This window comes from Bacillus sp. V5-8f, assembly GCF_002863565.1.
Lineage (GTDB): Bacteria > Bacillota > Bacilli > Bacillales > DSM-1321 > Peribacillus.
The window spans coordinates 1-57,671 of the sequence record NZ_PGUW01000010.1 but is presented as its reverse complement, the minus strand read 5'-3'; the positions used below and the strand labels follow the sequence as shown (position 1 = coordinate 57,671).

57 protein-coding genes, 3 pseudogenes and 1 riboswitch (1 of these 61 running past the window's edge) are annotated in these 57,671 nt (G+C 39.1%); of the genes and pseudogenes, 10 read left to right on the top strand and 50 right to left on the bottom strand.

From position 1 onward, the window contains the following. A protein-coding gene (locus CUU64_RS13185) for a dioxygenase family protein (RefSeq protein ID WP_101634085.1) crosses the window boundary here: on the bottom strand, positions 1–508 show its 5' portion. 266 nt of this gene lie to the left of the window's left edge; only the first 508 of its 774 coding nucleotides appear in the window; the start codon lies at positions 506–508; the stop codon falls past the left edge of the window. 203 nt (positions 509–711) lie between these two features. Here CUU64_RS13185 and CUU64_RS13180 point away from each other — a divergent pair, with 203 nt between their 5' ends. Next, positions 712–1,518: an IclR family transcriptional regulator gene (locus CUU64_RS13180; RefSeq protein ID WP_257985518.1), complete on the top strand. Its 807-nt coding sequence runs from the start codon at positions 712–714 to the stop codon at positions 1,516–1,518. A 365-nt stretch (positions 1,519–1,883) separates the two neighbouring features. On the opposite strand, the gene CUU64_RS13175 is transcribed toward CUU64_RS13180, so the two are convergent. From CUU64_RS13175 to CUU64_RS13145, 7 genes are all read right to left on the bottom strand, one after another. Beyond that, on the bottom strand, positions 1,884–2,429 hold the full coding sequence (locus CUU64_RS13175; RefSeq protein ID WP_101634084.1) for an FAD synthetase family protein: 546 nt from the start codon (positions 2,427–2,429) through the stop codon (positions 1,884–1,886). Between the two features lie 148 nt (positions 2,430–2,577). Continuing rightward, complete coding sequence (locus CUU64_RS13170) at positions 2,578–4,125, bottom strand: 4-hydroxyphenylacetate 3-hydroxylase family protein (protein WP_101634083.1); 1,548 nt, start codon at positions 4,123–4,125, stop codon at positions 2,578–2,580. 344 nt (positions 4,126–4,469) lie between these two features. After that, positions 4,470–6,269 carry a XylR N-terminal domain-containing protein gene (locus CUU64_RS13165; protein WP_101634082.1) on the bottom strand — a complete coding sequence of 600 codons (1,800 nt, stop codon included), beginning with the start codon at positions 6,267–6,269 and terminating at the stop codon, positions 4,470–4,472. Positions 6,270–6,310: 41 nt separating this feature from the next. After that, entirely contained in the window at positions 6,311–6,772 is a 462-nt protein-coding gene (locus CUU64_RS13160) for a flavin reductase family protein (protein ID WP_101634081.1), read from the bottom strand. Positions 6,773–7,043: 271 nt separating this feature from the next. After that, positions 7,044–7,244 carry a hypothetical protein gene (locus CUU64_RS13155; RefSeq protein ID WP_101634080.1) on the bottom strand — a complete coding sequence of 67 codons (201 nt, stop codon included), beginning with the start codon at positions 7,242–7,244 and terminating at the stop codon, positions 7,044–7,046. Between the two features lie 363 nt (positions 7,245–7,607). Then, on the bottom strand, positions 7,608–8,042 hold the full coding sequence (locus tag CUU64_RS13150; RefSeq protein ID WP_101634079.1) for a Dps family protein: 435 nt from the start codon (positions 8,040–8,042) through the stop codon (positions 7,608–7,610). Between the two features lie 614 nt (positions 8,043–8,656). Continuing rightward, positions 8,657–9,631, bottom strand: coding sequence for an NAD(P)H-dependent flavin oxidoreductase (locus CUU64_RS13145; protein WP_101634078.1), 975 nt, complete (start codon positions 9,629–9,631; stop codon positions 8,657–8,659). 977 nt (positions 9,632–10,608) lie between these two features. On the opposite strand from CUU64_RS13145, the gene cspC reads away from it, so the two are divergent. Next, on the top strand, positions 10,609–10,809 hold the full coding sequence (gene cspC / locus CUU64_RS13135) for a cold shock protein CspC (RefSeq protein ID WP_101634077.1): 201 nt from the start codon (positions 10,609–10,611) through the stop codon (positions 10,807–10,809). 393 nt (positions 10,810–11,202) lie between these two features. Here the strand turns inward: cspC and CUU64_RS13130 are convergent, their stop codons facing one another. The 16 genes and pseudogenes from CUU64_RS13130 to CUU64_RS13050 form a co-directional block, all read right to left on the bottom strand. Continuing rightward, positions 11,203–12,150: an anti sigma factor C-terminal domain-containing protein gene (locus CUU64_RS13130; RefSeq protein WP_101634076.1), complete on the bottom strand. Its 948-nt coding sequence runs from the start codon at positions 12,148–12,150 to the stop codon at positions 11,203–11,205. Next, positions 12,150–12,635, bottom strand: a complete 486-nt coding sequence (locus CUU64_RS13125) for an RNA polymerase sigma factor (RefSeq protein ID WP_180954598.1) — start codon at positions 12,633–12,635, stop codon at positions 12,150–12,152. Before CUU64_RS13125 ends, CUU64_RS13130 begins: the two co-directional genes overlap by 1 nt. A 292-nt stretch (positions 12,636–12,927) precedes the next feature. Then, entirely contained in the window at positions 12,928–13,845 is a 918-nt protein-coding gene (locus CUU64_RS13120) for a DMT family transporter (protein ID WP_101634074.1), read from the bottom strand. Between the two features lie 415 nt (positions 13,846–14,260). Continuing rightward, entirely contained in the window at positions 14,261–14,737 is a 477-nt protein-coding gene (locus CUU64_RS13115; RefSeq protein ID WP_101634073.1) for a DnaD domain protein, read from the bottom strand. Positions 14,738–14,767: 30 nt separating this feature from the next. Then, a riboswitch (cyclic di-GMP riboswitch) is annotated at positions 14,768–14,854 on the bottom strand. 319 nt (positions 14,855–15,173) lie between these two features. After that, a complete protein-coding gene (locus CUU64_RS13110) occupies positions 15,174–16,259 on the bottom strand; it encodes a GGDEF domain-containing protein (protein ID WP_101634072.1) in 1,086 nt (361 codons plus the stop codon). 533 nt (positions 16,260–16,792) lie between these two features. Continuing rightward, positions 16,793–17,266, bottom strand: coding sequence for a (2Fe-2S)-binding protein (locus CUU64_RS13105; RefSeq protein ID WP_374702717.1), 474 nt, complete (start codon positions 17,264–17,266; stop codon positions 16,793–16,795). After that, positions 17,263–18,102, bottom strand: coding sequence for an FAD binding domain-containing protein (locus CUU64_RS13100; protein WP_101634071.1), 840 nt, complete (start codon positions 18,100–18,102; stop codon positions 17,263–17,265). The genes CUU64_RS13105 and CUU64_RS13100 overlap by 4 nt, the downstream gene beginning before the upstream one ends. After that, entirely contained in the window at positions 18,099–20,420 is a 2,322-nt protein-coding gene (locus CUU64_RS13095; protein WP_257985517.1) for a xanthine dehydrogenase family protein molybdopterin-binding subunit, read from the bottom strand. The genes CUU64_RS13100 and CUU64_RS13095 overlap by 4 nt, the downstream gene beginning before the upstream one ends. A gap of 478 nt (positions 20,421–20,898) precedes the next feature. After that, on the bottom strand, positions 20,899–21,396 hold the full coding sequence (locus CUU64_RS13085) for an FUSC family protein (RefSeq protein ID WP_257985516.1): 498 nt from the start codon (positions 21,394–21,396) through the stop codon (positions 20,899–20,901). 614 nt (positions 21,397–22,010) lie between these two features. After that, positions 22,011–22,868, bottom strand: coding sequence for a DUF421 domain-containing protein (locus CUU64_RS13080; protein ID WP_101634068.1), 858 nt, complete (start codon positions 22,866–22,868; stop codon positions 22,011–22,013). Between the two features lie 554 nt (positions 22,869–23,422). Further along, positions 23,423–23,635 (bottom strand): annotated as a pseudogene (locus CUU64_RS13075) (maltose acetyltransferase domain-containing protein); the annotation flags it as partial. Positions 23,636–23,670: 35 nt separating this feature from the next. Next, positions 23,671–24,987, bottom strand: coding sequence for a replicative DNA helicase (gene dnaB, locus CUU64_RS13070; protein WP_101634067.1), 1,317 nt, complete (start codon positions 24,985–24,987; stop codon positions 23,671–23,673). 5 nt (positions 24,988–24,992) lie between these two features. Continuing rightward, positions 24,993–25,328 (bottom strand): replicative helicase loader/inhibitor, encoded by a 336-nt coding sequence (locus tag CUU64_RS13065; protein WP_101634066.1) that lies wholly within the window; start codon positions 25,326–25,328, stop codon positions 24,993–24,995. After that, entirely contained in the window at positions 25,321–26,076 is a 756-nt protein-coding gene (locus tag CUU64_RS13060; RefSeq protein ID WP_101634065.1) for a conserved phage C-terminal domain-containing protein, read from the bottom strand. Before CUU64_RS13060 ends, CUU64_RS13065 begins: the two co-directional genes overlap by 8 nt. A gap of 273 nt (positions 26,077–26,349) precedes the next feature. After that, positions 26,350–26,628 carry a hypothetical protein gene (locus CUU64_RS13055; protein ID WP_101634064.1) on the bottom strand — a complete coding sequence of 93 codons (279 nt, stop codon included), beginning with the start codon at positions 26,626–26,628 and terminating at the stop codon, positions 26,350–26,352. 207 nt (positions 26,629–26,835) lie between these two features. Then, positions 26,836–27,723, bottom strand: a complete 888-nt coding sequence (locus CUU64_RS13050; protein ID WP_101634063.1) for a LysR family transcriptional regulator — start codon at positions 27,721–27,723, stop codon at positions 26,836–26,838. Between the two features lie 145 nt (positions 27,724–27,868). On the opposite strand from CUU64_RS13050, the gene CUU64_RS13045 reads away from it, so the two are divergent. After that, complete coding sequence (locus CUU64_RS13045) at positions 27,869–28,645, top strand: class I SAM-dependent methyltransferase (RefSeq protein WP_101634062.1); 777 nt, start codon at positions 27,869–27,871, stop codon at positions 28,643–28,645. Between the two features lie 274 nt (positions 28,646–28,919). Here the strand turns inward: CUU64_RS13045 and CUU64_RS13040 are convergent, their stop codons facing one another. Further along, positions 28,920–30,005: a tartrate dehydrogenase gene (locus CUU64_RS13040; RefSeq protein WP_101634061.1), complete on the bottom strand. Its 1,086-nt coding sequence runs from the start codon at positions 30,003–30,005 to the stop codon at positions 28,920–28,922. Positions 30,006–30,469: 464 nt separating this feature from the next. On the opposite strand from CUU64_RS13040, the gene CUU64_RS13035 reads away from it, so the two are divergent. Beyond that, on the top strand, positions 30,470–30,955 hold the full coding sequence (locus tag CUU64_RS13035; RefSeq protein WP_101634060.1) for an STAS domain-containing protein: 486 nt from the start codon (positions 30,470–30,472) through the stop codon (positions 30,953–30,955). A 204-nt stretch (positions 30,956–31,159) separates the two neighbouring features. Here CUU64_RS13035 and CUU64_RS13030 read toward each other — a convergent pair whose 3' ends face one another. The 8 genes from CUU64_RS13030 to CUU64_RS12995 form a co-directional block, all read right to left on the bottom strand. Next, on the bottom strand, positions 31,160–31,810 hold the full coding sequence (locus CUU64_RS13030) for a hypothetical protein (RefSeq protein ID WP_101634059.1): 651 nt from the start codon (positions 31,808–31,810) through the stop codon (positions 31,160–31,162). Between the two features lie 42 nt (positions 31,811–31,852). Next, the gene (locus tag CUU64_RS13025; RefSeq protein ID WP_101634058.1) at positions 31,853–32,482 is read right to left on the bottom strand and encodes a hypothetical protein; all 630 of its coding nucleotides are present in this window, start codon (positions 32,480–32,482) and stop codon (positions 31,853–31,855) included. Between the two features lie 496 nt (positions 32,483–32,978). After that, entirely contained in the window at positions 32,979–34,916 is a 1,938-nt protein-coding gene (locus tag CUU64_RS13020) for an AMP-binding protein (protein WP_101634057.1), read from the bottom strand. Between the two features lie 35 nt (positions 34,917–34,951). Continuing rightward, positions 34,952–36,193, bottom strand: coding sequence for an ABC transporter substrate-binding protein (locus tag CUU64_RS13015; protein WP_101634056.1), 1,242 nt, complete (start codon positions 36,191–36,193; stop codon positions 34,952–34,954). Positions 36,194–36,285: 92 nt separating this feature from the next. Next, on the bottom strand, positions 36,286–36,987 hold the full coding sequence (locus tag CUU64_RS13010) for an ABC transporter ATP-binding protein (protein WP_101634055.1): 702 nt from the start codon (positions 36,985–36,987) through the stop codon (positions 36,286–36,288). Beyond that, positions 36,974–37,747 carry an ABC transporter ATP-binding protein gene (locus tag CUU64_RS13005; RefSeq protein WP_101634054.1) on the bottom strand — a complete coding sequence of 258 codons (774 nt, stop codon included), beginning with the start codon at positions 37,745–37,747 and terminating at the stop codon, positions 36,974–36,976. The genes CUU64_RS13010 and CUU64_RS13005 overlap by 14 nt, the downstream gene beginning before the upstream one ends. Further along, complete coding sequence (locus tag CUU64_RS13000; RefSeq protein ID WP_101634053.1) at positions 37,734–38,714, bottom strand: branched-chain amino acid ABC transporter permease; 981 nt, start codon at positions 38,712–38,714, stop codon at positions 37,734–37,736. The genes CUU64_RS13005 and CUU64_RS13000 overlap by 14 nt, the downstream gene beginning before the upstream one ends. A 5-nt stretch (positions 38,715–38,719) precedes the next feature. Next, entirely contained in the window at positions 38,720–39,589 is an 870-nt protein-coding gene (locus CUU64_RS12995; RefSeq protein ID WP_101634052.1) for a branched-chain amino acid ABC transporter permease, read from the bottom strand. A 494-nt stretch (positions 39,590–40,083) separates the two neighbouring features. On the opposite strand from CUU64_RS12995, the gene CUU64_RS12990 reads away from it, so the two are divergent. Next, positions 40,084–40,617, top strand: a complete 534-nt coding sequence (locus CUU64_RS12990) for a GNAT family N-acetyltransferase (RefSeq protein ID WP_101634051.1) — start codon at positions 40,084–40,086, stop codon at positions 40,615–40,617. A 140-nt stretch (positions 40,618–40,757) separates the two neighbouring features. On the opposite strand, the pseudogene CUU64_RS21705 reads toward CUU64_RS12990, so the two are convergent. Beyond that, positions 40,758–41,765 (bottom strand): annotated as a pseudogene (locus CUU64_RS21705) (IS1595 family transposase). 439 nt (positions 41,766–42,204) lie between these two features. On the opposite strand from CUU64_RS21705, the gene CUU64_RS12980 reads away from it, so the two are divergent. The 3 genes from CUU64_RS12980 to CUU64_RS12970 all read left to right on the top strand — a co-directional run bounded on the left by CUU64_RS12980 (position 42,205) and on the right by CUU64_RS12970 (position 44,630). Beyond that, positions 42,205–42,717 (top strand): type 1 glutamine amidotransferase domain-containing protein, encoded by a 513-nt coding sequence (locus tag CUU64_RS12980; protein WP_101634105.1) that lies wholly within the window; start codon positions 42,205–42,207, stop codon positions 42,715–42,717. 85 nt (positions 42,718–42,802) lie between these two features. Next, entirely contained in the window at positions 42,803–43,519 is a 717-nt protein-coding gene (locus CUU64_RS12975) for an SDR family oxidoreductase (protein WP_101634049.1), read from the top strand. A gap of 220 nt (positions 43,520–43,739) precedes the next feature. Then, complete coding sequence (locus tag CUU64_RS12970) at positions 43,740–44,630, top strand: aldo/keto reductase (RefSeq protein WP_101634104.1); 891 nt, start codon at positions 43,740–43,742, stop codon at positions 44,628–44,630. Positions 44,631–44,957: 327 nt separating this feature from the next. On the opposite strand, the gene CUU64_RS23135 is transcribed toward CUU64_RS12970, so the two are convergent. The 5 genes from CUU64_RS23135 to CUU64_RS22050 form a co-directional block, all read right to left on the bottom strand. Then, positions 44,958–45,119 (bottom strand): riboflavin kinase, encoded by a 162-nt coding sequence (locus CUU64_RS23135; RefSeq protein WP_374702719.1) that lies wholly within the window; start codon positions 45,117–45,119, stop codon positions 44,958–44,960. 280 nt (positions 45,120–45,399) lie between these two features. Continuing rightward, complete coding sequence (locus CUU64_RS12960) at positions 45,400–45,789, bottom strand: RidA family protein (RefSeq protein ID WP_180954597.1); 390 nt, start codon at positions 45,787–45,789, stop codon at positions 45,400–45,402. Positions 45,790–45,928: 139 nt separating this feature from the next. After that, positions 45,929–46,747: an enoyl-CoA hydratase/isomerase family protein gene (locus CUU64_RS12955; RefSeq protein ID WP_101634047.1), complete on the bottom strand. Its 819-nt coding sequence runs from the start codon at positions 46,745–46,747 to the stop codon at positions 45,929–45,931. Between the two features lie 123 nt (positions 46,748–46,870). Next, positions 46,871–48,064 carry a CaiB/BaiF CoA transferase family protein gene (locus tag CUU64_RS12950; RefSeq protein WP_308302376.1) on the bottom strand — a complete coding sequence of 398 codons (1,194 nt, stop codon included), beginning with the start codon at positions 48,062–48,064 and terminating at the stop codon, positions 46,871–46,873. Between the two features lie 284 nt (positions 48,065–48,348). Beyond that, positions 48,349–48,618: a hypothetical protein gene (locus tag CUU64_RS22050; RefSeq protein ID WP_101634045.1), complete on the bottom strand. Its 270-nt coding sequence runs from the start codon at positions 48,616–48,618 to the stop codon at positions 48,349–48,351. 68 nt (positions 48,619–48,686) lie between these two features. On the opposite strand from CUU64_RS22050, the gene CUU64_RS12940 reads away from it, so the two are divergent. After that, the gene (locus CUU64_RS12940) at positions 48,687–49,175 is read left to right on the top strand and encodes a transposase (protein ID WP_180954596.1); all 489 of its coding nucleotides are present in this window, start codon (positions 48,687–48,689) and stop codon (positions 49,173–49,175) included. A 380-nt stretch (positions 49,176–49,555) separates the two neighbouring features. Here CUU64_RS12940 and CUU64_RS12935 read toward each other — a convergent pair whose 3' ends face one another. The 5 genes from CUU64_RS12935 to CUU64_RS12915 form a co-directional block, all read right to left on the bottom strand. Then, positions 49,556–50,326, bottom strand: coding sequence for an SDR family NAD(P)-dependent oxidoreductase (locus CUU64_RS12935; protein ID WP_257985515.1), 771 nt, complete (start codon positions 50,324–50,326; stop codon positions 49,556–49,558). A 259-nt stretch (positions 50,327–50,585) separates the two neighbouring features. After that, a complete protein-coding gene (locus CUU64_RS12930; RefSeq protein ID WP_101634042.1) occupies positions 50,586–51,608 on the bottom strand; it encodes an NADH:flavin oxidoreductase/NADH oxidase in 1,023 nt (340 codons plus the stop codon). 119 nt (positions 51,609–51,727) lie between these two features. After that, positions 51,728–53,170, bottom strand: a complete 1,443-nt coding sequence (locus CUU64_RS12925) for an aldehyde dehydrogenase family protein (protein ID WP_101634041.1) — start codon at positions 53,168–53,170, stop codon at positions 51,728–51,730. A 140-nt stretch (positions 53,171–53,310) separates the two neighbouring features. Continuing rightward, positions 53,311–53,625, bottom strand: coding sequence for an NIPSNAP family protein (locus CUU64_RS12920; RefSeq protein WP_101634040.1), 315 nt, complete (start codon positions 53,623–53,625; stop codon positions 53,311–53,313). 171 nt (positions 53,626–53,796) lie between these two features. Then, complete coding sequence (locus CUU64_RS12915; protein WP_180954595.1) at positions 53,797–54,594, bottom strand: N-acyl homoserine lactonase family protein; 798 nt, start codon at positions 54,592–54,594, stop codon at positions 53,797–53,799. Between the two features lie 689 nt (positions 54,595–55,283). Here CUU64_RS12915 and CUU64_RS22620 point away from each other — a divergent pair. Continuing rightward, a pseudogene (locus CUU64_RS22620) lies at positions 55,284–55,403 on the top strand (transposase); the annotation flags it as partial. On the opposite strand, the gene CUU64_RS22350 reads toward CUU64_RS22620, so the two are convergent. The 6 genes from CUU64_RS22350 to CUU64_RS12895 all read right to left on the bottom strand — a co-directional run bounded on the left by CUU64_RS22350 (position 55,372) and on the right by CUU64_RS12895 (position 57,376). Further along, positions 55,372–55,662 (bottom strand): hypothetical protein, encoded by a 291-nt coding sequence (locus CUU64_RS22350; protein ID WP_219621872.1) that lies wholly within the window; start codon positions 55,660–55,662, stop codon positions 55,372–55,374. The pseudogene CUU64_RS22620 and the gene CUU64_RS22350 sit on opposite strands and share 32 nt — an antisense overlap. Positions 55,663–55,769: 107 nt before the next feature. Next, positions 55,770–55,940: a hypothetical protein gene (locus tag CUU64_RS23130; protein ID WP_374702718.1), complete on the bottom strand. Its 171-nt coding sequence runs from the start codon at positions 55,938–55,940 to the stop codon at positions 55,770–55,772. A gap of 3 nt (positions 55,941–55,943) precedes the next feature. Continuing rightward, positions 55,944–56,267, bottom strand: a complete 324-nt coding sequence (locus CUU64_RS12905; RefSeq protein WP_142383628.1) for a carbon-nitrogen hydrolase family protein — start codon at positions 56,265–56,267, stop codon at positions 55,944–55,946. A gap of 60 nt (positions 56,268–56,327) precedes the next feature. Then, complete coding sequence (locus CUU64_RS22045) at positions 56,328–56,489, bottom strand: hypothetical protein (RefSeq protein WP_180954594.1); 162 nt, start codon at positions 56,487–56,489, stop codon at positions 56,328–56,330. 27 nt (positions 56,490–56,516) lie between these two features. Next, complete coding sequence (locus tag CUU64_RS12900; protein WP_101634036.1) at positions 56,517–56,741, bottom strand: hypothetical protein; 225 nt, start codon at positions 56,739–56,741, stop codon at positions 56,517–56,519. 164 nt (positions 56,742–56,905) lie between these two features. Continuing rightward, complete coding sequence (locus tag CUU64_RS12895) at positions 56,906–57,376, bottom strand: hypothetical protein (RefSeq protein WP_101634035.1); 471 nt, start codon at positions 57,374–57,376, stop codon at positions 56,906–56,908. Positions 57,377–57,671: the final 295 nt, after the last annotated feature.

The following is a 57,671-nucleotide window of genomic DNA, read 5'->3' as shown; positions in this document are numbered from 1 at the left end:
CGATGGAATGGACCTCAAAATCCCCATTCTCATCTGTATAGAAATGGCCTCTAAGGTTAAATGCAGGTGCAGGTGAGTCGAAATTTGAATATAATCCGTCATTATCATCCTGCCACCATTCCACCTTTGTATTGGCTAATGGCTTTCCATCCACTGAGGTAACATTGCCCCTAAAAATTAGCTTATCTCCCGCTTCATCCGGACGCTGCGGAATGACAAATGGTTTTTGTTCCAATAACTGGGATCCTTCCACAAAGTATGGCCCAAGCAGTGATGGCTGAGTTCCAGGCGCATCCTTGTACTTGGATTCAAGTACATGGGTTTCAACGAACACATCTAAAAACAGGGGAACTTCACCGCTTCGACCAAGACGGTCTGCCCATTTCACGAAATTCGAGTACTCTTCATGGTTAAGCTGCTGTTCATCCAAAAAGTTTTTCAAGTGTTTGACAAAGCTTTCGTACACTTCCAACACACGCTGATTCTTTACTTGAGTTTCTACCATCATCAATTCCTCCTATTTTTTACTAGTTTAAAATAGTTGCTGAGGCACAATAAAGTTATGTAATCGCATACATTTTAACGAATAGTTTGGCGATTATGGCCCCATGCTGTTTATGTGTTTGCAAAAGACTCTAAGAAGTTGTACGATATACGTACAATATTATACTATTCGTACACATTTTTATTTTATCATGGGAGGTTATAATTTTGTCAATACAAAACTCCGACAATTTCGAACAATCTGGTGATTATATTCAATCCCTTGACCGCGGACTCAAAGTGATTCAGGCTTTTTCCCAGGAAACACCTTCGCTCACTATTAGTGACGCAGCTAAGATTACCGGGCTTAGCAGACCGACTGCAAGAAGAATGCTGCTCACCCTCGAATACTTGGGCTTCGTAGAATCAAACAATGGCAGTTTCTCACTGACAGCTCGCATCCTTACGTTGGGCTATGCATATATCTCCTCCAAAAACATATGGAACATCGCCCAACCGATCATGAGGGAATTTGTCGCAAAAACGGGTGAATCCTGCTCGATTTCGATTCTGGATGGTACCGATATTTTATATGTCGCTCGTGTTCATACAAAAAGGATTATGACGATCAATCTCGAAGTCGGATCCCGCCTTCCCGCCTATGCCACATCAATGGGACATGTATTGCTGGCATTTTTACCAAAGGCCGAACTTGAAGATTATTTAAACAAAGTGAGCTTCAAACGGTTTACAAACAATACCATCACGGATAAAGAACAATTAAAAAAGGTGTTAGCAACCGTTCAGGAAAATGGGTGGGGCGGTGTTGACCAGCAATTCGAAGAAGGACTCCGTTCCATCGCTGTACCAATCCAAAATGGAGAAGGAAAAGTAATAGCTGCGATTAACTGTTCCGCCCACGCCGGTCGTATTAGTGAAAACACGGTCCGAGAAGAATTTCTCCCACTCTTATTTGAAACTGCAGAAAAAATCAGCCGGACTATTAGCGCTGCTTATAACTCAGCGCAGTATTAGTAGTTTAAAAATAGGGCTTAAATTCTTTGTTATTAATCGATCTTGTCATAAGAAAAGAAAGATTGTTTTCTTATGGCAAGATGATTTAGAGAATTAATCCAGAAGGGAGTATCACATCGGCGTATTATTCCGCACTAAACCGGTCTCTTTAGAGAAAATACATGTCCGACTACTGCATAGTTATCACCGGCTAACCGGTTTACAGCTTAGAGTCGTTCATGACGGATTTCCATTTTTCATATACTTCATCTTTGAAAGGGTACTGAATGATACTTCCAATGAGTAACTTGTAGCTATCCCTCTCACTTAATGTCGCAGGGCCTATGGAAAACATGTAATCCCCATTTTTTATTTCCCTTAAGTTCCTAATGGATTTTCTGTAACCTGTTTCTTCCGAGCAGCTCATGTGCAAGCTGTTGTTGCTGATTTCCAAGCAATTTCCTAATGCGGGTGGAGGAAATGATTTCCCCCCTGGAGCACTTCACAACCGGAAATGTATAGGTGTTAAACTGTTCTGAAAGATCTTTTATCGAACCTGTCTTGCCTTTCCCGAACTGAAAGTCTGGGCCTATCCATATCTCATCGGGTGCCAAACTCTTCAACTCTTCAATAAATTCCGCTGCACTTTTTGAAAGAAAGTAAGTGTCAAAGTTAGCTATGACTGTATAATCCACCCCCAGTTTTCGGAGGAAAACCAGCTTTTCTTGAACAGTAGTCAACAACATTTGCTTTTGGAAATACACTCGGGGCGGTGGATCAAATGTATAGACGACAGACGGCACATCTAATTCACGAGCACGATTCACAGTTTTGGCTATTAGTGACTGGTGTCCAAGGTGGATGCCATCAAAAGCACCGATAGTTAGAACAGAGTGTTTAAGCGACAATATTCCATTTCTGATTACTTTCATGGTGAGTCCTCCAGCACATGTAAATTTTCATTAGGGAATGGGAAAATCCAGCAACACAGTCGACTATCATAACTGTGAATCTAAAGTAGAGGGCCATTTTTTAAGAAAGCATGGCCCTCGCGTTTAGTTCGGTCCAGCGATAATCTATTTATTTAGCAAAATAGTTGATATCATCCGGATTGATCCATGTATCATTTGTCCACCCGTTCAGGTCATAGTCGCTTAGGCATTCTTCCACGAATTTCTCAAACTCAGCCGCTTGCCCATTCTGATTTGCAACGATCAGGTTCTCAAGGCGAATATTTTCATGGTTTCCTGAATAATTCCGTTCATACAGTTCATGCCTTCCGCCGTATTCCGTACCTACAACATCCCAGAGCAGCTTGATAAGCTTGATCTTGTCCACTGACTCAACACCATTGGCCCCGCGGTACAGCTTATCAAGAAAAGGACGCAGCTCCGGATTTTTAAAGTCGCGTGAGCTGGAAGGCTGGACAATCAAACTGCCTGCCACCACGTTTTCAATGATTTCTTTTACCTTTGGCCAGCCCTCTGACATGAAGACCCTATAGGCTAATCCATAATTTAAATTTGGTAGAACTGTTCCATTTCTTCCCTCGTTAGGGTTTAGTGCCATAGCATCACTTAAAGCCCAAAACATATTCTTCCATGCCAAAACTTCTCCTACGTTAACCTGTACTCCTCGGAATTGATCTGTGCCATTCACCTTTACAGCTTTTAAAAGTAAACCTGACACAAAATCCAGCTTGACGGCTAGTCGTGTCACTCCATGGAATGTAAAGCGATTTAGGAAACCAGTTTCAGCAAAGAAATTATTGATTTTCTCGACGTCTTTATAAATCAAGATATTTTCCCATGGAATCAAAGCTTCATCAAAGATAAGAACAGCATCATTTTCATCGAACCTGCTGCTTAAAGGGTAGTCGAATGGACTGCCCATTACGGCCGCGTTCATTTCATACGAAGCTCGGCTGACAAGCTTGACACCTGGAGTATTCATTGGTGCTATAAAGCAAAGGGCAAATTCCTCTTTCTTGATTGGAGCTGCACCATAGTGGGCGACAAAGTTGTAATTCGTGAGGGCCGATCCGGTGGCAACCATCTTCGCGCCGCTTACAATTACTCCTTCCTCGGTTTCCCCTACCGCCCTAATAAAAATATCTGATACGGCTTCCAAAGGTTTATGTCGGTCTACCGGCGGGTTGATGATGGCATGGTTGAAAAACCAATTGTTTTCCTGAGCTTCCTTATACCATCTTCTTGCATTATCTTGATATGGCGCATAGTAATCAGGGTCTGCGCCGAGCGTTGCCAGGAAGGCGGCTTTATAATCCGGTGATCTGCCCATTTGCCCATATGTTAATTTGGCCCATTGTGCGATTGCATTACGGGATTTCAACAGATCCTCGGCACTTTGATCAAATTGGAAGAACTTTTGGGTATAACCTCCATTTCCTGTATCAGTTGGCACTGTTAGAATATCCTTCGTTTTTTCATCATGCAAAGCATCATAAAGCCTTGCAATGGAGCGTGCAGAATTCCGGAAAGCCGGATGAGTGGTAACGTCTTCCACCTTCTCACCATGAATCCAAATCTCTCGGCCGTCTCTCAGGCTTTCCAAATATTCTTGTCCAGTTAATGGCCGTTTTGTTAATACTTTTTGATCAACTTTCATTTTCTAGCCTCCTTGAATAATTTTGAAGCGCTTTCATTTCATATTTTTATTATGAATTGTTTTTTAAATTTTTTGAACTGCAAAAATATACTGACAAATATCGTTCTATTTCATGTTTTTGCGGTATTAGACTCTTTAGTAATGATTCGTATGGAAATCACTATAAGAAACAGCCTATTGTTTTTACAGATTGGTTTAAGCGGATATCCTTGAAAAATTGAATGGATCATTAAAAAAAGACCACTAAAGAAGCAATGGAAGCCGCTTCATTTCATGATCTTTACAAAACGTTATAAACCTAGCAGTAAAAATATCCGAACTCTTGTTTTAAAATGATTAGAAGTTTAGGTTGTCAAAGCTGGTCTATTGTTAATGATTTGCATCGCGAAATAAATGCGAATAGCCAACTGGTATTTAAAACGTCCAGTTCCCGTTTTTAAGTCAGCTTTGCAAAAAGATTCTATCTTTTCTATGCGGTAACGCAAACCTGCAATGGAAAGATGCAGGTCATCTGCAGTTTGCTGAAGATTCCCGTTATGATCCAAATAAGACTTCAATGTAATAACTAAATTTCCTTGGTTTGTATCGTCATATTCGACCAATTTACCGATGGTTTCTTTACAAAAATCAATCAATTCCTCCTGATCGATCCCTTTAAGGAACATAATGACAGGTTCCAATTCTTCGTAATAAGAAGCCCTGCTGTCAGTGGGATAGGCAAGCTGTATAAAATCACATATGCGGCATGCGTCTTTATAGCTTTTTGCTAAATCTTTGAGATTTTTTGCTATGCGCCCGACACTAATATAGGTTTTTATATGTTTGAATTCTTCCTGAATAACTTTCTGGAGTTTCGTTGTAAAGGTTTCTATCTCAATTTCTTTCTCTGTTAATACAAGAACGATATATTGATCTTTTATGAAAGCGTCAATATCTGGATAATTTAAACCTATGTATTGAAGAATATCTTTCTTATTATCAAAAGGTTCTATCTTCAATGTGAGGATGCGGTTTGGTTCCTGGGGATCAAAGTCAAATACAGGCATATGCCGTTGAAGAGTGTTTTCATCAATTTTGTTGTTTAATAATTCATCAAAGAAATCCTCCCGTTTTCTCCATATAGATTGCGTGATTTTCCTCTGGTGATACAATTGAACAGTACATACAGTAACTGATCTATTTATAATCATTTGTTCCCTTTTACTAAGTGGTTTATCACCGATGACAACCATTCTTCCTAGGTTCACATCATGAGTCCGGATGGGGAATGTATCAATGTATGTATCTAACGCTTCATACCGGCCCTCACTTTTGATCCATCTCTCATACGTTTCCATATCTATAGTGGACTTGAAACAGCTATCCATCTGCTTATGAAAAGAATCTATAACAATACTTTTTTGAACAATATTTGATATTAATCCAACCGTTTCTGACACATTTTTATCTTCAAGCAGCATATCTGTCAATTCGTTTTGAACCCGCTCGGACTCTATTATGTTCTCGTTGAGTTCTCTAACTTCCTTATACACCCGATCTAATTCTGATAGTAATGTTTCAGACTTGTAATAACGTAAGTCCTGCTTATGCCGTTCATCACGTGGATCATAGGTTTTGGCTACAAAGTAACAATGATCGTCTCCCTTTCCTTGGCATGATTCTTCATATACAAGCACTTCTTTTCCAAATACTCTGGTTAAATAGCCGCTGGCATATCCGATCAGAATCCAGCATACAGGATCGCTGCTGTGACCAAAATGATTGATATGTTCAACCGCTTCAAATGAATTCCTCCATATCCCGGTAAAATGAAGAGTGTCCTCATTAAGCTCTAGTATATCAGGCTCCACTGTAACGATTCCCTCTAAAGTATGAAGATATGGACCTGCCAAAAATAATTCCTTTTGCGAATCCCATTCATACATTTTTTCTAAAGTTTGTCCATCCTTGTATCCGCATGCCCATCCATAACGCATGAGAAACCCTTTAGCTCTCTCCATGCTCAGGGTATTCACCAAATCTCTCCGTAGAATGCCCAGTGCCTCTACAGACACCAGGGCCATTCTTCTATCACTAAACTTTATTACTCCAGTACGGGGATTAGTATCTATTAAACGATCAAATTGTAACTTATGAGCTTTCATTTTTTCTGCTCCCCTCACTATTTCATAATTTCAATTCGGGATCATTTTGGTAAAACGTCCGAAAATTTGCCGCAATAGTAGGCAAGCGGGCGACCAGGATTATACGTAAAATCACTCACTTTACCCACATATAGAACATGGTCCCCACCATCATACTCGGCCCATGGTTCACATTCCACATAAGCAAGGGTATCCTTCAACCTGGTCGAAAGATTACCTTTTTGCAATTGAAAAGTAGGTTCATCAAGCGGGCGGCCAGCAAAATGCATAGCGATATCCTCTTGATCCTCCTTTAAGATATTCACAGTGAAATTATTATTTTTTAAATGTTGAAGTGCTTTCGCTTTTCTGTCTATAGAAACTAAAACGAGCGGTGGATCAAGTGAAACAGAAGTAAAAGAATTTGCGGTTATGCCATGAGTTCCATCTTCCGTATCACATGTTATAACAGTTACACCCGTAGCGAAATGTCCCATACAGTTTCTCAATTCTCTTGAATCCATAATTTTCTCTCCTTTAACAAATTGTTAACGCTTACACAAATAATAGCAAAATATGCTTGTGGCACGAAACAGTAAAAAAGTATGGTTATATACAAATTTACCATGTAAATAGTATAAATAGTTATAAGAAATGAATCTCTTTTCATTTTGTTAAGGAAAATGAGTATATAGACATAGAAAAACCCAGAATAGGGGACTTTTTTATAAATGTCCATTATTCTGGGTATCGTTCATCTTTTGAATACAGTGGCTTTATTACATTTATTTGGCTTTAAAAATTTTTAATTAATTTCATCCCAAAGGTTAAGATCTCATAACTATTTTTAAGAATGAACCCATAATTACTTTTATGGTCGATCACTATATCTCCATCCAGATGGTTAATTACCAGTGGGTCTATTAAAATTGTAATTTCATCGACTTTAAATACCTCATCATTGTTTACCTGCTCAACCTGAGCAAGTTCATACACATACGTGGCTCCTCAACCACTGGTTTGGATTTGATTAATCCTAATGGTTGGTTCCGCACCAAGTGCATGTATTAGCTGCTGATTTGCATCTTTGGTTATAGTAACTTTCATTTTTTCACCTCAATATTAATTTTACCCTTCCGTGACTAAGTTCAAACGAAGTAAAAAGGCTGTAAGTCTATATAGTGCTTGTAACTTGTTCTACTTAACTGTCCCAATAGCTTGAGATAAAAAAGAACTGCGAATTTCAGCACCGAATCCCAAACAAAGCACCTGGATTATAGTTTCACAAACAAATCTTCTCTATGTATTCCTTCATTCATCTATCATTTAAAGCCAAGCCATACTGACTGGGCATCCCCATTATTTTCCTAAGAAAGAGTTTAACATCCAAGCATGCTTTTCAAGAGTAGAATGAATGGCTAGGAACATATCTCCGGTAATTTCATCATCAGCTGATTCCGCAAGTTTCATTCCCAGCTTTAATTCTTCAATCATTTGAGCAAAGTCTTCTACTGTTGATTCAACCATCTGTTCTGCAGTTAGATTTCCTTCGGCTTCTTTAATGGATGCTAGCTCCAGACAATCCGTCATCGTTGCGACTGGTTGTCCGCCTAGAGTTAGTAAACGTTCAGCCAATTCATCAATATGTAACGCAGCTTCGGTGTACAGTTCTTCAAATTTTGTATGTAATGTGAAAAATTGCTGTCCCTTAACATACCAGTGATAGTTGTGTAGTTTAAAGTAGAGCACACTCCAGTTAGCTATCTGCTTATTCAAACTATCTTTTAGTGTCATAATTATTCCCCTTTTTTGTAATGAAATTTAAAAATTCATTATACCAAAAATTTCTTAAGACGCTAATATTTATGTCCTCTGATATATTTCTATTTTCATATCTACTAGTGCCCATTTTCAATAAAAAACGGTCAATTTTTTCAGATGTGCATATGTCTAAAGTGTAGTATAAATTCTGATGAAAGCAGGTGCTTATATGCCTCCGTTTTTTGGTGGATTCGGTTATCCAGTGATGGGTTTTGGATACTCGCCATTCATGTATGGTGGATATGGTTACGGGTATTATCCTCATTTTCATCATTGGCATGGTCACTGGCATCATTGGTGGTAATGTTAGATCAAAAAAATAAGCCATATACTGAGGATGGGAAGGCCCTGTCCTCTATACATAGTTTTAAAAATGCAATCTTACCACCTGTTTAATGAAAGTTTGGGTTAACTACGAACTTGAAGTAAGTAAAGCGCACGCTTTTCATAACTAAGAGAAGTGTTGAAATTTATAAATAGTTATTCTGACAAACGAACATATTTAGAAAAAAGCCGCACAAATAAAACCATTGTGCGGCTAATCTCGAATAAGGCCATAAAATGTTAATTTGAGAAGATTTTTCAGATCAGATTGTTCTAACTATATTTCGGCTGTTTAGACTATCTCTGGCATCAATATATTCATTATGAAGCTTCTCTACAAATTCTGCTGCACCAGTAACCATTTTTATAGCACCAATGCCTTGACCGCTTCCCCAAATATCCTTCCATGGCTTGACGGCCTTTTCTCCAAAATTCATCTGAGAGGGATCACTTTCAGGAAGATTGTCAGGATCCAAACCTGCTGCCTTGATTGACGGTTTCAGATAATTTCCATGTACACCTGTGAAAAGACTACTATAAACAATATCATCAGACGTAGAGTCAACGATTGATTGCTTATACTCTTCAGAAGCACGGGCTTCATGTGTTGCAATGAACGGCGAGCCGATATATGCAAAATCAGCCCCCATCGCTTGGGCGGCCAGGATTGCACCTCCCGTAGCAATTGATCCGGACAAAGCGAGCGGACCGTCAAACCACTCACGGATTTCCTGAACCAATGCAAACGGGCTCTTTGTTCCTGCATGACCGCCAGCTCCTGCCGCAACGGCAATTATGCCATCTGCACCTTTGTCGATTGCCTTGTGCGCGAAAGAGTTATTGATTACGTCGTGCAGAACAATTCCTCCGTAGCTATGTGTTGCCTCAAATATCTCCTCGCGGGCACCTAAGGACGAAATGATTATTGGAACTTTGTATTTCACACACAACTCCATATCGGCTTCTAACCGTTCATTTGACTTATGGACAATTTGATTAATAGCAAATGGTGCAGCTGGACGATCTGGATTCTTTGCATTATGAGTTGCGAGCTCCTCTGTGATTTCTGCCAACCATTCATCAAGTAAGGATGCAGGTCTAGCATTCAGTGACGGAATTGATCCAACGATTCCTGCCTTACATTGTTCTATCACTAGTTTAGGGTTACTAATAATAAATAACGGTGAGCCAATTACAGGGATACGCAAATTCTGAAGTATTGACGGAATTCTTGACATTTGTTGTTCCTCCATTCAATTTATATCCATTTATAGGTATAATTTTTGCCTTATATTATTTATTAAGAACTTGTCCTCATAACCTTAATTGGTTAAATATATGCTTATTTTTCGAACCTCTTACCATCAACATTACCTTTTCAAATCATATATGTACTTGTAGATTGAGCAACAAGACTTCCTTTTTTATCATATACATTACATTTAACTAAGCCACATTAATCCGAACGTTTGACGCCATACCGATTACTATAGCCTCACCCCCTACCGGTTTCTTAAAGCAGGAACTCACTTAATTTACTCTGTGTAATGCTTTCCCTAGAAGAAAAGAATACAGATATCGTATTTTTCATAAACTTTCCGCTATTGTTAGTTTTAATTTTCTGATTAATATGAATATAACATGTTGGTGATGATTTATAAACAAGTGAATAAAAGGAAGACCCTACAATCTTTAGAATAGACATAGGCTAGCGGTCTCTCCCAACAGCATATTCAGCTTGATGTAAGTATGGTGCCATGAAAATATAGTCCCCTTTTTTTACAGGAATCCACTCATTGTCAAGATAGTACATGCCTTCTCGTGATACCGAATCATGGTGTGATAAGGGACGTTGGGGATAACACAGTTAAAATCACATTAATTACCTTCCGCTAAGTAATAAGGTGTTTTGTAAACTTGGCAACCAATGATAGAGTATTTGTGTCCTGCCGCTAAAATTTTCTCGCATCCAAATGTGTTAATTTCTCCACTACCGTACTCATATCTAGTGGTATCCTCAGATAAAATTTTCTACTTGGTAATAAATAAAGTAATTCAATCCATATTTGCATTATCTTCCGTTTTCTGTTATGATGAAAAAGAATTATTTTTGTTCGGTGTAAAGGATAGTATAAGTATCGACTTTTCGTCTTGATGATCACTTTGGGCAAGGATAGTAATACGTTGTGCGTTAACGCACTAGGAGGAAACAAATATGGAACAAGGTACAGTTAAATGGTTTAATGCAGAAAAAGGCTTCGGCTTTATCGAACGTGAAAATGGAGACGACGTATTCGTACACTTCTCTGCTATCCAAAGTGAAGGTTTCAAATCTTTAGACGAAGGTCAAAAAGTAACGTTTGACGTTGAGCAAGGTCCACGTGGAGCTCAAGCTGCTAACGTTCAAAAAGCTTAATCTTAAATCGATTATACAAACAGGCTCTTTATATGGAGCCTGTTTTTTTATGTTCTCTGTATAGACTCAATAAAAAACCCTACTCAACGATCGAGTAGGGATATGGTACAGGTAAAGAAAAAAGATGTAAAGCTTAAAAGGTTTGTTTAAGTATAACATACTAGATGACAATATGCGGAATGTATATATTTTTTTCTTTTCGAATACGACTACATTTTATTCTTTCTTATTTCACTAAACTGCTCCGTTAGTGCATTAAGAAAAAGCCGCCTGATGGCAGCCCCTTTTTCAAGTAACGTACCCGTTAGTGTAAGTACAATTGTTCACAAACTCACTCGAAAATTCTTTGTTTAACTGAAGCCCCAATTATTTAACGAATTTTTATGAACGAGTTTAAAAATCTGTTGCAACTGCTCCTAATGATATTGCCCTAATATGTTTATCTTCTTTTAGTTTTAACAACTCATCTTTTGTTCCTGTCACAACTACTCCAAGTATTAGTCCATCATTTCTATTTTCTTTTTCAGTTTCAAGAAGTCGGTCTACAATATAATCATAACTTCCTAGACCCTTTAATTTCGTTAAGATTGCGATATAATCATCTTCGTTTTGACCTAGAGTGTCTCCATCTCCACCAGCAGCAGTAGCATTAAAACCATAAACTAGTGAAGCAGAATCACCCGTTTCATGTAGCCCTTGTAAATTTTTCTTATCATTTTTATAATAATCATTTACCCAATACCAAGTAATTTTTTTTCTTAAATTAAGAAACTTTTGAATCTCATTAACTGAAAATGGTCTATCAAACGAGATAGCCACTTCCATCACTGCATCGCTAGGTGCTTTTTCAATCAATGATAGATCGTTCTGAATTGTTTTATATTCAAGCCATGGGTGATAAAATAACATCATTCTTTGTCCGTTAGTTGGATTATAATATCGTATTCCTTGTTTAGTTTCTCCGCTGCTAACGCTATCATATTTGGCTGAAGGGGTGTTCTTACCTAAAGCATTAAAGGCTTTTTGTTCCGTTCCCCACGGGACCACTTTATCTTCAATCAATTTGTATTTTTGATAGATATACTCTCCTGATAATATTCCTGAACTAAGTTTAGCTTGACCAATAACCACATTTGGTTCTGAAATTTCATATAGCAATTCGTTACCTTCAGAAGCTTTATTAAATGCCCAACTTACTATTACACCATTACCTATAATCGCAATAAATCCAAGTATAATTATTAAAAGAGTTGTAATTATTATGTTCCTTTTTATACTTTTCCTTTTAGCATTTTTAACGATTCCCTCAATATCTCCTGGTTTAAACGGTTTATTTGTCATTAAATATCCCTCCTTAATATTCCTGCAAGTTTCTTCCTTGCACGATACAAATAGGTTTTAACATTAGATTCTTTTAAATCTAGATGACCAGCAATCTCTTTATAGGAATAATCCTCTTCGTATTTCATTTTGATTAATGCTTTTTCAATCGGCTTTAATCTTTCTAATACTTTTTCATATTCTTCTTTATCTTCTTGTTTAATTAACATATCTTCTGGATGATTTTCTTCAGAGATATGATTATCTTCAAACTCCATGATTGTAAAACGTTTATTTTTCCTATACATATCGTAATATTGATTAATGGAAACTCTGTAAAGCCAAGACCTAAATGACCCTGCGTTTATACCTTCTATGTTCAAGAAACCACGATATAAAGATTCTTGAACAATTTCCTTAGCATCTTGAGGATTAGCCCCCATCGAGCATAGCTTTTGAAATATTTCATTTGATAATCTTGTTATTTCTTCATTCGAGGGCTGCACCATTTTCACTCCTTTCATCATTTATAACGAAACTAAGCTGAATATGTATACAGAAATCTAAGTTAATTGTTTATTAAAAAAAAAAAAGAGCCTTACCTAATAAGTAAAGCCCTACATTTAATATTAATTCGACTAATCTTTTACCCATTCCTTCTTTCACTAACCTATCCCGTTAGTTTAAGTGTAAAATTTCACAATCTTTGTGACAATAAAAAAGGCGGGGATACAAGCCCGCAGAAGATAACCGCTAGACTTTTTCCCCCCGCAAAGTCGACCATTCTCTTATGAGTGATTAAACATTTTCCTTAATACTAAGCTGTTTCCTTGTTCTTGATAAAAACGGCTTTAATTCCACTTCCATGAGAATAATCGAAAGCATAATAAGCATTCCACCAACTACTAACTTTACGGTAAATGGTTCAAAACCAAATGTGATTGAAAACATGCTGCCAAAAACCGATTCAAGCATCATGATGAGTCCAGCTGATGTTGCAGATGTATGTTTTTGAGCTAAAACTTGTAAGGTTTGACCCACAAAGGAACATATTATTCCCATGTATAACAATGGTACAATGGCAACAGACCAACTAACATTTGATAGTTGCCCTTCCTCTACGAAGAGGAAAAACAGCAATCCGCCTACTGCTTGTACAGCAGCAAGCATAAACGCTACAACACTAAAATCGGCTGTTCGTGTGCTATATCCCAGGTAGACAATAGAACCCGCGTAAAAAAACGCACAGATAAGGGTGTATACGTCCCCGATATTAATGTTAATCTCTTCGTTCCATATTCCTGTGATAATCACCATTCCCAATAAACAACCAACTATGGAGACCAAACTTTTTAGTTGAAACACTTTCCTATAAATGATCCATGCCATTAAAGGCACGATCACCACATACACTGCGGAAATAAAAGCATTATTTGATGGAGTGGTATAAATGACTCCAATTGTTTGGGTAATAAATCCGCCAAAATTAAGCAATCCGGCAATTAGACCTACTTTAAAGTCCTGGAAGGTCATTTTACATATTTTTTTATAAAAAAACAGAAGCACACAAACAACAAAGAGAAATCCTCGAACAAAATTTATAAAACCAGCAGACACGTTTGCGTCTAATGCTATTTTGGTTACCACAAACCCTGAACCCCAAAATACTGAAGTTATCAATAGCAGTATATTTGCCATTGATTTTGACATTTTCATATATTATTTCTCCCCTTTTTGTTTTAAATCACACAAAAAATCCAACTCTTCCCTTAAAAGAGTTGGATTTTATCTACTCTTATACAGTTTTCGACAGCCATCTAATTGAATTTATAGAAGGTTTCACTTCTTTATATGTTTTTAAAAAATTATACTACATTTCCTTAACAAAATAAATCACATCTTATACATTCTGTTTTGTTTCTTTAACTGAGATACCCGCCAACCAGTGTATTTTCACGTTTCCCTTCTACCTCCGTGTTTTTGTCAGAAACTCGTCGGACAAGGGGCTGTCTAGAAAGTCCTTTATAGGGTAGAAATCTCCCAAAATAAAAACCGAATGTTGATATAACAGCATTCTTGGGTTTTGTTTTTTAACATTTGTGGTGCAAAAACTACTTTTCGGAGCAGCCCCTTATTTTAAATGATATGTTTCTAGTAAATCAACACTTAAAATATTGCTAAGTATTTCAATTCCGATCGATGCGTACTCTTTACTTTCCTCTGTTTTGTACATTTCGACTAACTGATTTACTTTATAATCAAGTTGACTACCTATGTATTCCAATATCAATGAAGGTTCTACCTGCGTTTTTGTAGGGAGACAAACTTTTGCTGCCTCTAACGCTTGTTCAACCGTCTGAATGTTTGCTCTAAGCCAATTAATCGCGATCTTTTCAATATACATCCATTGTAAAGACGGATCTACTTCTTCTTTTACGTATTGTAACAATATATTAATCACACCATCGCTAAACTGAAACCGTTCTCTGAGACTTTGAATTAACATGTAGTCTACAATACTAAGGTCATTGTAGTTGTTTAAATTTTTCAGCATGACTTCTGGCTGGCTTTCTATTATCTTCTTCAATACCTCATTTTGATCTTCCATTTTATAACTCCCCCAAACAAGTTTTTCTCATTTGGCAGTACGGCCATCATAATTCAAAAGAATGTTAGATCCGATACTTTGCGTCCTCATCTTTCAATAAGTTTGCCTATTTACATGTAATGTTTTCTTCGACAAATACTAAACAAATATAGGACCAACCCTATTTTGCTTGAATGTACTACGATTCAATTGTTTCTAAGCACTAGAATCCATAAACTCTACTAGATCGTCTAGTCGGAATTGCCGTAAGCCAAATTTATTTTTTCCAATCAAAATCAACCAACAAAGGAGCATTTATACTTTCTTATTCAGCTACCAAAAATCAATATGATTCCTGTCTTTTTAAAATCATTTATCCTATCAAATTTATAAGTTTATGTTTAGTTACATAGAAAAATCCACTCTTTTTCCTACCTGGTGAACGGCTACGCTACATTCATCCTGCCATGACCAGGTTCCTCCCTCCTAGCTTAGCCTTGTATAAACCTTGGTCCGCTTGTCCTATTAACTGTGAGACCGTTCCAATGTCTCCATCCTTCATGGTGGCATAGCCGACGGAAACCGTTACCCGTAATTCCACCTGTTCGCTTATCGCAAATATGCTTTTTTCCACCGCCAGCCGTACCCTTTCTGCCACAGCCTCGGCGGATTGAGAATTACATTCCGGCATCAATATGCTGAACTCTTCCCCGCCATTACGGGAAACGACATCGACCGGCCTTGATGAAAGCAGAAGGAGTTCCGAAACCCTAGCGATGACTTTGTCCCCTGCAGGATGGCCATAGGTATCATTGATTCCCTTAAAATGGTCAATATCTATCGCCAGTAAGGACAATTCCTTTCCCTGTTCCTTAGCGTTTAAAAATATGGCATTGATCTGCTGGTCAAAGGAACGGACATTATGTAACCCGGTAAGGTGGTCTTTCCTAGATGCTTCTTTGATCCTTTCATAACTTTCATCGTTACGGCATAGATAGGACTTTATCATATAGGTGCCTAAAGCACCGCAGCCGACACTAATGGCGTATTGCATGAAGATGATGATTTCCATTTTAACCTCGGGTACCACCAAATGAAACGTGGAACCAAGGATTACGATAAACGATGCAGGCATTAGGATCCACTTCTTTCCATCACTTAACCTGGACCTACAAATAAACGAAAACACGATGGCGGATAACCCCAAAACATATATGTTATTTAGGGATGCGAATGTGATGGGGTACATGGACAGTCTAAATACAATCAGGATTGCAGCCGCTATCCCAGCGGAAATCCCCCCGCCCACATACGCGGCCATCATGATTGGAATGCTTCGTAAATCGATCAATAGGCCGTCTTTTAGCTGGATGCCAAAGTGCATCAGGATTATCCCAAACAGCCCGTGCATAATGCCACGGCGAATAGGTCTTCGAATCGTGTTTTTAGAAGGTGCCAATTCACTCGTGAAATAATGATGGATCAGGAAAATGCCTGTGCAGAGAATACAAAAATTAATGAAAAAGCCTTCCAAAATCAACATGCTTAAAACACATATCCTTTCTCATTTTTCTCCTAATTTAATGTTTAGGACTTAAACTTATTTGAATATGTACATACCTAACTAAAATCTGATTGTACATGCTGCCGGTTCTCTATGAATTTAAAGGAAAAACATTTGCTGAACCTAGCCATTTCATATAAAAACAGAAGGATTGAAAGTTGCCCAACCGGTTTTAGGTATTTTTCCCTACTATTCAATCATATTTCTTGTCCATCTAACTTTTGTTTTTATTGACTCAGACAAAAGTAGTTATATAGTCTTTGTTGCTCAAAATTTTATAATCATATTCTAGTAAAATTACCTTATATTAAAAAAGCAGTCATGTCTAACTTATCTCAAACATGAATTTTATCCAATCAGTTAATTTGTTTACGCTTACTAGACCTGAATTCTTTCCTTTCAGACTATCTAACCAATAAATTATGTACAATTTGTGAATATTTAGAATAACCTTTCTTTCTAGATTCAAGTACATTAGAAGGCCTTATCGACGGGTGTATTGTTTAGCATCCTTAATCGTCATGGTACGGATTACTAACTAATAAGGACTTTACCGCTTGTTCGATTTCCTGGTAGCCAGTACACCTGCATATATTGGACTCCAGCCATTCTTTCAATGTTTGATCGTCAGCATCTGGATGGTGCAGAAGCAATGCCTCACAGTTCATGATGAAACCTGGGGTACAATAGCCGCATTGAAATGCAAAATTCTCTACGAATGCATTCTGGATGAGACTGTTTTTTACACCCTCGATTGTAGTTATTTTCTTGCCAATTCCTTCAACAGCCAGCATCAAACAAGACTTCATTGGGTTTGTATCTATCATCACCGTACATGCCCCGCAATCCCCATTCAAACAACCTGGCTTTGCCCCCGTCAATCCCAGCCCTTCTCTTAAAGCATAAAGCAGTGTATCTGCAGGACGGACAATCACTTCCGTATCTTCCTCGTTAATGCTTAGATTCACAGTTATTCTCTTTATCAAAACACTGCCTCCTCATATTCCGTGATGATATCCATCAATGTGTTCCTCAAGAGAAAGAGTCGGAAATCTGGAGAACCCTCCGTATCATTTAATAGTGGTTGAGGCAGTTTCTGCATAGCAATGTCTACTCTATCTTCCGGAGCTAGGTCGGTTCGATTAAGAGCAGACTCTACGGCAGGTGACCGAAATGGAAATGGGCAGAGACCGCTAATCGCGACCCTTATCTGTCCTTTTGCCCGTAACGAAGCCACTGTGATCAGGGGATAACCAGTCTCCCACTGCCTTCGTCTTTTTATGTGAGTATAAGGAGCCTGTATATATATCCTTTCCGTAATCACTTGTACTAGTAACTCCCCCTTCCCCAGTTGCAGTTGTTGCTGAAACACCTCATTTATCGGTTTTAACTTGTGGCCGGCTAATCCCGCTATTACCACCTGACTATCGGCTAATAAAAACGGCAGGACAGCTTCCCGGTAAAATATCCTTCCACAGATGTTCCCGCCCAATGTGATTTTATTTCTTGCCGTCCGGTCGGCCACTTCCTTTGCAGTTTGGGTCAATAAGGGGAAGGGATTGGCGTCGTCTATTCTCGATAAGCTTGTCGCTGCACCCAAAACCAATTGATCTCCAATTATCTCCAAAGTGTTACATTCCTTAATTGCCTTAATATCGATAACAGCTTCCGTATAATCGATATTAATTCTTCCGAGCGTAAGGATTTCCGTTCCACCGCTAAAATACATAGGCCTCTTCCTTTGCTCGTCCAATGAGTGATATAGGGTTACGGCCTCCTGCAACGTATTCGGCCTGTAATAATCAAAATCGAAAGGGATCATGTAATCTTTCCCTCCTTTGTCCTCCATATCAGCTCCGGGGTAAGGGGGAGATGGTGGAGAGAAACTCCAGCTGCAGCTGACAGACAATTTCCCAGTGCTGCTGGCATTCCGAGCAGCCCGTGCTCTCCCACCCCCCTTGCTCCATAAGGTGCCTCAAGATGGGGTGTTTCTACAAAGTCTACGATATAACCAGGATTTTCCCCATAATGGATGGGACGGTATGTACGTAGCTGAGAATTGAGGACCCTTCCCAGTTTGTCGAACACAAACGTTTCCCTTCCTCCGAATGCAAGTCCCATACTCATCGCTCCCATTACCTGTCCCCTTGCAGCTTTCTCGTTGAGGACTTTGCCTATATCCACTACTGTTACAGCTTTAAGCAGCTTATAGGTGTAATCACGTCTATCAAACTCTACTTCCACGGCATGTGCAGTTACAGACCATTCCGGTCCGGGCTTACCGGCACCTGTTTTGGGATCAAGATGCGACATGCCACGCAGTATATAATTACCTCGCCCAATGACCTGCCCACCAATAGAATTTCCATTCGGAAATTCATATCCATATCCAATCTTGGAGAAATGTAATCCAATTCCCGGATCATCTCTAAGGAAAACCCGGCTATCCGCTATTTCCAAGTCATCCTCGGATGCTCTGAGAACACACGCAGCAATTTCCTTCAACTGGCGAATCATGTCATCCGCCGCCTCAATCACTGCCCTTCCCGCCATGAATGTCCCGCGGCTCGCTACCGTTTTCCAGTGTTCCGGTGTGGTCTGTGTATCGACTTTCATTCGTACATAGATATTATTAACATCCATTTTTAGGTACTCAGCCAGCATCTGGGCAAGGACTGTCTTTGTTCCCGTTCCTATTTCCACTACTCCTGACATGAGATTGATTGTTCCATCCGGGTTCATCGTCAGAATAACACCAGAGCTTGCGTCGGTTTCGATAGTAGACGTTTTCCAGCTGCAGCTGACACCTTTAACCCGAAGAATTCGATCATTCACTACTGTGACTTGTCCTTCATCCCATTGTATCAACTTTCTCAGCCGCTCTATACATTCCGGTAAATTCCCAACATTACTGCGGTTTAAGAGGACTTGGGTTGGGGTTGTGTGTCCAGGCAGAATGGCGTTCTTATGACGTAGTTCCAGGGGATCCATTTGTAGTTTCCTAGCTAGTATATCTAAGGTCCTTTCAATGGCAAAGGAGAGTTCCGAATGGGAAAAACCCCTGAACGGAGCAGCATACGGGTGATTGGTGTACATACAAAGGGAATCACACCAGACGTTTTCGATATGATAAGGGCCTGTGCAATCCACAGCTGCTGCCCGGCTAAGATCAACAGCCTTATCCGAATAAGCACCCCCGTCAAACAAATATAGGATTTCAGCAGCTTTTAGCTTGCCTTCCTTCGTACATCCAAACTTTACTTTTGCAGTAAGACCGATATGGCAGGGGGATGTAACCATGTCATCTTCCCTTGTATTCATCAGTTTAACCGGCCTTCCTCCAACAGCTTTTGATGCTAAATACGCCCATATTTCCAATTGAATGGAGGCCTTCCCTCCGTAACCTCCGCCAACTAAAGGCGTATTGACCACGATTTTGCCGATTTCTTCACCAAAATAGTCACTGATCAGCCTCTTTATCATAAATGGCGCTTGGGATGAGGAGGAGATAATGAGTTTACCTCCAGGCTTTATTTCTGCTGTAGCACACCTCGTTTCCATTGCTGCATGATCCGACGGCTGGAAAGAAAATTCAGCTTCCACGACAATTTCACTAGCTTCCCAACCTTCATCCATATTTCCTTTACGTATTTTTGTCCGGTTGGCGACATTTGTTCCTGGTTCAGGAAAAATTCTTGGTTTAACTCTATAACGTCCTAGATGTTCATGAACCAGGGGAGCATCCTCTCGAAATGCTTCAGCTGCTGAATTTACAACCGGAAGGAGTTCGTAACGGACCTGCACAAGGGCGGCCGCCTTTTTCGCTGCATATAACGTATCGGCCACAACAAGAGCCACCGGCTCCCCATAATATCGGACCTTATCATAAGCAAGGGCTGGTCGGTCACTGATTTCCTCTCCAAGTAGCGGGAAAGGCTCACCTGTTATAATAGCCCTTACTCCTTGTACCTCCCTTGCTGTGGCTGTTTTCATACCCAGAATTTTTGCGTGTGCGTATGGACTCACTACTAGTGCTGCATGCAACAGATCCTGTGACTGATAATCACCTGTATACTTTGCGGTTCCAGTTACCTTTTCAAATGCCTCTTTCCGAATTACACTCTTTCCTATTGTTTTCAAAATCCAGCCTCCATGCATAAGAATGATTGCCGTTTCAAAGGATTTCCTGCATGAAACAGAATTATATCTTCAAGCATAAAAAACAAGCCTTTCTAACCGAATGCAGAACTGGCCTCCAAATCTCATTCTTTGATTTTGCAATTATACAAGGGTGCCTTGATATTCCACCGACGGGCATTAAGCATGCACTTTTTCCTGATAGTTTAGATATATATATTTTGCGTGGGTGATAATTAGTACAAGAAGCATATATAAAGATAAAGTAAAAGGGCAGCATGGGATTGGCTTCCAGTTCTTCTTCGTGATATTTGGTTCGAATGCCTCCAAAAAGGCCCGGGTTCCAACCCGGGCCTTTTTTTTCGAAGACTGCAGCAAGTTGTTTCTTGCGGACAATCATTATACGACTGATGCCATCAGATCTGTCATGTTAAATAGCACCGTTTCTTGCCATACGTTTACATAGGGTATTCGGGAATCATTAAAATATTTTAACGCTATCACTACTTTTAAATCTAGGAAACAACAAAAATTGAAGCAATATAGCAATGATAACTCCTATGGCGGTATCCCGAAGCCTGTCCAGGGGGTACTGTTTGGTTTGATGTTCAAATACAAAAACGAATAGGATCGTTAAAGCGACCTGATGCAATACAATTTTATCTACGGTTAACCATTTACCAATATAGGAACCGATTAAGATCATTAATCCCAGTGTCCACCCGTGTACACTCATATGACTTGCAATAATGACACTGACCGATACACCTATGACAGTTCCGATGATCCGACGGATAGCCAGTTTAATTGTTTTATTCACTGTGTTTTGTAGGCATAGGATAATCGAAAGTGGCGCCAGATAGGGATGTTTTGAACCAAACAGGCTAGCCAATTCCCAAGATAACGCACTTCCAATTGCCATTTTCCATATCAACAGAGTTAAATTCCGATCCGTTTGCATCTGTTTGTTTTTGTTCATATCAATTACCTCGCATATCTGTTAGCAATAAAAGCAATGTGCTTTCCATGTGTTAGAATACGGATGATACTATCGTAAACAGCAAGCTGGACCATATCAGCCCCCACCTTTGGGATGGTTATTATTTTGAACAGGTGGAATCGTACACATTACACATAGTTTTCATTTAGTTTTAGTCAATAGGAAACTCAATAATTTTTCTATTGTAACGAACTAGTTTCCTTGTATTGTCAATACCCGAGCATTGTTTCTTCTTAAGTAACTTCACTAGGAAGAATGGTTTAATCTCAGTTAATATCATGTCCCGGATGACATTATTAATGAGTCAACGGATCCAATTTTTTGTATTGAAATTGTTATAGGTGATACTAAGCTAAACTGTCCCGTTAGCTCTCTAAAAAAGCCGCTATGGTAGCCGTGATCTTGAAGTAACGAACCCTTTAGTTTAAGTACAACATTCACAAACTATAGTTGCAATGTATGAAGTAATTCTTCCGGATGTAAACATGGCAATCAACCGTACTGTGTGTATTTTTTCAAACGGGTTCTTTAACTAACGACTCGTTAGACAACAAGAAAAAGCCGCTCTATGGCAGCCTCAATTTGAATCATGTTTATTTACTAATGGATGCAATTTTATTAATCGCTTCTTGTAACTTTTTACTACTCTCCTCAAAAGAGTCCTTTGCGTCCTTATCCTTCGTTTTTAATGCAAATAACTCAAGGTCGGCCTGGCATTTTTTCATTGTCGCATAAAGTAACGATCTTTCATGAGAAGAGGAAACCTGAAGTTGATCATCAAAAAGGTCAACTGATAGTTCTCCAAACGAGTTTATTTGTCCCAGAAAGACATCTTCTAATGTGACCCCTTGTTTTTCCAGTTCATTGTATAACCACTCTGTACTTCGTCCTGTTGAAAACATAGGTTCTTCCAATAATTCCCCATCCATAATGACAGTCTGGGGTTCCTTCACTGGCGCAACAGTTAATTTCAAATCTTTTGCTGTTATCGGTTGATTTTCTTTTTTTAACAAAACATTCAAATCTCCCGTTGGTTCTAAAACCGCAAACTCTACATCGGAGACCTGAAAAACATTGCGTTTTCGGAGCAATTCCAGTAACTCGTCCGTTGTGTATCTTTCCTTTCTTAAATTATCCTCCATGATTTTGCCGTCTTTAATAAAAATAGAACCTTTCCCTTCCACAAAATTCCGGAATGGTCTGTTCTTTAAAGAAATAAAGCCAACGGCAAAGGGGACGGCCGCAAACGTTACAATGGCCAACACTCCAATAAGTATCCTGTGCTCTAGTCCGGTCACCATTTCTGCCCCAATACTCCCTATCGTAATTCCATTCACATATTCAAAAAAAGAAAGCTGGGATATTTGCTTTTTACCAAGCAACTTCGTGATTAAAAAAAGAACAATAAGGAAAAACACTGCGCGTAACACTACATTCACCCATTCTGGCATTGCTTGAACCTCCCTAAATATCTTTGCACTTTCGCTTCAATCTATCGCTGGTTCCGGACCAGCATTGTCGGTTCGTGTGAAATACGTTTCGATTCATCATTACTGTTGAGGGCCAAACTCGAAACGCTGCTTCCATACCTTTTATGGTTTGCGAGGGATGTTTCACTCCCAATCTTAAAGTCATTAGCCCTCTCCTTTTCCTCTTGGTATAAAGATCCAATAATCCTCGTTTAGCTTCTACAGCCGCTAGACGTATAGGTGTACGGCGGCGAGAGCGCACTTGATCACCATCTATGCCTGAAAACAATCGATACTTTCCACGCACGCCGTTCACGGCTATATACACTTAGAACCATTACACCGACTTTGAATTTCGCCCTAAGTTATTTTATCCACGTGAAGCTGAATATTATATTTTTATCCTGCCCAGTTTGTTGATTTCAAACATTTCTATCAGGTATGCAATGACTCCATATTTTCCACTTATGAAAATACCTTTTTGAATTTTTAGACGTTCCTTAGTTACTTTAGTACTTCTTTCATAATGGAACCTAGTAATCAAGCTTGTAATTGCTACTTCCAAGAATGTTTTCTCCAGTTGAACCGAGCAATTCCTTTAATAATCTAGCCCGTGTGTCTCCTTCGGTTTCTAAAGTTTGCTTATATAGTCTAACCTTTCCCCTTGCTTCCTCACGTTCTTTTACTAATACCGGATCAGCAGCATTGTACATCTCTCCGGCCAGCATCTTCTCTTTTTCTGTTTTCATGCATTGGACTTCCTTATTGGAATTGTGTGTTCTGATCATAATAGATTGAATGTTGAATTCGCCTCTTCAAACCTCCCATATTCCTTATGAAACGCAAGCTTCACCGTCCCGATCGGACCATTCCTCTGTTTTGCCAGGATCACCTCCACCAGATTATCTTTTTCACTATCCCTGTTGTAATAATCGTCGCGATAAAGAAAAGCGATCAGATCCGCATCCTGCTCAATTTGTCCACTCTCACGCAAATCTGATAGCATCGGCCTTTTGTCCTGCCGGCTTTCTACACCGCGGCTAAGCTGGGAAAGAGCAATCACCGTCACATTCAACTCTCTCGCCATATGCTTCAGGTCCCGGCTGATCCCGCTGATTTCTGCATGCCGATTTTGCTTGTGCTTGGGGTCCCCTACAATCAGCTGCAGATAGTCGATCACCACTAAGATCTTCTCCTCATCCCCATACGCCTTTCTCATCCTACGAACCTGGGACCAGATATACCCCATATCCATTCCCGCCCTGTCATAAATTTGGAGATTGGTTTGCGAGAGCCTCCCCATCGCCTCCGATAGATTCACCCAGTCCTCGTTTTGAAAAAATTTTCTCGGATTTCTCATTCGCTGCGTACTGATGTTTCCGAGGAAGCTCGCTGCCCGTTTTAGAAGCTGCTTTTTTGCCATTTCGAGTGAAAAAACAAGTGAAAGATGTTCTTTAGCTGCGTGGGCTGCGATATTTAAGGCAAATGCTGTCTTTCCGACGCTGGGACGGGCACCGATAACAATAAAATCTGACTCCTGAAACCCGCCTGTAAGCTGATCCAGCTTCTGGAAGCCGGAAGGGATTCCAGTTACATCCCCATGCTCCAGCTCACATTCATGGTAGATATCGGATAGAGATGCAAAAATGCTTCCGCTCTCTTCCCCCGTTTCCGCCTGACTAATCGCCATAAGCTCTTGAATCCCCTTTTGAATCGTACTGCCAATGTCTTCTGTTTTTGCTTCCTGGATCAATCTGTCTGCAATCTCGACTGCCTTTCTTTTTTGAAAATACTCCAGCACCGTGTTCTGGTAGAAGCTGAAATTCGCCGTGGAAGGGACACTCCCTGCCAAATCAGTAAGATAGCCTATGCCGCCGATCTTCTCAAGATTATGCGGGCCGATTTGCTCCACAACCGAGATGACATCAACCGGTTTTCCTTTTTCATCCAGTCGCTTCATCGCCCAGAGAATTCGTTTCAGCCTGGTGAAATAAAAATGGTCTGGCGTTAAAGCGCACTCCTTAATCAAATCCTCCTCCAAAAACAAAGCCCCAACCACTGCTTCTTCCGCTTCCTGATTGTATAACCCCCAAGCATCCATAATCGTCACCCCCTCCTGATGCCAAGGATCTGTCTCATTTTCGCCAACTCTTCCTGAATAACTTCCTCTGATGCCGGCTTTTCACGGGTGTAAAGAACGACAACGGTTTCCTTATCATCAGGGACATATCTAGAAGCAACCGGATTGCCTCCCACAAGATCCGATATTTTGGGTGGATAAGGAGAAGTAGTAACGAAAGCAAGGGTATTTTCCTTCACTTTTTCGAAGGAGTAAGCCCGCAACGCTTCATGCCAGGAATCCACCTTTTTTTGATCCACTTCAAATTGGTCGTAATACTCTGTAATTAAATCCAGTAAAGTAAACAGCTCTCTCTTAGTCATGTAAGTCCAAATCCTCCTCTCTCATCCTTTTCCTTTCTGGCTTTTGATTTAAATACGATTCAAATTTTGTGCCGAATAATGTTTCAGGCCTGAGATATTTGTTCCATTTGGGATCCTTTAACCATTCTGCCGTTTTCAGGTCAATCACTTTTTTAAAATCTTCCAAGGTAAAACCATCCCTAAATCTTGCGGTAATAAATTTTCTCGTTTTTCTGGAATTCGGTCTGTAAGCCGTATTGGCTTTTCTGTTTAGGTAGGCGATTATCTCGATAATCGGCAATATATCTTTTTTCTTTGAAGTATTCTCTGAAGTACTCTCTGGTATTGGGTTGGTCATTGTGCTCCCTTCAACGGATCTTTCCTGTTCAAACACGAATTCTTCCTGATCCTCTAAAGAGTCAACCTGGACCTCTCCTGTCTCTCTTGCCACATCAGCCAGCTTTTCATAGTCAATCGTGTACCACTTCGTCTGATCCATCCTTGAATGATTAAATCTCTCGGAAATTAAGTAACCCGATTTCTCTAGTACCTTCACTGTCCTCTTAATCGTACTAACAGACCAAAACGGCATCTGCTTATGCCAGTCTTCATAAGTGTTATAAACCCACTTTCTCCCTTCAATCCAATGTTGGCTTTTCGAAAGCCAGTAATGAACCTGCTGTAGCATGACTGCTTCGTTTAACCCAATTTTCACTGCCAAGGACGTAATGATTAGAAGCGTTTTGTCTTCAATAATTAAATGACTCATAGAAACGATTCCTCCTAAAATGTAAGTAGCTAGACACCCAAAACGAGTAACCAAAATATATTGTTCGATTGGTTCATCCTTTGCTTTTTATATACATCCGAATGGAGCAAAAGTAGCATGCTGAGTAAATAAAAATTCTAAAAACAAAAAAACCAACCGAAAAACTGGTAGTCAAGTTCCAGAATCGGTTGGTGTATTTACATTTTTCATTCTTATAGGTTCCGGTTTTACTATGTAACCTGATTTTTGTGTCTGTATAAATTGAGCTTCCATCTATAATGTGAAGAGGATCGCCGTAAGGATGTACTTCAGATACATCGTATCCTTCATATTTTTTGATTGTAAAAGCTCCAATTGCAGGATTAGTTCTTTTAGTTGATCCTTTGATAGCTGCTTCAGTAAAAGTTTAATGGATTTCGCCTTACTCAAGTTGAATTCTTGAGTCGGAGTCGTAATGACCATGTCTTTAAAGGGAGATATGTATGTGAATAATAAATCCTTCAATTCATTTATTGTAATATTCTGAAACGTTTCTGCGTTCTTGATGTTCATTGTTCTGGTCCTTTCGACATGGTCTTTTTTGCATTCCTAGAAGAATTATAAATGGCTGAAAGAATAATAGCAAAACAAAATAATTGCCATTGACACATAAATAAAAACCGTCATATACGTGCCTGTCTAGAGATTTTGAATACAAGAGCAATGCGAGTGGTACTACAGCTTTTTGACCATATTACATTTCGAAAAGTTGTGAAATTGTTATCGCTTTTTTATCTGATATGACAAAGCTTCTTTTAAAAACGTAGTAAAGATTGATACTTCATCCGTTTCTACTTTCGTTAATACATAGGTGGAGGATGTTGGTGGTTCAATTTTATCCGGTTGAATTTCAACCAGCTTTTTCGCACCTATTTCGTCTTTCACCATCGCATAGGGCAAATAGGAAACGCCAAGACCCACTTCAATAAAACGCTTTGTCACTTCCACTTGGTCAACCTTCATCGTTTTCACAGTCGGATAATGCCTCTTCACATCCTTTAAAAGTTTATCCCAATAATCTGGATGGTTATGGCTTATTAGCCGGTATTTATGCAGGACTGTTTGCTCATCAAAAGAAGAGTCCTCTTTACATTGAGGGGGTCCAACTAAAATCACAGACTCTTCGTGTACAATCTCGCTGTTTATATTAGCTTGTATCGGTAAAATTCTCGTGAGTCCTACGTCTGCTCTTCCTGCACTGATTGCCTCGCATATATCATAAGATTTGAGTACACTTATTAACACTTCTATCGTTGGATGTTCATCAATAAAATTTCGCAATAAATCAGGAAGAAATGAAGAAGCAATTTGTGGAGCAGCAGCAATTATCAGCTTTCGACTATAGCCTTCCTTCCACGAATCAAATTCTGTCACTCCCTGCTCATATTTTGAGATGAGATCTCTCGCAAAAGAAAGAAACTTATGGCCTGCCGGTGTCAGGGCAACTTTTTTACCTACCCTTTCAAACAACTGAACGTTAAGATGTTCTTCCAACCTTTGAATGTGTTTCGTTACAGCGGGTTGAGTTAAATAAAGTTGCTCAGATGTTTTCCTAAAATTTTCATTCTCAGCCGCAAAAATAAAAGTTTTTATCCACTTAATATCCATATAATCCTCATTAATAACAATTCGTTATTAATTTCCCCTTTTTTAGTTAATTAACATGAACAACCCTTTCCATTATAATCGAATTAACCAAAAATTACCTACACCTTTAAGAGAATACAATCTATTAATCAAGGGAGAGATTGATATGGAAAAAGTGAAAAGCACAAAGGATACGTGGAATCCAAATTTATATGATGTGAAGCATTCGTTTGTTTCCAAATACGGCAATGACCTAGTTGAATTATTAGCCCCAAAGGAGGGCGAGAAGATTCTTGATGTGGGGTGCGGAACAGGAGACCTGGCAAAGAAATTGTATGATAGCAGAGTGGATGTTGTGGGTGTCGATAAATCAAAAAATATGATTTTGCAAGCTACGAGTAAGTACCCAAATATTAGGTTTATGGTACGGGATGCAACAGACTTGGAATATGATAACGAATTCGATGCGGTATTCTCGAACGCCGCTCTACATTGGGTAAAACCAGCAAAGAAAGCACTAATTAGCATCTTCAACAGCTTGAAGCAAGGTGGAAGGTTTGTTGCAGAATTTGGCGGTAAGGGAAATGTCCAAATGATAACTGATGAAATAATTAAGCAAATGGAGGAATTAGGACTAGAGTTTAAAGCAGAACAGTTCCCTTGGTATTTCCCAAGTATCGGTGAATATTCTTCTTTAATGGAAGAAACAGGGTTTAGGGTCCTCTTTGTTCAACACTACGATAGACCAACTGTTTTAGACGGTAAGGATGGGTTAAAGAATTGGATTGAAATGTTCGGCAGTGGCTTTTTTGGAGATATGTCAGAAAGTAAAAAAGACTACATCATAAAAGAAGTAGAAAACAATCTAAAAGAAACATTATGTAAAGACGGTCATTGGATAGCTGATTATAAAAGAATTCGTGTTATCGGGGTTAAAGAATAAATCAGAAGGGACCAACACAGTTCCTTCCTGTCCAGTTCCCGATAGTTCCATAACACAATGGGCCGCCCAATGGCAGCCCTGTTCTTCACGGTACTTGAATATATACCTTTAGTTTCTTCCCCAATTTTTTTAACAATTGCATAAGCGGCAAAAAAACATGGTAAAGCACCGTTCTTTTAACATGTAACTCTCTGAAAATGTTCAACAGTTGTATATCCATTTAAGATTTTTAGGATTCCTGATATCTTTTTGCCGCTTCTCTCCGATGGGTTATTCAACTTTGACTGGTGACAGTAGATTTCTTTAATCGTTTAATAAACTCTTCCCCCACCATCTCCGTCGTAGCTGTGCCGCCCAGATCAGGGGTTAAAACCTTCTTATTAGCGAGAAGTTTCTGTATGGTTGTTAAAATCCTTTCACCCCACTCGACCTCTCCAAAAAAGTCCATCATCTGGCTTACGGACCAAATCGCTGCAAGCGGATTGGCCAGGCCCTTTCCTGCAATATCCGGAGCTGATCCATGGATAGGCTCAAACATGGACGGGTACTCACGCTCAGGATTGATGTTTGCCCCAGCAGCCAATCCCAAACCTCCCGTGATGGCTGCTCCAAGATCTGTTAAAATATCCCCAAATAAGTTAGAGGTTACAACAATTTCAAATCTTTCAGGCTGAAGGACGAAATAGAGGCTTGCCGCGTCCACCAAGTAAGAGTAAGTTTTAACATCAGGATACTCCTTGCTAATTTCCTCAAAGACCTCATCCCAAAAAACCATAGAATAATTTAATGCATTTGCTTTGCTTATGCTGGTTAACGTTTTTTGCTGCCTGCGAGCTTCTTCAAAAGCATAACGAATTATCCGCTCAGTCCCTTTTCGAGAAAAGACGCCTGTTTGCAGCACAACTTCTTCCGGTTTTCCTTTGAAGAGCCAGTCGCCGGCGCCCGCATATTCCCCTTCACTGTTTTCCCGGATGACTAAAAAATCAATATCTTTTTCACTTTTATTCTTTAACGGCGTTAAGGTGGAATCCAGTAGTTTAATAGGCCTTATATTAACATACTGATCAAAACCTTTACGGATTTTCAAAAGCAAATCCCATAAAGAAATATGGTCCGGAACACCCGGAAATCCTACCGCCCCTAAATAGATCGCATCAAATTCTTTTAATTGTGTAATGCCGTCTTCATCCATCATTTTGCCGTTTTCTACATAATACTCGCATCCCCAAGGGAATTCCGTAAAGGAGAAAGAAAGCTGGGAATCTATTTGTTCAATTGCTTTCAATACTCTTACTCCTTCTGAAATTACCTCTGGACCGATTCCGTCACCTGGAATCAAGGCAATCTTCCAATGCTTCATAGTTACCTCCTGGATTTTTTTAGATTCTCCGTTGAACTGGTTTAGCCTTGTTCATTTAATAATTCAAAAAGCGTAGGTAACAAATCCTTTAGCAAGATAAATCTATTGATACGAGGTAGACCACACAATTCCAAATAGTCTAAACATTTTTTATTTTACTATATTTTTCGTTGGTTTTACTATCTCTAAACTTCAAAAAACAGGAGTTATAGAAGAGTACGTTTTCCGCTGAGAACTTTAATTATTTTAAAGTATAGATAAACAGAAGGGTTTTCCACATAATGCGAGCTACCTTCCGAAGGCGTTTGTTTCACTATTCCGTTGTTTAAGCAGAACTTTCGTATGTTTTAGAAATTTTCCCCTGTAATAAATGTTTAATGAAAATTAATGTGTAATTAGTGTTAGTATGTTAAACTTTGGGTATATAAGGTACGTTATAAACTTTGATCAGATGGTGAGGATTTATGGAAAGAAATACAAGCAGACCAGAATTAATGCAGGATACAATTAACAGACTAACCATGAGAGTAAATGAATTGGAAGACCTAGTTGATCAATTGGCGGTCCCCATTATTCCTTCCATTTTGCCCAAAACTGTTTTAATTCCTGTTGCTGGGGAGTTGTCTCCTGAACGGTTTCAAATGATCATACCCAAAATATTAAATCACGTACATAATGAAGGTAATGAATCAGTCATCATTGATTTTACAGCATTAACAATAAAAGATGCTGAACTGGATGTTTTAGGAACGTATATTCAAAATTTAACTGCTTCTTTACACTTGATGGGTGCTGAAGTTCTTGTGGTAGGTTTTTCTCCTCAATTTTCTCAAGAACTGGTGAAGTCTGGTTTACCGTTCACTAATGACCTCAAGGCTTTCTCAACTTTTAAAACGGCTTTACAATTTCTTATGAAAAAGAAGGGACTGGCACTTATAAAGACAGATTAGGAATTCTAACTCCCAAAAAGGGAGTTATTTATTTATATAAAGCTCACCTGTTTTTTAAAAATAGAGCTTTATATAAAGCTAAAAGCAGTGCATTTCAACGAATACACTGCTTTTGATGGTTGTTTTTATATTCGTTTTTTACCTTTATATGTACCTTAAAAGAAAACGGGTGTTAAGTTTTCCTACTGTTTTTTACATCAAGTTTTATTGTAAATTAAAGAAAACTTGGCCATCCATCATCTCGTCGTAACGAAGTTGAGCTTTTTCACCTGTTTTGACTAGATGGGCGATATAACCCTCTTTCTCATTCCCTACGTACATTTCGAAGCTGAAATCAGGTTCTGTAGTTGCAGTTAGATCCCCGCTATAAATGTCTCCGCTCTCGCTTACCATTTCAAAATTCATTATTCCATCAATATGAAAAGCTAAATCTTGTGTATCTGATTCAAGGAATTTAACTTTCGCTTTCGCCAGGACCCATTCGTAGCCCTCTGGTGCTGGTTCATTAAATTCATTCATACCTTTTAACTTTTGGAAGGCAGCATCACCACGAACAACTTCATTTACCGTTAAATTAAATTTAATCGGGAAAGAGTCTCCATTATCGTTGAACAATTCGTCTTCAACTGTAGCAGTTGTTTGAAATGGTACTGGATTCGTTCGAGAGCCAAGTTTGGATTTCGTCTCTTCTTTTTTCTCTGTATCTTCCGATTTATTCGTAGCACTTGACTCTTCCTGTTTCTCATCAGATTCGATAGAGACATCTTTAGTGTCCTGGCCGCAAGCCGCAAGCACAGCAATGGAAAGTAAGCCAATTAGAGATAGATTAAGTATTTTTTTAAATTCAAACTGCATGTACAATCATCCTTTAACCTTGGATTTGATTAATTCAAGAAATTAATTAGTATCTGAGTCTTCTAAGTCATCCGGGTAAACCGTTTCATCGAATATTTTGTTAGTAGCTTCATCTTTAACGAAAATAGTTACTTTCGTGTTGTCTGAATCAGACCCGTTATACATTTGATACATCATTCCAGATATACCGAAACCAACAGCAGCAAAACCGTCCATACTGTTTTCATAAGCTGCTTTATCTACTGTAAGGGTAAACTCAGAAAATGAATCATTATGTGTTATGTCCTTTACAGAAACAAAATCTCCACTCGTCTTGGCTTCTTTGATTGAATCTTTAATGCCTGTTTCTAATTCCTGCATCATCTCTTTATGTTTCGACTTAGACATTTTATAAGTCAAAGATCCATCTTCATTTTTCGTTACTTCTTTTACTCCATCTTTTTTCGCATCTGCAATTACAGTATCTATATCCTCGCCTTCAAACATTGAAGCCGGCAATGTTATTTCTACATTTAATAGACCCTTATCCACTGATACTTCTTCATTGTCCTTTTCTTCCTTATTTTCTGTATCTGACTTTTTCTCTTCTGAGTTGGCAGCTTGTTCATTCGATGAGCAAGCAGTAATTAAAGTCAATGCTAATATCAAAAAGATATAGCCAAATTTACGCATAAAAAAGCCCCCTACAATTTTATATAGTTTTAAATAACATTCCTATCATACTATAACTTTAATTCTTTTATAAGCCCTTCCCCCTAGGTCAAAGGTACTTAAAACCGAAAGAGATGAACAGATGACCTAATCCCCTCCGGTCTTCCTTCATAATTATATTAGAATAATATTAGTAACTAACATAAATCCTATCATTTATTCATAATTGTTGTTTCCAGCAGACTAAGAGAACAATCCATTCAGGAAAAATCAATATTTGTTTTCATACAATGCCTCTAACGAAAACAAATTTTCTCTTGTATAACTAACCTACCAGTTCTATTGTTTCAGCTCTTGTTAGAACCTGAGAATATGTAAGGGAAATAACTAGCAAAAATAAAACCAACCGGTATCTGGATATTCGCTTTCCAAATAACGGTTGGTTTATAGATCATATTCCCTTTTTGTCTCTACCTTCCATGTACCTTTTTATATCAGCAAGTTGGCTTCTTAACGTTTACAGCATTAATTTTTTAAATTCCTCCATTGAAAGCGGGTTGTCGAGAGATGATAAATCCCCTGGATCCGTGCCTAGGTATAAGGCACGGATCACCCTCCTCATAACCTTTGCACTTCTAGTTTTGGGTAAGTCGGAAACGAAATGGATTTCTCTTGGTGCCAGTGATTTCCCCAATCGTTCCGAAACCAATTGATTAAGTTCAAGGGCCAGTGCTTCGGTTGAGTTAAACCCATCATTCAACACTGTAAAACAAATGGCGGCTTCCCCTTTTATATCATCTGGAACTCCGACTGCAGCCGACTCGCGCACGGCTGGATGAGATATTAAAATAGATTCAATTTCTGCAGGTCCGATGCGTTTGCCAGCAATGTTAAAAATGTCATCAGAACGGCCAACAATTGTCCAGAACCCATTTTCATCCCTTGTAACAGCATCTCCATGGACCCAAGTATTTTCCCAAACATGATAGTAGGTGTTCTCGTAGCGCTCAGAATCCTCCCAAAACCCGTTTGTCATTCCTACCCATGGCTGCCTTATGACAAGCTCACCCACAGCTTCTCTTACCGGGGACCCATTTTGATCAAATACCTCCGCGTCCATACCTGGAAGCGGGGTATTAAATCCTGTTGGTGTAATGGGACGCAGTATTGTATTTGTTAGAATACCGCCTCCTATCTCCGTTCCTCCTGAGACATTCAAGATCGGAAGCCTGCCTTTTCCTACTTTTTCATATAACCAATTCCACGGCGCCGGATTCCAAGGTTCCCCAGTTGAAGCTATACTCTTCAGACTTGATAGATCATGCTTCTTCACCGGGCCGTCTCCATGTGGCATAAGAGAGCGAATTAATGTAGGGGATATTCCCAACAAGGTTACTCTATTGTCCTCCACAAGCTTCCAAAGGCGATTGTTTGCCGGAAAATCCGGTGCACCTTCATATACAACCATGGTAGCGCCATTTAGCAGGGAACCAAAAACCAAGAATGGGCCCATGATCCACCCCATGTCTGTTACCCAAAAGTGAACATCACCTTTTCCAATGTTCATTCCATACCCGCTGTCAAAGCCACCTTTCACAGTAAATCCGGCATGTGTGTGCACTGTCCCCTTCGGTCGTCCCGTTGTCCCGGATGTATATAAAATCATAAATGGATCTGAGCTATCCATTGCTTCACACTCTGTCATGGAGTCTTCCAGTTCTAGCTGAGACCACTCTAAGTCGCGCGTTTCATTCCAAGGAATCTCTCTTCCTAACCTTCTAACTACGATGACTTTTTCCACACAATCAACTAAACCTAAAGCCTTGTCAGCTTCTTCTTTCATTTCTATAACTCTGCCTTTTCGTAAAAAACCATCTGCAGTTATCACAATCTTTGCCTTGGCGCCGTCTATGCGGGCAGCAACCGGATCAGCTCCAAAGCCTGAATATGAGGGGACAAATATGGCTCCGATTTTAGCTATGGCCAGAACAGCGCACACAGTCTCAGGAATCATAGGAAGATAGATAGCAATCCGATCTCCCTGTTGAACTCCTTGTTTTTTTAGACCATTCGCAACACGGTCAACCCATTTAGCCAATTCCCGGTACGTATACTTCTCAACCTTTCCATCTTCCCTCTCCCAAATAAGCGCTAAACGGTCTGCCGTCTCTTCATCGCCTAACCATTTATGAAGCGAATTGTGGGTGATATTAAGCTTTCCGCCAACATACCAATCGGGCCATTTTACTCCCTTTGATAGATTAAGAACTTGATGGTACGGCTCGGACCATTCGATGGCCATCGCTTTTTCTGCTTCTTTCCAAAACCATTGTATGTCCCTGATAGATGCCTGATAAAATGAATTATAATCTTCAAACCCTAAATCCTTCATTAATCGAAACAACCGCGACGACTGAATCATTTCCTCCGTCGGGAACCAGACTGGTTTTGTCATGTACCTATCCTCCAAATTGAACGATTCTCAATTTACTATTTAAATGTTTTACTAGCAGGATCGTATTTAATTGGTTCACCAATGGTTGCAAGCTTTCCATCTTTGGCTTGAGTTAAGTACATGGTTGTTTGTCCGTAACGAGTATCTGGGGTGTAATAAACATCGTAATATAATGAACCTTCCCAATCTTTGATTGTCTCCATTTGGGCAATGAAGTTATCCCAGGTCAAGTCATCTCCTGATCTTTTAATCCCTTCAACCAATATCTGTGCAGCGGCCCAGCCAGCCTGCGCACTTCCATTGGCTTTTGTTTTTGGAAAATCCTTATTAAACTGGTCTAAAAACTCTTTGATTTTTGGATTATCCGTTTCTTCTGTTGTTGGCAGTGCCAGGGTTGAATAAACTCCTTCCCAAGCCTTCCCGGCCAAGTCGTACATGACTTTTGGATCCTGGCCTATCGCGTAGGTAACCATAAGCGGTATGTCGGCAGCGCCTATTTTGCTCATTTGGGTTCTAAATGCAGCAGCGGGCTTTTGAACGCCTGTCATGATAATCACGTCTGGGTCAGCCTTTTTTAGCTGCTGCGCATGGGAGCTAAAATCAATATCTTGGACATTGTAAGGAACCTCCGCTACGACTTCTACCCCTCCGCCAATACTTTTAACTTGGCTCTTCGCTCCTTTTAACCCTTCCTTACCGTAATCATCATTTTCGTATATAATTCCAACCTTTTTTGCATGAAGCTTGTTTACCGCATAGTCAACAAAAAACCTGCCCTCAATTCCGTAATTGGTTTGTGCGCCAAACCAGTTTTTTCGGAGCGGTTCAGTGAAAGCACTAGTGGATGCAGGTGATGGGCCAATCATCGGAATTTCACTGAATAAAGACTCAGCCGCCTGATGGCATGGTGTACATGGAGTTCCTACGATTGCAAAAACCTTGTCTTCCTGTACCAGCTTCGTTGCTACTGGAACCGTCTTGCTGGGTTGATATTCATTATCGTAAGCAATCAATTTGATCTTTCGTCCATTTACACCGCCCTGTTCATTCACGAGATTAAAATAGGACTGTGCCCCTTGCCGAATCGCATCATAGTTAGCAGCAAATCCTGTTTGTGGACCAAAGTGGCCAATACGGATTTCTGTATCTGTCACACCCTGGGCAACATTTTTCCCTGAACCGCCTTCTGAGGTTGAGCTAGTCTGATTGCAAGCACTTAAAACAACAAGTAGGACCATGCTGAAAAACGCCATACCAACTAACCGTAAATGTTTCAAAAAAATCCCCCCATTATTAATAATCGAGCCGATTCCTTTCAGGATTGATTGGTTATATTCGCTCCAAAGATCCCCCCTTTCAGGATAAAAAATTACCCTCCCAAATAAAGCTTTTTCACTTCTTCATTATTTTTCAGCTGCTCAGAAGGTCCTTCCAATTCCACACGTCCGTTTTCCAACACATAAGCGTATCCTGAAATTTCTAATGCCATGTGTGCGTTCTGTTCAACAAGTAAGATAGATGTACCCTCATTGTTTATCTTTTTAATAATTGAAAAAATTTCCTTGACTAAGTTAGGCGCCAATCCAAGAGACGGTTCATCCAAAAGCAAAACCCGCGGATTTGCCATTAAAGATCGTCCAATCGCAAGCATTTGTTGTTCTCCCCCGCTCAATGTTCCTGCCATCTGTTTTAACCGCTCTTTTATTCGAGGGAAAAATTCAAATATCTTTTCCATATCTTGTTTAGTATTTTGATCCTTACGTGTATAGGCTCCTATTCGAAGATTTTCCTCGACCGTGAACTTTGGAAAAATACGGCGGTTTTCCGGGCAATGGATAATTCTCTTTTTGACGACTGCACTTGGGGAAGATTGTAATAATGACGCACCTTCAAACTCGAGTGAGCCTTCTTTTGGCGTAACCAATCTTGAAATCGTTTTTAGAGTCGTTGATTTCCCAGCCCCATTCGCACCTAATAACGCGACAATATGTCCCGGTTCCACCCGTAAAGAGATGTTATTTAAGGCCTGGACGTGTCCATAGAATACAGATACCTGTTTAAGTGACAGCAATGGATTCTCCCTCCCCTAAATAAGCCTCAATTACCTCTGGATTATTTTGTATTTCATGAGGCAATCCCTCCGCTATTTTTTTCCCGAAATTCATGACTGTAATATAGTCTGATACATTCATAACGAGGGACATATCATGTTCAATTAACAATACGGTGATGTTCATTTCCTCTTTTAACCGTACAATAAGCTTTCCGAGGTTTTCCGTTTCTGTAGGGTTCATGCCGGCCACTGGTTCATCCAATAAAAGAAGCTTTGGTTTGGCAATCAATGCTCTTCCGATATCGACCATTTTTTGATAGCCAAAAGGCAAATTAACAACCTCTTCTTTAGCTAAATCAGATAGACCAAGTATGTCCAGAATTTCCTCCGCCTTCTTTCTCGCCTCTCGCTCCGTTGCCCTTACGGAAGGAAGATTAAAGGCGATCGATAATAGATTCTTTTTTATATGTGGATGGAGACCGGTTAATAAATTATCCATTACACTCATTTTTGAAAATAGCTCAACATTTTGAAAGCTCCTTGCTATTCCCAAGTGAATGATTTGATGGGCCTTTGATTCCAACAGATTTTGGCCATTGAATGTAATCGATCCAGAAGATGGAGTATATAAGCGGTTTATACAATTGAAAACAGTAGTTTTACCGGCGCCATTTGGCCCGATTAAGGAGAAGATCTGGCCTTCCTGAACATGAAAGGAAAGATCATTTATAGCAGATAATCCGCCAAATTTTAATAAAACCTTGTCAAACGTTAGCATTCCGCTCACCACCCTTCATTGGATTTACGCTATGACTGGACGAGGTGGACGTTTTCTTTTTTCTTTGTAAGATAGAGATGAGACCGTTCGGCAAGAAAATAATGACAAGTCCCATTACTAATCCGATCACTGTATTTGTTACCCCAATCCACTTGTCGGTCATATATGGCAGCAATGTCATTAACGCAGCCCCAAGAATGGAACCTGGCAGTGAAGCAAGCCCTCCAACGATGATCATAGCTAAAATTAAAAAGGATGTGGTTACGGTAAAATCATTCGGGCTGATAAACCCTACCATAAAGACGTAGAGGCCTCCCGCTAGACCTGTTATAAAAGCGCTGACAGAAAACATAATAGCCTTATAAAACGGAACATTGATCCCCATAACGGTAGCGGCTATTTCACTTTCCCTGATCGCGATAAATGCCCTTCCCATGCTACTGTTGATAATGTTGTATATAATCCATACAAGGAAAACAGTTGCAAAAACAACAAGATAAAAGAAACTGAAGCTAGTTGAAAACAATGCAGGTTTCAAAACAGATATCCCGGCAAACCCCCCGGTCAGTTTATCCCATTTCATTGCGATAAGCGGTATGGAAACACCAAATCCAAGGGTTGCCACAGCCAAAAAATGCCCTTTTAAACGAACCGCCGGAATCCCGATAAGAAAGCCGATTATTCCCGTAACTACACCTGAAATAGGAAGTGCAATCCAAAAGGGCATTCCTAGTTTTGTAGAGAAAATGGCCGCCGTATAGGCTCCAATTGAAAGGAATCCCGCGTGTCCCACTGAAACCTGTCCTCCATATCCGGTTAACAGGTTTAATGCGAGGGAGGCGATGGCATAAATGGCGACCATGTTCACAATGATAATATAGTAATTCGACCCGCCCACTATCAATGGATAAAACAAAATGACGATGAATAGCAGTAGCGGCCATTTATACCGCAGTATTTTTGCCATATTCATCACACCTTTCTTGTGTATTCAACACCGAACAGACCATTTGGCCGTACATAAAGAATCAGGATAATCAGAAGAAACACAAGGGGAGTTTTTAATTCTGTAGAAATATAGGTTGCGACGATCGTCTCAAATATCCCAATAAAGAGCCCGCCTAGTACAGCTCCCGGCAAACTTACAAATCCGCCTAGTACTGCAGCTGCAAATGCGAGAATAGAAACTTCCTGCATCATATTCGGATCAAGATAGGTAATCGGGGCAATTAACATCCCAGCTACCCCACCTAACACAGTTCCGATAGCCCAAGCCCAAGTAAAAATTCCTAAAACCCTTACTCCCATTAGCTGAGAAGTACTCACATCCTGCGACGCTGCACGCATAGCTAATCCTATTTTTGTATAATGAAAAATCACATAAAATACCACCATTAACAAAAGTGACACACCTAAAACAAATAATTCATTCGGTTTGATAAACACTTGGCCAAGCTGAAAAGGTTCTCCCGGTAAAGCTTCCGGATACCCAACGGGAATATGTCCCCAAAGTATTCCAGCAACCCCTCGTAAAAACATATACAACGCAAGAGTCAATACGATTTGATTTAATAAAGATGCTTTTTGAACGGGCCTCATGATCCCTTGGTGGGCAACGATACCTAATACGGCCGCAAACAGCAAAGATAAGATAAATGAAAGATAATAAGGAAGACCATAACTATTTAGAAAAATATAGCTGATAAAAGTTGTGAACATGGCCATTTCCCCTTGCGCAAAATTCACAACATCCGTTGTCTTATAAATTAACACTAAGCCTAGAGCGGCAAGTCCATAAATACACCCAATGGTGAGACCGCTTACAAGAGTTTGTAAAATCATTTCTCCGCTTCCCCTCCATTCAGTCGTCTATTACTTTTTCACTCCCTCTTTCATACAGACAAAAAGTTCCCTGTATTGTTTAATAACTTATTTCCAACTATATGTTTAGCATATAATCTTTTAACTTCATGTAAGTCAAAATGCTTTAAGCTGCTTTGCAAATTTGTTAGAACGGAACCTCCTCCCATTACTATTTAGACAATAACTTTGATTAACAAATACTTATTAGACTAGCAGGTAAAATATTCTGATTTATAACAATTACTGTATTAAGACATTTCTATCAGATCTCATAGTTTTTAATGAATGGCTATGTTAAAGGAAAAGGTTGATTGAATAGACAATAAAAGAATACTGTTGGATATTTATGTTAAAATGAATATGAGATTATAAAAATTTCTACTAAAACTAACGGGGTTTAATTTAAAGTCTAATTCTTAAAAGCATATTTACAGTTCAAACGGAAAAACAGATAAATAAAAGGGAGAGAAAAGATGTTTCCTATATTTGAAACAGAAAGATTACTATTAAGAGAAATAACAATAGATGATGCAAAAGACATATTTGCTTGTTTTTCTAATGAGAATGTAACACGTTATTACGGACAAGAGACATTAGAGGATATAAAACAAGCGGAAACATTCGTTGATTTTTTTGCAAAAAGTTATACTGAAAAAAGGGGTATACGGTGGGGAATTGAAATAAAAGGAACTCAAGGAATAATTGGAACAATTGGCTTTAATGCCTGGTCTCCTAAACATAAACGGGCGGAAATAGGTTATGAAATTCATCCGGAACAATGGAGGAAGGGATATACCTCGGAGGCAGTTTCAAAAGTCCTTCAATATGGCTTTGATGAATTAGGGCTAACTCGCTTAGGGGCTGTCGTTTTTATAGATAACGAAGCATCTAATAATTTGCTAACTAAAGTAGGGTTTCAAAAAGAAGGTATTTTGAGGGATTATATGTATCAAAATGGTAAAGCACACGATACATATGTCTACTCAATTCTTAAAAATTTTAAATAAAATTGACTTATTAAAGTAATGGGTGCTTTTGAAAAAAATGGACATTAAAATAAATGAGCTTGGAGATACATTTCCAAGTTCATTTTTAATTGAAACCACCGGTACATATTTGTGATTTCCTGTTTAGATATTCTGTAATCTTAGAAGGCTGTGTTTCTAAGTCTTAATGTATCTGCGGTTTCCCAAGTTCCGAGAACACTTGATAAAATAAGCATATGAATTTTCTTAGTTAACTCGCTTTCCATTTTCCTAATGTCAAGGAACTGAAACCACACTAAATAAAGCTGTAAATACTTCGTAGAAACGCCATTAAATCGACTTATCCATTTCTACAATCGGAAGTGATAATTATTAATATTGTTCAGATGATAGATGCCCTTCTTGACCTTTTCTTTCTTACTTCCATTTATGATAATGTGTTGAACATTGTTTTTAGCCGAATAAGATTTATATGATTTATGAGCATCAGAAATAAGTAACGTATGACTTTGGAAATGGGAATTAAGAGTTATATCAATTTGTTCGGTTAGAATTCTGCCTGAACCGACACGCTTTGAAAGGGTTGTTTTGTTTCGGTCTCTTACGACCAATACACAGACTTGTTCATTGGAGATACCTCTTTTTGACGCTGAACCTCCAAGTTTTCTTGATTTGCGAGTTGGGATAGTCTTTCGACCTTTATAACTGTCTAAGAAATAGGTTTCATCTACTTCTACTATTCCTTCAAATGCACCTACACTTTCTTTCCCAAGAGCAGACAACACTTTATGTCTCCAGTAAAAAGCAGTTACGTGAGTGATACCAACTATTTCGGCTGTATTGCGAAGAGATAGCCCCTTCAACTTACATTCAATAAATGCAACCCATTTGTCTGCCTTTTTCCAACGATACATAGGGGAATTTGTTAAAATCACAGCTCAATTTAATACAATCTTTGCACTTATAACGTTGGCGACCATTTCGCTTTCCATAGCGAACAACTGACATACTTCCACAATACGACAATGAAAGCCGTGAGAAAATTTCCGCTCCCTTAATTCACCTATAAAAGCTCCTTGTTGGGAACTAGAAGGAGTAAAATGGCGGGTAAGAAACCCTAAGATATATTCTTTATCCCTATCGTTTAAAGAAGATATGTCAGCTAATATGGTTGCTCGGTCATTTGAATTACCTCTTTTGTCATTAATAACAATCAGGATACCACAAATGATTGTGATTTATTCAAAATCAACCAAGAACTTTAACATAGCCTAATGAATTAAAACAATCAGTAATGAAGCTGCCTGTCCGGTATAGACGAATATTATGTCCACAGAAATACCCGAAGACAGAAAGGCTCATTAATAAACAACCTTAAAGGATATGAAATTTTATCTTTGCCAAGCGTCCAGTATGTTTTGAAATTTATAAATTCTACTATTCATTATCAAGTAATTATCTGACTCTACATTTTATATCTTTGAGCAAATTACGTGAGTAATCGAATTTTCTGCAGTAATATCTTCAATACGCAGAAGAATACTTTACGAAAATAATAATTCGTATACTTCTGTTTCTATCATCATTTGTGAGGAGATGTTAATGGATATGAGCAAAAAAATCGCTACACTTATAACAAATTTATTTGAAGACGTTGAGTACACGGAACCAGCTCAAGCCTTTAAAGAAGCTGGTCATGAAGTGATCACGATAGACAAACAATCAGGTCACAAAGTAACTGGTAAAAAAGGCGCAACCGTAAAAATTGACAAAGCCATTGGTGAAGTAAATCCAGCAGATTTTGATGCTTTGCTTATCCCTGGTGGATTTTCTCCTGATTTATTGCGTGAAGACGATCGCTTTGGTGAATTTGCAAAAGCATTCATCCAAGACGGAAAACCTGTTTTTGCGATTTGTCATGGACCACAAGTGTTAATCGATACAGATCTTTTAAAAGGTGTCGACATCACTGGTTATAAATCCATTCGCAACGATTTGAAAAACGCTGGTGCAAACTATAAAGACGAAGAAGTTGTCATCAGCAATAATATTGTTACAAGTCGGGAACCAAAAGACATTCCAGCATTTAATCGTGAATCACTAAAACTTTTAGCAAAATAAGATTGGTAATGAAAAACTTAAATCTCGTCAACAATCGGGATCGTCAAGTTGGTTATAAAAATTTCAAATAAAAGAGGTCATTACTTTGTCATTAAAGGGAAAACGTGTGGTTGTTTTAGGAGGGACATCTGGGATTGGCTTATCCACTGCTCAGGCGTTTCTAAATGAATCAGCTCAAGTCATTATTGCTAGCCGTTCTGCTTCAAAATTATCCGATGCAAAAGAAAAGCTTGTTGGCAGTGTAGAAGGATATGAAATCGACTTTCGTAGTGAAGAAAAGGTGGCTTACTTTTTCAAGAAGGTTGGAACATTTGATCACCTCGTAGTTACTGCAGGTGAAGGCGCAATGGGCCGCTTTAGCGAACTGCCAGTTGCAACTGCAAGAGAGGCTTTTGATAGCAAGTTCTGGGGCCAATACATTTCTGTTCGTGCCGCTCTTCCATACTTGAATAATGAAAGCTCCATTACATTAACTTCTGGTGTATATGGGGTCCGTCCTCCTCAAGGTGCAACAACTCTAGCTTCCATCAACTCAGCAATAGATGGATTAGTCCGAGGACTTTCAGTAGACCTGGCGCCTATTAGAGTAAACGTGGTCTCCCCTGGCATCGTTGACACTCCTCTATATGGTGGAATGCCAGAAGATCAACGACAGGATATGTATAAAGAGATCGCTAAGCAATTACCTGTTGGACGTGTTGCCGAACCAAAAGATATAGCAGAAACTTATGTTTACCTAGCCAAAAATGGGTTTACAACCGGTACATCGGTTTTAATCGATGGAGGAGCCCATTTAGTATAAAAAATAGAATTAGCTTTCAACTGGTGAGGATGACTTTAAGTGAAACATTTTTGGTCATCCCACCTTTTTTGTCATAGTTGAAAGAGAAATAGCCTTATCTTCAATAAAGAATGATTTAGTTGTTTGTAGATAAACTAACATATGCAGACTCTATATGAAGCAACGGGAAGGTTCAGCTTCTTCTATACTAGCCAAATACATATATGAAAGGTCGAGCCACATGGATGAAAAGAGAATAGCAAAAATTAAAGATGCATTAGCAAAACGCACGGTAACCCTACCTGATGGCACTTCATTACCTAGTTTAGGACAAGGAACATGGTACATGGGGGAAAATCCTCAAACGAAAGATAAAGAAATGAAAGCCTTGCAGCTGGGCCTAGAATTAGGGATGACACTGATTGACACTGCTGAAATGTATGGAGATGGCGATTCTGAACGCTTAGTTGGCGAAGCCATTAAAGGACGTAGAAATGAAGTCTTTTTAGTTTCCAAAGTGTATCCCCATCATGCAGGGTTAGATATGATTTCAAAAGCATGTGAAAGCAGCTTGAAACGACTCGGAACAGACCGCTTGGACTTATATCTTCTCCACTGGAGAGGACGTGTTCCATTAACGGAAACCATTGAAGGAATGGAAAAACTGCGCGAGGAAGGGAAAATTTTACGATGGGGCGTTTCCAATTTTGACACAGCTGACATGGATGAGCTATGGAATACTCCGAATGGAAAGAATGGTGTGACGAACCAAGTACTTTACCATTTGGGTTCTAGAGGAATCGATTTTGATCTCTTACCTTGGCACCATAAACATAATATGCCAATCATGGCCTACAGTCCCCTTGCTCAAGGAGGTTCTTTAAGAACTCAACTCTTAAACGATCCAACGATTCAAGATATTGCTAACAAATATAATGTCCAGCCATTGCAAATCGCTCTTGCCTGGACCATACGTTCAAATAACGTCCTCGCCATTCCAAAAGCAGTTCAACAAGAACATGTCTTAGCAAATGCTGAAGCTGCAACGATAGAATTTACCCAAGAAGATCTTGATAAACTTGATCAAGTCTTTCCTAAACCAACTAGGAAAATGCCATTAGATATTATTTAAGATTTTTACTAGGCCAGTTACGAGATAACCAAAATGAAAAAAATCGGCCGCAAATAAACAAATCTACCCCCAGATATTATAGCGTTTGGATGAAGTCATGAACATTCCTAAGTCAAATAAAGAACTTCCTAGTACTGACAATAAAAAAAATCTTTGATGTTGAATTGACTCACGAAGAGATCGATAACGTCAATGCTGTAAACCAAAAGCTCGTGTTGAGGTAGACAAACATAACATTGTGTTTTACTTAAGCGGATAGAATTTCCTCAAAACATAAACCAAAAATAGGCAAACAGCCAAGAGCTTTATAAAAAGCCTTGGCTGTTTCTATAAATACAGATAATTAAGCGTTAAGGGATTCAAGAAAAAATATAATAATTCTGCGACTTTTTTTAAATCGGGCTCTTTTGTATCAAATAAAATATTAGCGGTTGGATATCCAATAGTCCGGCCAATCTGATTACCCCTTATTACTTTACCCGTAATCATTGTCAATTTATTTCTCCTACTGTCTTCACAGATCTTTTTAATGATTTTTGCATAAACACAAGCTCATTTGCTAAACTTTCTAAACGCTCTAATACTTCCTTATCAACCAATTCATCTTGAAAAAAATGATGATCTTTATGAGCATAAACAAAGCTAGGGCCTATATATGCACATTTCTCTTATACAAGGGATGTACGTGCTTGCTTTTGCTAAAGGTGAGCACCTTCTAAACTAGCAAATTAACCAACTCTATTACGATACTTTTCTTCTACTTCGTCATCTAATCTTCTACATACGCTAAAGCTTCTACTTCAACTCTAATACCGCCCCATAATCCAGCCACTTGACATAAAACCCGGGTAGGCATGTTATATCTATCTTTGAAAAACTCACGATAAACTTTTCCAAAGCTCTCAAAATCATTTATATCAGTAAGATACACATTCACCTTAACCAGATTTTCCATAGAAGAACCCCCTGCTTCTACGGCAGCCTTTAAATTATTCATTGTAATACGTACCTCTTGTTCAAATTCTCCACTGTATACCCGTTGGGTAACTGGATCAATTGGCCCTTGGCCCCCGCACACCAACAAATTTCCTACTCTCACTGCATCTGAGTATGGTCCTACTGCGTTGGGTGTGTTTTCAGTGTTAATTACTTTTCTCAAACTGAATCTCCTCCAATAAATACGAAGATAATAGTATTTAATTAAGTATCCTTTAAGAATTTTGATCAATTTATTAGTAGAAGTAATAAAGCTAGGCATTTTTCTCAGCTTGAGTAACATCTAGTATTAAAAATTAGGCCTATTTAAACTTAGGCTTACGCTTCTCACTGATAGCATTTATTCCTTCCTGGTAATCAGGATGTTCAGTGACAATTCCCATAAAGGAGGATACCATATCTAAAGAGGTTCTTAAGTCTGTCTTTAACCCTTGATACACGGTCCGTTTCATTAAACGAATAACCTGTTGAGGCCCTCTCGCTAGCTTGTTTGCTAACTTGTAAGTTTCCTCCATTAATGAATCATGAGCAACACTTTTCGTAATTAATCCCATATCACTAGCTTCCTGTGCATCAATTATTCTCCCCGTCCATAATAGTTCAAGGGCTTTGTCAATACCTATTAATCGAGGCAAAAAATAACCTCCTCCGTCACCAGGAACAATTGCTGCATTTACATAACCTTCACCTAGCCTTGCCTTTTCTGAAGCGATTCGTATATCACATTGTAACGACATGTCCAGTCCTGCACCTATGGCATCGCCATTTATTGCTGCGATGGTTGGTTTATCGATTTCTTCCATTAACAATGGAATTCTTTGAATATACTTCCACAAACTATTCTTGCGAGCTAATCCAGTTGTCGTTAAATCTTTCTCCTCATGACCAGTAACATCCATAAAACCTAGTCCCTGTTTCATAGCTTTAATATCCCCGCCAGCGCAGAATGCCTTTCCATTTCCTGTTAGGACCAAAACACGGATGGCATCATTATCCCTAACTTCTTCAAGCGCCTTTATCCATAAATCGATCATCTCCATACTGAAGGCATTCCTTGAATCAGGACGATTTAATCTTATCGTAGCGACTCCTTCTTGTATTTCAAAATGTAAATCAGCCATTTTTACACCCTCTCAGTCACTATCTAATCATGCACACAACCGTTATACTTAACAGGCTGTTGACTCTGATTTAAATTTTTTTCCCACATTACTTCTAAAAGTAAAGAAATCTCGATAAAAAAATTATATAGAGCCTTCAGATCGCAATTCTTCTATTTCTTTTGAATCCAAATTTAATTCCTGTTGAAGAAATGAAACTGTATGTTCTCCTAAAAGTGGGGGGTGTTTCCTAATCTTTATTGGCGTGTTGGAAAAACGAATTGGGTTTCTTACCAATTTCACTTTTCCTAACGTGGGATGAGAAATCTCTTCTACCATTTCTCTTGCTTGTACTTGAGGATGATTAAAGGCTTGTTCGACATTGTTCACAGGTCCTGCAGGAATACCGTGATTAGAAAGGATTTCAAACCATTCATCTACATTTTTAGTTATGAATATACGTTGTAGTTTTTCTGTAAGGTCATCCCTGTTTACAACTCTTGCATAGTTTGTTTTATATTTCTCATCAGATACCCATTCCGGGCGATTTACAATTTTACAAAGCTTATTAAATAAGTTATCATTACCCACTGCTATCATCATCGGTCTGTCTTTGCACTGGAAGACTTGATACGGAACTACATTGTTATGCTGGTTTCCAAGTTTTTTAGAGATATTCCCCGTCATCAAATAGCTGCTTGCAATATTGGCCAATGTACTGATTTGGACATCTAGTAGGGAAATATCTATATGCTGCCCTTCTCCAGTACGATCCCTGATTCGAATCGCTGATATAATACTTATGGCGGTATATAGGGAACTGAAAATATCAACTACAGGTACCCCAACGCGTGTCGGTTCTCCGTCTGGGTGGCCTGTAATATCCATCAAACCGCCAATTGCTTGTATAACAGGGTCGTAGCCAGGTTCTTTGCTATATGGCCCAGTTTGGCCATATCCTGTAATGGAACAAAGGATTATTTTAGGATTCATCTTTTTTAGTTGTTCAAAACCGATTCCTAACCGATTTAAAGTCCCTGTCTTAAAATTTTCCAGAACGATATCAGCTTTTTTTACAAGCTGTAAAAACAAAGACTTCCCTTTTTCACTTTTAATATTTAAAGTAACAGAGCGTTTATTACGGTTAGCTGAAAGATAATAGGTGCTTTCCCCTTCAACAAATGGTCCCCATTCCCGCATACTATCAGTTCCTTTTGGAGATTCAATCCTAATGACATCTGCTCCCAAATCCGCTAATATCATGGATCCTACAGGACCAGCATATATTCTGGATAAATCTAAGACCCTAATATCATCTAAAGGCAATTTCAAAGCCATCCCTCCAAGCTATGCTTAGCAGCCCCTTCGTTTATTACTCTACCGCCTTTCATCCCCATTCAAATAATGAAGTGATTACTTGACTCTTGCAAAAAACTTGTCATAAAGATTGTCTAGTTTTGTCGTTTTATTGAAAATCTCATAAAAACCAGAATGACATCACTTTTTTCATGGGATTTAAAAGGTACCACCCAATACAATTTCCAGAAAAAAAAGATGTCTAAGGTTACGGTAACTTTCTATTCAGCTATCGTAAGTTCATTGTTTCTCTGGGTCTTTGCCTATCAAAGCCACAGTTCAATCACCTTGTTTCCATCATGCATGGAATCATCCTGGCAGAGGGACGAAAGACCATCACACAGATCCGGAACCATTCTGGGAAGGACCGTGACCTTAGCTGTATGACCTGTTTTCTGAAAGATTCTCCTTGGTGTGCAAACCGAGTTCAAAGCAAGAGGATGAACCATTTGATCACGTCCATTCGGTGTGCACGCAAAAACCAGGGAGACGACAAGCAGATCATTTTCCTGATTGTAGATGATTCCGGCTGCCAAAGAACCGCTCCACGATAACCATGGAAGCTTTGGATTTCCACTTTTCCCATACCGAAGGAAAAAGCGTCTTGTCGCATTGCCTTGTGACAGCGCATGTCGTGGCTGAAGGCTATTCGTTTTCCTGGGATTACCGTCCCTATTTTAGGAAAGCATACTATGAACAGCTTGGGATCCCCTTTAAAAGCAAGAATGACCTGGCCATAGAGATGGTCCAGTCATTTCCTGCCAATGAAGAAGAACAGGTCTATGTCCTGATGGACAGCTGGTACACAAGCAGGAAACTGGTGAACTTTTGTAACGCCAAGGGCTTCCATGTGATTGGCGCCGTCAAATCCAATCCTAAAATCAATCCAATTGGAATCCAGGGTACCATGGCAGAATTTGCGAACCGGTATATCCAGAACGACGACCTTCCCTCTGTGACCGTGAAGGATAAAGGCAAGTTCCGGGGTGTCTCCTGTGTACGGATACAACTCTGGATGTCGTGTCCATCCTCGAGTACTACCATATCCGCTGGGAAATCGAAACCGGATACCGCAATTTCAAGGAACTCCTAGGATTTGACCAGTATCAGATGCTTCCTTCAACGCGATCGAAAGGTATTGGGTGATCCAGTATCTGACAAAAAATTTGTTGGAGATTCATAGGTACGAATGGTCAAAGGAAAATCCACTTACACTGGGTGACACAGTCAGAAGGATCAGAAGCGAGATATTAGGGCGGCTGGTGGTATACCTTACAAGGAAGGACTGTCGAGTACACCATTGGAAAAAGTGCTGAAAACCCTAAAACCGATCGCCTTAAAAATCGATTTCTATAACTGCACTACCCGTATGCCTTTTTTGGGGGTCTAAAACCGAAATTGCAAGAGACTAGTTAATTAATTAAATAATGTTAGATTTGCGAATCCGCGTGTGAAAAAACTACTTTTTTTGATTTACATACCCGCAGCTACCCAGCCGCCATCCACAAAAATGGTTTCACCTGTAATATATGTAGCGGCATCGGAGGCAAGAAATATGGATGCACCAACCAATTCGTTTGGATGACCCATTCGTCCAAGCGGTGTCCTTGCTTCTACTTGCTCGGCAAAACCTTTCCTAGCTTCTTTAATATTTTTAACTAATTGAGTTTCGATGTAAGACGGGGCAATCCCATTTACATGAATACCATATGGTGCCCACTCAAGAGACAAGGTCTTTGTCAGCATGTTTACTCCACCTTTACTTGCACAGTATGCAATGGAACTCCTAAGAGCTGTTGTGGAAGCTACCGAAGAAATATTTATGATACGTCCACTACGTTGCTTGATCATTTCACGGCCAGTATATTGTGCAAATAAGAAAACGCCTGTTAGATTGACTGCAATAATTTGGTTCCAGTCCTCCAAAGTATATTCTTCCGCCGGTCTTTTAATTGTCAATCCAGCGTTGTTAATAAGAATATCAATTGAATCAAAATGATTTTTCGTTTGATATACTACATCTTGAATTTGGTCTGGCTTGGTCACATCACAAGGGATAATTAATGTTTTTCTACCCATTTTTTGAATCTCGCCTGAAACTTCCTCTAATTCAGATTGAGTGCGGCTGCATAGAACCACGTTGGCCCCTGCCTCAGCCAAGCCAATTGCAATGCTTTTCCCTATTCCCCTTCCTGCACCAGTTACGATTGCGGTTTTTCCATCAAGGTTAAATAACGAAGTCATATTTCCCCTCCCGATATCATACTTAAGGATTATTAATTCCATGTTGAATAACAACAACGTTTTTTATTGTATAGGGCGGACTGTAAGTAACCCAGTAGAAAATAATATTGCTTCATTTTTTAACTGTTCCGCCAAGTTGAAAAGACAACATTTTATTTATAGTAAGCTGCCATTTTAATAAAAAATTGAATATAGATTCATTACAAAATTGAACAAGCCCATACCGTTTGAGAAATGGCTTGTTTAATGTATATAAAAATTAAAAAGCTCTTTCATATGCTTTAGGTGTGATAGGTTTCTGTCGTATTGAAAGGGATGCTTCATTTGCCCAATAAGGGTTTCTTAGCATTCCTCTTCCAACAGATACGAGATCCGCTTTTTCTCCCCGGATAACCTCTTCAGCAAGCGATATGTTCTCTAGTTTACCTACCGCGATAACTGGAATATCTATTGCTTGTTTTATTCGCTCTGCATAGCTCACTTGATAGCCATGGCCTGCACCTGGTTTCCCGGCGGCTCCAATGGCACCTTCTCCACCGGAACTAACGTGAAATATATCCACTCCAGCTTCTTTATAGCGTTTACAAAGGTTTATAGCATAATCTAAACCGTATCCTCCCTCGACATATTCAACGGCTGAAATTCTCATGATTAGCGGCATTGTTTGTGGCATCACTTTTTTTGCAGCTTGAATAATTTCCACTCCGAACAGCGCCTTATCTTTTCCATATTGATCTTCTCTTTTATTCGAATAAGGCGAATGGAATTGATGAATCAAGTATCCGTGTGCCCCATGAATTTCAATGGTATCAACTCCTGCCTCTAAAGCGCGGCGAAAGGCAGCCTCAAACTTCCCAACCATGTCTCCAACTTCCATTGTGGATAATTCTTTAGGTGTACGAAACACATCTGAGAATGGAATAGGCGAGCAGGATACTGACTCCGGTGCATCTTGTGCCTTGCGACCAGCGTGGCCAATCTGAATACCAACTTTTGCGCCGTACTTATTGCAACTTTCTATAATGTTCGCAAAAGCAGGAATTTGTTCGTCAGACCATAAACCTAAGTCATAATCCGTTATTCTTCCATCCGGATCAACATCTGTCATTTCCATGATAATAAGAGCCGCCCCGCCTACCGCTCGGCTAGTATAATGGGTATAATGCCATTCATTAGGAATGCCGTCCTTACTCCAAACTGAGTATTGGCACATAGGCGGCATTACAATTCGGTTAGATAGCTCAAGTCCTTTACACTTAAATGGATCAAACATAGTTGGCATTCATAATCTCTCCTTACCGTTACTTACCCATTATCAGAAGAGGAACCTCACTTTCCTTGCACCGCAGGTATTTCCTCCGCTTATTGGGATTTAGATGTTTTACCATAGAAAACTAATGGTTAGATTTCTATTTTAATAGCAATGTTTTTGGGTTGAGTGTAATGCTTTATTGCTTCAAGCCCCTTTTCTCTTCCAAACCCACTCTTTCCAGATCCGCCAAATGGCATTTCAACACCGGAAGTAGAGCCATAGTTGTTTACAAAAACTTGTCCTGAACGAACACGCTTGGCTAACCAGTGGGCTTTATTAAGATTAGTTGTCCAGATGCCAGTAACTAAACCATATTGCGTATTATTTGCCAACTGAAGAGCTTCCTCGTTAGTCTCAAACGGAAAAACAACTAATACTGGGCCAAAAATCTCTTCTTGAGCAAGACGACTAGTAGGAAGAACTGTATCGATTACAGTCGGTTCAAAGAAAAATCCGCTCGTGATATCTTTACTTCTTCTCCCTCCAATTAAAATCGGACTCCCTTCCTGTTCAGCAATTTCCATGTAGTTCTTAATTCTATTGATTTGTTTTTCTGAAATAATAGGTCCTACATCCGGACTCTCGAGCCCGGGGCCAAGCCTTAGTTCACTCATAAGCTCAACCACACGTTGAACAAAGGACTGATGAATTCTTTTTTCAACAATAAGACGAGAACCAGCTGAGCATGTTTGGCCTGCATTTTGAGTGATAGATTTTACTACCCACTGTGCTGCATCTTCCAAATTAGCGTCGGCATACACGATGTTAGGCGATTTGCCGCCCAATTCTAAAGTAAGCGGTTTAATATGTACAGAGGCTGCCTTCATAATCACAGACCCTGTTTCTACTGAACCTGTAAAAGTAATATGATCGATATCTGGGTGTTCGGCCAGTGCAGCACCTGCCTCATATCCATATCCTGTTACAACATTAATAACCCCTTTTGGAAAACCAGCTAACTCACTTATAGCTGCAAGCCGAATTGCAGTTATAGGTGTATCTTCTGCAGGTTTTAGCACCGCTGTATTTCCTGTCGCTAAAGCTGGGGCAAGACTGCGGGAAGTAATTGATATAGGATAATTCCAAGGAATTATGTGCGCAGTTACCCCAAGCGGCTCGCGCAATGTGTAGTCTAAAACATCTGAGCGTACCGGAATCGTTTCTCCTAATATCTTATCAGCAACTCCTGCATAGTACTCAAAGTACCTGGCAGCCGTTTCAACATCTGCTTGTGCTTGTGTCAAAGGCTTACCGGTATCTAAACTTTCAAAGTATGACAATTCCTCTTTCTGCTCTCGAATGATGGTAGCCATTTTAAGGAGCATTCGTCCACGTTCGACAGGAAGTATGTCCCTCCATTCAGATGATTCGAATGCATTTCGTGCAGCGTGTACGGCCCTATCCACATCTTTCGAATCACCGCGCGGTACTACCGCAATTGTTTCTAATGTTGCAGGATTTATCGAAGAAATAATTCCCCGGGAAGAACTTTCAGTCCATTCTCCATTAATAAACATTTGTAATCTCTTCATATTTTACCCATTCCTTTTTACTGCGAGATTTACATACCAAATTTCATTTTCACGGTTTTTAGCAACAAAATATGGATTACCTACTAATTTAGCTACTTTTAATCATGTGTTATCAAAATATAGCTTTATAGGAGTTTTTTTCATTTGATAGGAGAAAAGGCAGTCGGATTGAGAATCTTTGATTCTTGCTTGTCCAGTAAAGGCAATAACTTTGGCACAAAACCTTCGACCCATTCGGTGTCGTTATAAAGTGCTTTCCGCCTTTCTGCTCTAATGTCGAGGCTCTCATATTCCCAAATGTGAATGGCTTGATTTAACTCCCCAATTTCGGTTGTCCAGAACCCAATCAGTTTTGCGTATTTAGTTATGATGGGAAGTCCAGTTTCCTCCAAAGCATGCAAGTATTCCTGCATTTTCCCAATTTTGATAGTGTATGTTCTCATCTCATAAATCATATTTTTCACCTACTTCAAATAGTCTATTTATTCTCAAAATACTTATGATTTCTTCTACTAAAAAATTCATTGAAAATATATCACCGACACAACCTTAAGAAAAAACACTTTATACAGTGTGAGAAGCCTTGCTTATTAATAAGCAGGCTCCTCTCAAAATGTGTCCTGTATTTATTTAGACAATTTTACTGAAGCATCTCCAATTTTATTCCCATATGTTTCCTCAATCTCATAATCATGAGCAGGTAGCAGAAAATCTGCATCATTGACTACACGGGCAATTGCTGCCATTTCATCACCTCTGCTCCAATAGTGGTTTCCAGTCGTTTGGTAGCTGCCAGTTAGTTCACGGTAATGGCGAGTTTGTAAGTTAATGTTATAAATAGTGTCACCACATATAACAGCTGTTCCTTCTGACGTTTCAACGTACACAAATTGTGAGCCTGGCGTATGGCTATTCGCAAATACACATTTAACTCCGGGTACTACGTCAATTGGTCCAGATTTATCGCCATCTAGCAGCCATAAAGAACCAGGTTTGTGTAAACGCTGGAACATATGCTCTGAATCTTCATAGGTATACTGTTTCCCCATAGTCCCGCTGAATGCTGCTTCCATTTCACGTCGCTGAACAACAGCAACCGCATCCGGGAACTTATGGGTTTGCCCTGCATGATCAATGTGCAAGTGCGTATGAATTACATAGCCGATATCCTCAGGTTTCAGTCCATGCTTGGCTAGATGATTTTCAATTTTTTGTTCCTCGGTTTGTATCCCTACCATCCCAAGCCTTGCCATTATGTCTGTACTCCGAAATCCAGTATCAACTAAGATGGGCTTTTCCGCACCTAAAATTAAGAAAGAATATGTCGGGACTATCAACCTTTTACCCAAGTCATGCCCCCAAACCAAAAAACCTGAATCTAGCTCTACATCCCCTACATTCATAATGTGAACTTCTAATGACATTTGTTCCATCTCCTTTGCATTTTATTATTGTTAACGCTTTCATTATATTGTTAGAATATTCTGAACACAATATAATTTATTGGACAAATACTAACAAAAATCTATTCTTTCTACCGATGGGTCCTATAATGTTTTAATAAAAAACCATGCAAACTGGTTGAAGTTTTTTGACACATGGACTATTTAAAAATAATAACTTAGAACATAACTTAATATTTAAATTGTTATATATAAAATAACAATATAGGAAATATTTCATTATTTACACCACCTTTTAAATAGGCTAAAAACTATTTTGAAATTTTATTAAAAAGATTAAATTAGGTTATCATTATTTAAAACACCATACATAATTATTCTTAAATTAGTTGAAATAAGTTCTTTCATGTCGAAATAATTTCATCCTTACAAAATTTTTCGTGATTTTAAGAAACTGGTCTATCCGGCTCGACTGGTCGTCTCGTCCCCCCCTTGTGTAGTTCCCTACACTGAATTAACAGTATATTGAAAAGACATACGAAATAATAGAAAGGCCCAAAATCAAGGAAGTCCCATTTGTAGAGGATAATAGTCCTTCGCCCCAGTTATCGCCACACTCATTAACTTTTGTCTTGGACAGGCTACACTTATCTAGACAGAAAATTTAAGGTTAAGTAGACTACTAATACAATAGTTGAGGAGAATGTACGATGACTAAACGCGAGCGAAGAACCTTTACAGATGAATTTAAAAATCAGATGGTGCAGCTGTATCCTAATGGCAAGCAAAGAAAGGATATCATTCGTGAGTACGATCTGACACCCTCTTCCCTGTGTACTTTTTCTTTCCCAAGAAAGCCCGCGCTCCAAGAACAAAGGCACAAAATTCGGCCGAATATATTAGTATCAAGCTTTTACCACTGACACGCATCAGGAGTTCCTTGGCATCTTCCCATGTAGACATGGTCCCCTCCCCTGTCCTTGAATCTACCACCTGAACCGAAAACGACAAACGACCACTTTCACGATCTGCCATCAACCGCACTTCCTTTTCCACCCCTTTCAATCGAGCTATTAAGAAAAGGCTCACTTTCCCAATCCCTCCTGAGCATAACTAAATACTGTTACCGCCGGCTTCACCCTTTACACCATGTTTTGGCTTCACATTGGCCTTAGCCTATGGTCTACTTCAACCTTTTATTTGAAAACATAAGAATTCAGCTCTATGGAACGCCCTTTCAGAAGATTGCACCATTTAGACATTTTGACATTTCCGCCTGTTAAATTGATTAAAAGGTCTGCTCCCTCACGCTCCAGACGCTCCGTGACTAGTGGGAAAAACATATCATGACAAATATATACTTGAATACGTTAGCCATTTAATACAATAGGTTTATAAATATTATCTATTTCTTCATCTGTCAAATCATAGTCAAAAAAGGTTCTCATAGCTGTAGAATGTTTAATAAAAGTTTTGTTGGCCGTTTCATTTTCATTTGGTTCCCAGTTTAGATAATAGGCCCTTTCCGATCCATCCGGTATGGAAAAACCCAGTAAGACGGGCTTATCTAAGTAATTTGCAATATATTCAATGGTTGGCCAGGCATCATTTTCATTGTTCAATTGAATAAAAGCCTCAGGAAAAACTACTAAATCCAACTGGCTGATATCCAATGATCTCTTTGACTTCGTCATATAATTTCTGATAGTTATATTGATAGTCTTCGTAAGGTTGCACCAATAAAATTTTCAAGACTACAACTCCTCTATTGTGATATGCTCCACGTTTTGCATACCTAAATGGGACTTATATGTCTCTATATATGGTCCCATTGCTTTTAGGGCTACCATCCAACCAAAATGATGGAAGTTCGTTAAATTCATTAAGCCACCCAAGGCACGCTTGGATTCCTTCATTTCTACTTCTATACCTAGTAAGGGATGTTACAAATCCTTCACTTGTTTATCCCTAATATACTGGAGGAGCGGAAAATGGATAGCATCACTTTTTAAACGTACCGACATTTCGATTAGGAAATCGATAAAGCCTCCTCTTATATGAAAACCAGCAGCCATATCAATTTTCGGTTTGTAATAATATTGACTGTTTTTTTGCACTTCTTTTTGCTGAAATGTTACAGGATCATATGTGAAATGCTTTGAAGGCATATATTTTCCATCTACATGGAAGGCCCATTTAAAGTAATCAGGCGTGCGGTCATACAAGATCAAATGGTTTTGAGTACAAGTTCGGACAAGAAGGTTCGAATAAAAGGCTCTGGCGGGGAGAAAGGCTCCATTGATGTAGCTGAGAAATTATTTAAAGTTCTTGCTCAAACAAAACTACAAATTGATTCAAAAGTCGGAAATCCTACTAACATGCATGCATCAAAAAGAAAGAGTGGTCGTTCCCCCATCAAACGTTGCATGGTTCTCACAATTTTCATGGCACGTCTATATGTATCATTTTCTTTTGCTGCAGATGCATTATTAACTACTATAAAATTATAATAACAAGGTGAAAGTTTAAGATTCCCGAAATTACCTAATTGATTTTTTGAAGTAGTTGTTGATCCTTCGATTTCGAATGCTGCAAAGGGAACATACTTATGGTCAACCAACGGAATATTTAAGACCTTTTGCACATCAAGTCCCGATACATTTAATAACCAAATTACATCATATCTTGGTGTATACATACCTTTTAGTTGTTCAAATCTATATTCTTCCTTTACCTCAAAACCAAGCTCCTTCCCTATTCTTAGTAAATTTGATTGAACTAATTTAGTAGAAATTTTTTCCATTTCAACCCTCCAATGGGAGTTATTATATATCAATTTCTGCATAAGTGAAAAGTTTTACAATAAAATAGGTGTGAATGTTTTCATTATAAATTTACGTCACGTACTTCTAAACTCACAACATATGAAAACAATATATGAAAAAGCGGTAAACCCAAGTCAAAGGTTTACCGCAAGAAGTAGGGAATTTGCATTCAGATTACAATCAGGGGTATAAGAAATTAGGGTTAAACGCTTAAAATACCCGCTGAATATAGTCTGATCAGTAACTTCCATCTGCAAGAATTTATTTTCCAGC

Coding starts and splice junctions, on each gene's coding strand:
- CUU64_RS12925 (WP_101634041.1), bottom strand. CDS start 53,170: ATGAAGAGATTACAAATGTTTATTAATGGAGAATGGACTGAAAGTTCT.
- CUU64_RS13035 (WP_101634060.1), top strand. CDS start 30,470: ATGGAAAGAAATACAAGCAGACCAGAATTAATGCAGGATACAATTAAC.
- CUU64_RS12915 (WP_180954595.1), bottom strand. CDS start 54,594: ATGTCATTAGAAGTTCACATTATGAATGTAGGGGATGTAGAGCTAGAT.
- CUU64_RS13065 (WP_101634066.1), bottom strand. CDS start 25,328: ATGACTAAGAGAGAGCTGTTTACTTTACTGGATTTAATTACAGAGTAT.
- CUU64_RS13040 (WP_101634061.1), bottom strand. CDS start 30,005: ATGAAGCATTGGAAGATTGCCTTGATTCCAGGTGACGGAATCGGTCCA.
- CUU64_RS13100 (WP_101634071.1), bottom strand. CDS start 18,102: ATGATCCCTTTCGATTTTGATTATTACAGGCCGAATACGTTGCAGGAG.
- CUU64_RS23135 (WP_374702719.1), bottom strand. CDS start 45,119: ATGATTACGGGTAAAGTAATAAGGGGTAATCAGATTGGCCGGACTATT.
- CUU64_RS13045 (WP_101634062.1), top strand. CDS start 27,869: ATGGAAAAAGTGAAAAGCACAAAGGATACGTGGAATCCAAATTTATAT.
- cspC (WP_101634077.1), top strand. CDS start 10,609: ATGGAACAAGGTACAGTTAAATGGTTTAATGCAGAAAAAGGCTTCGGC.
- CUU64_RS13170 (WP_101634083.1), bottom strand. CDS start 4,125: ATGAAAGTTGATCAAAAAGTATTAACAAAACGGCCATTAACTGGACAA.
- CUU64_RS13165 (WP_101634082.1), bottom strand. CDS start 6,269: ATGAAAGCTCATAAGTTACAATTTGATCGTTTAATAGATACTAATCCC.
- CUU64_RS13130 (WP_101634076.1), bottom strand. CDS start 12,150: ATGACAAATAAACCGTTTAAACCAGGAGATATTGAGGGAATCGTTAAA.
- CUU64_RS12930 (WP_101634042.1), bottom strand. CDS start 51,608: ATGCCAACTATGTTTGATCCATTTAAGTGTAAAGGACTTGAGCTATCT.
- CUU64_RS12895 (WP_101634035.1), bottom strand. CDS start 57,376: ATGGAAAAAATTTCTACTAAATTAGTTCAATCAAATTTACTAAGAATA.
- CUU64_RS13085 (WP_257985516.1), bottom strand. CDS start 21,396: ATGAACAAAAACAAACAGATGCAAACGGATCGGAATTTAACTCTGTTG.
- CUU64_RS12955 (WP_101634047.1), bottom strand. CDS start 46,747: ATGGCTGATTTACATTTTGAAATACAAGAAGGAGTCGCTACGATAAGA.
- CUU64_RS12905 (WP_142383628.1), bottom strand. CDS start 56,267: ATGACGAAGTCAAAGAGATCATTGGATATCAGCCAGTTGGATTTAGTA.
- CUU64_RS12990 (WP_101634051.1), top strand. CDS start 40,084: ATGTTTCCTATATTTGAAACAGAAAGATTACTATTAAGAGAAATAACA.
- dnaB (WP_101634067.1), bottom strand. CDS start 24,987: ATGGATGCTTGGGGGTTATACAATCAGGAAGCGGAAGAAGCAGTGGTT.
- CUU64_RS12980 (WP_101634105.1), top strand. CDS start 42,205: ATGAGCAAAAAAATCGCTACACTTATAACAAATTTATTTGAAGACGTT.
- CUU64_RS13030 (WP_101634059.1), bottom strand. CDS start 31,810: ATGCAGTTTGAATTTAAAAAAATACTTAATCTATCTCTAATTGGCTTA.
- CUU64_RS12995 (WP_101634052.1), bottom strand. CDS start 39,589: ATGATTTTACAAACTCTTGTAAGCGGTCTCACCATTGGGTGTATTTAT.
- CUU64_RS13150 (WP_101634079.1), bottom strand. CDS start 8,042: ATGACACTAAAAGATAGTTTGAATAAGCAGATAGCTAACTGGAGTGTG.
- CUU64_RS22045 (WP_180954594.1), bottom strand. CDS start 56,489: ATGAAGGAATCCAAGCGTGCCTTGGGTGGCTTAATGAATTTAACGAAC.
- CUU64_RS13145 (WP_101634078.1), bottom strand. CDS start 9,631: ATGTCAAGAATTCCGTCAATACTTCAGAATTTGCGTATCCCTGTAATT.
- CUU64_RS13080 (WP_101634068.1), bottom strand. CDS start 22,868: ATGCCAGAATGGGTGAATGTAGTGTTACGCGCAGTGTTTTTCCTTATT.
- CUU64_RS13050 (WP_101634063.1), bottom strand. CDS start 27,723: ATGGATATTAAGTGGATAAAAACTTTTATTTTTGCGGCTGAGAATGAA.
- CUU64_RS13055 (WP_101634064.1), bottom strand. CDS start 26,628: ATGAACATCAAGAACGCAGAAACGTTTCAGAATATTACAATAAATGAA.
- CUU64_RS13060 (WP_101634065.1), bottom strand. CDS start 26,076: ATGAGTCATTTAATTATTGAAGACAAAACGCTTCTAATCATTACGTCC.
- CUU64_RS13120 (WP_101634074.1), bottom strand. CDS start 13,845: ATGAAAATGTCAAAATCAATGGCAAATATACTGCTATTGATAACTTCA.
- CUU64_RS13025 (WP_101634058.1), bottom strand. CDS start 32,482: ATGCGTAAATTTGGCTATATCTTTTTGATATTAGCATTGACTTTAATT.
- CUU64_RS13115 (WP_101634073.1), bottom strand. CDS start 14,737: ATGGAAGATCAAAATGAGGTATTGAAGAAGATAATAGAAAGCCAGCCA.
- CUU64_RS13005 (WP_101634054.1), bottom strand. CDS start 37,747: ATGCTAACGTTTGACAAGGTTTTATTAAAATTTGGCGGATTATCTGCT.
- CUU64_RS13110 (WP_101634072.1), bottom strand. CDS start 16,259: ATGTTGATTTTGGAAGGCTTTTTCATTAATTTTTGTATTCTCTGCACA.
- CUU64_RS12900 (WP_101634036.1), bottom strand. CDS start 56,741: ATGCCTTCAAAGCATTTCACATATGATCCTGTAACATTTCAGCAAAAA.
- CUU64_RS12970 (WP_101634104.1), top strand. CDS start 43,740: ATGGATGAAAAGAGAATAGCAAAAATTAAAGATGCATTAGCAAAACGC.
- CUU64_RS13020 (WP_101634057.1), bottom strand. CDS start 34,916: ATGACAAAACCAGTCTGGTTCCCGACGGAGGAAATGATTCAGTCGTCG.
- CUU64_RS12950 (WP_308302376.1), bottom strand. CDS start 48,064: ATGGCTTTGAAATTGCCTTTAGATGATATTAGGGTCTTAGATTTATCC.
- CUU64_RS13160 (WP_101634081.1), bottom strand. CDS start 6,772: ATGGATTCAAGAGAATTGAGAAACTGTATGGGACATTTCGCTACGGGT.
- CUU64_RS13000 (WP_101634053.1), bottom strand. CDS start 38,714: ATGGCAAAAATACTGCGGTATAAATGGCCGCTACTGCTATTCATCGTC.
- CUU64_RS13175 (WP_101634084.1), bottom strand. CDS start 2,429: ATGAAAGTAATCAGAAATGGAATATTGTCGCTTAAACACTCTGTTCTA.
- CUU64_RS12935 (WP_257985515.1), bottom strand. CDS start 50,326: ATGACTTCGTTATTTAACCTTGATGGAAAAACCGCAATCGTAACTGGT.
- CUU64_RS12920 (WP_101634040.1), bottom strand. CDS start 53,625: ATGATTTATGAGATGAGAACATACACTATCAAAATTGGGAAAATGCAG.